Source organism: Cupriavidus sp. 10L45, assembly GCF_056395225.1.
Genome location: NZ_JBFTJC010000005.1, coordinates 224038 through 278342, shown reverse-complemented (window position 1 = coordinate 278342; position 54305 = coordinate 224038). Strand labels below are relative to the sequence as shown.

Sequence of the window (54305 nt, the reverse complement as noted above, 5' to 3'; positions counted from 1 at the left end):
GACTTGCAGCAGCAAGCCAAGCGCGTCGGCGGCCCCTGGGAGCCCGCCAAGGCCTTCGACCACTCGGCGCCGTGCAGCGCCCTCGTGCCCGCAGCGACTTGCGGCCATCCGCGCGAAGGGACGATCCAGCTCGCCGTGAACGGTGTCGAGCGGCAGCGCGCGGACCTCTCCGGCCTGCTCTGGTCGGTGCCGGAACTGGTGGCGATGCTGTCCCGATCCGTGGCGCTGATGCCGGGCGACCTGATCTTCACCGGTACGCCGGTCGGCGTCGGGCCCTTGCAGCCCGGCGATGTCATCCAGGCCAGCGCGGCAGGCATCGGCGAGCTAGCGCTGACCGTCGCCCGCTGAAGGCCATCCGCCACCATATATATATAGGAGACCCCCTTGAACGCACCCCGCAAGATCGCCCTCGTCACCGGCGCCGGCAGCGGCGTAGGCCGCCTGACGGCCATCGCCCTGCTCAATGACGGCTGGACCGTCGTGCTGGCCGGCCGGCGTGCCGAGCCGCTGCAGGCGCTGGCCGCCGAGGCCGCCGAACGCGGCCAGCCCGCCATGGCCGCGCCCACCGATGTGACCGACCCGGCCAGCGTGCAGGCCCTGTTCGACACCATCGAGCGCGAGTTCGGCCGGCTGGACCTGCTGTTCAACAACGCCGGCGTCAACGCCCCGGCCGTGCCGATGGACGAGCTGCCGCTGGACAAGTGGTTCAACGTGATCAACACCAACGTCACGGGCGTCTTCCTGTGCGCGCGGGCCGCCTTCGGCCTGATGCGCCGGCAGTCCCCGCAGGGCGGGCGCATCATCAACAATGGCTCGATCTCCGCGCACACGCCGCGCCCGTTCACGGCGCCGTACACGGCCAGCAAGCATGCCGTCACCGGGCTGACCAAGGCGCTGGCGCTGGACGGCCGCGCCTACCACATCGTGGCCAGCCAGATCGACATCGGCAACGCCCTGACCGAACTGTCCGAACGCATGACGCGCGGCGTGCTGCAGGCCAACGGCACCACCGCGCCGGAGCCGATGATGGATGCCACCCACGTCGCCAATGCCGTGCGCCACATGGCCTCGCTGCCGCTTGAGGCCAACGTCCTGACCATGACCGTCATGGCCAGCGCGATGCCCTTCGTCGGGCGCGGCTGACATCACAGAGTTAACAAGAGTTGACCAGAAATCGAACGGAGACAACGATGCAATTCACCCCTTTCATCAAGACCCTTGGCCTGTCCGCTGCGCTGTCCACCACGCTGATCGTGGCGCCGGGGATGGCCTCGGCGCAGCCCAACTACCCGAGCCGCCCGGTCACCATCATCGTCCCGGCCCCGGCCGGCGGCGGCATCGACCTGATCGCGCGGGTCGTGGGCGAGAAGCTCTCGGTCAAGTTCGGCCAGCCGTTCATCGTCGAGAACCGCCCGGGCGCCTCCAACAACCTCGGCACGGCGGTGCTGGCCAACGCCAAGCCGGACGGCTACACCATCGGCATCGTGGGCGGCAGCCACAACATCAACAAGTTCCTGTTCAAGAACCTCGGCTGGGACCCGCAGAAGAGCTTCGAGCCCATCGTCTACACCCACGAGATTCCGCTGGTGTTCGCGATCTACCCGAAGCTGCCGGTCAAGACCATGCCTGAACTGGTGACGTGGATGAAGGCCAACCCGGGCGAAGCCAAGGTGGCCACGTCCGGCCGTGGCAGCGCGCAGGAGATGGCCGCCGAGATGTTCCGCATGGTCAGCGGCGCGCCGGTGCTGCTGGTGCCCTACAAGGGCTCGTCCGCCGCCCACCCCGATCTGGTGGCCGGCCGCACGGCGCTCTATATCGACACCATCAGCGCCATCCAGGAGCAGGTGAAGGCGGGCAACGTGCGCGCCGTGGCGGTCTCCACCCGGAATCGCTCCAAGACCCTGCCCAATGTGCCGACGGCCGAGGAACAGGGGCTCAAGGGCTACGACGCCAACACCAACGGCGGCTTCCTGGCCCCGGCCGGCACGCCGAAGGAGATCGTCGCCAAGCTCAACACCGAGATCAACGCGGCGCTGAAGCTGCCCGAGGTGCGCGCCAAGCTGGAAGCGGCGGGTATCGAGGTGCAGGGCGGCACGCCGCAAGCCTACGCGGCGGTGATCCAGTCCGACCTGACGAAGTGGGGCAAGGTCGTGAAGCAGGCCGGGATCGAGGCGGAATAACCGGCCCAGCCAGCGACCTTCGACCAGCGCCCCTCTGATTAGCAGGATGGTGAGGCGCCCCGGATCCTTGTTACCGTTTGCTCCCGCCGCCAGCTACGTCTGGCGTCGACAAGACAAACGAACAATGGGAAGAAGGGGTTAGTCATGCTGAAGTGGAAATATCTGATGGGCGCGCTGGTCGTGGGGGCTGCCCTGGCCGGCTGCGGGGGCAGCGACGGGCAGGCGCCCGTGCAAACAGAGACGCCGGCGGCTCCCGCCGAGCCGCCGGCGCCAGTACCGGTCAAGTACTCGGGCACGCTGTCCTTCGGCGACACCATCGCCCTCACCGTGGACGCCCCGTCGCGCGGCAAGCTCACCCTCAGCTTTATCGATTCGGCCTTCGGCCTGCGCGGCACGGTCATCGGCAACTACACGAACACGGACGGCAATTTCACCGTGAGCGGCCTCGTGGCCGATAGCGCGGACCCGCCCCCGGCCAACCTGACCGCCAAGCTGGCGGGCATCGGCCTGAGCTTCCACCAGGGGGCCGACGGCCTGGTTGGCGAGATCTCCGGCCTGCCGAACCTGCTGGGCACCAGCACGGGCCTGCTGGCCGGCGATATCGCCGCGAGCGCGGTCACCATCGACCCGCCGGCGCTGAGCAGCCTGGCCGGCACCTACAACGTGCTGATGAACTTCGCCATCTACGACCAGGCCACCGGCAAGCCGCTAGCGGGCCCCGCGAGCACGCCGGCCGGCATGCGCTTCGACACCGACGGCAACGTGCAGCTTTGCAACAGCGCGGATCTCGTCACCTGCGCCACCCCGCAACTGGGCAAGCTGACCCTGGCCGACCAGACGCGCTTTCCGGGTGCATTCGACCTGGTGATGAACGGCGGCGGCTACTTCCGTGGCCGGCTGTTCGTCAACCCGAACGGCGGCATGCGCTTTGACATGAACTACGCCGAGGCGGGAGCGGTCGCCACCGGCACCTGGACCATCCAGCCCGCCCGCGCGCTGGTGGCCGGGGAGCTTGACGGCACGTGGGCCTGCTCTTACGCCAACCGCGTTGTGGACGGCGCGACGGCAGTACTGGACGGCACAATGGCGCGGGAGACGCTGACCGTCGCCGGTGGCAAGCTCACCGTCGCCAGCAGGGCGCTCACGCTGCCGCTGATGCTGAACAGGTTCCAGGATGACGTCACGCTGAACGGTGTGGCAATCGCCGCCGATGGCGACCTGGATGCCGAGCCGGGCGACCCGGCCGCCGATCCGCCCACCTTCGCCCATGTCTTCCTGAAAACGGGCACCGACTCGCTGGCGTGGCTCAACCTGTCGCTCGGCAGCATCCTCCAGGGCACGTGCCGCCGCGCGTCCTGACATCGCGCAACATCCGGGCATCACTCTGCGCCGGCCTTCGGGCCGGCGTTTTTTTGCCGGGGCGTCAGTCGTGCAGCAGGTGCCGCAGCCACAGGCTCATCAGCCCCGCCCGGCCGCGCACGCCGAATTTGCGATAGATGCCGGTGATGTAGGAGTGCGTGGTGGAGACCGCCAGCCCGAGCTGTTCGGCGATCTGCTTCTCGCCGGCTTCGGTCAGCAGCAGGTTCAGCACCCTGCGTTCGTGGGGGGCGAGCGCGTCGAGCCGACTGGCATGGTCGGGGGGATGGGGAGGGATGGCCGGCGTCTGCCGCTGCGCGGTCACGTCCCGGGCCACGCCGATGCGCAGCTCGTGCGCCGCGTGCCATTGGGCCGACCAGGACAGATGGACGTCCGCACCGTTTCGGTGCCGGTAGCGATTCTCGAAGCCCACGCGCTTGTTGCCAGCCAGGACCCGGCCGGCCTCGCGCAGCGTCTTCTCCCGGTCCGCCGGCACCACCAGTTCGAGCACCAGCTGGCCGACCAGATCGGACTGCCGGTAGCCGAGGATCTCCTCGCACACCGTGTTGGCGTAGCGGATCTGCCCGGTCTGGTCGACCAGGAAAACAGCGTCGGGGATGCTGTCTGCCAGCGCAATCGCGCCGTCCTCCTTGAGAAGTTTCGTCATCGGTTGGGGGCGATGGCGTTGCGGAGACGCAACTGCCGTGCGCGGGGGCGATCAATCAAATAGTGTGCGGGGGTCAACATGGCCGCTCGCGACAATAGCGCAGCGCCGCGCAGCATCCTATCCGAAATCGCTCATCTGCTCATGGCCGAACCGAAGCGCCTCCCCGACCGGCACATTGCCGGCTGGCTGGACGTTGCCACGTCCGACGCGAACGACGCCGCGCGCATCCAGCGCCAGGGGAAAGGCGCCTCCGGGGCAGGTTGAAATCGCCCGACGGCGGGACTATGGTCAGATCAAGGGCATGAATCGCGGAGATGCCATGTCAGGTCGAAAGCCACTGGAACGGGGAACCCTGCCGAGCTTCCTGCTGGCCCTGTTTATCCACGTGCTGCTGGGCTTGTGGCTCTATTACGCGGTCCATTGGCAGAGCCGGACCCCGGTCGGCGTGGAAGCCGAGTTGTGGGACGCGATCCCCGAAAATCCGCCGCAGACCGTGGTCGAGACGAAGCCGGTGGTCCCGCAGCCGGAACGGAAGCTGGAACGGAAGCTGGAACCCGAGCTGAAATCGGAAGACAGGCCCGACATTGCCTTGCAGGCCGAGAAACGCCGTGCGGCAGCCAAGGCCGCCAAGGCACTTGAAGCCACGAGGGCAGCCGAAGCCGCGAAGGCTTTCGAAGCCGCCGCGCAAGCGCAGCAGCGTGAGCAAAACCTCCGCGACGCCGAGCGTCAGGCCGCTGCGGCCACCGCAGCCGCCACAGCCAGGGCAAGCGGTGCAGGCAGCCGCCCCGGCGACGGTGCCGGCACAGGCGGCACCACGTCGCCGGGCTATGCGGACAAGGTGCGACGCCGGGTCACGCCCAACATCCTCTTCGATGGAGACCTGCCCGACAATCCCACCGCCGTGGTCGCAGTGCATCTGGCACCGGACGGCACCGTGCTGGAGGCCCGGCTGGCCCGCTCGAGCGGACACACCGGCTGGGACAACGCCGTGCTGCGCGCCGTCGCACGATCCAACCCGCTGCCGCGCGACGACAACGGCGTGGCGCCCGCCCACATCAATCTTTATTTCCAGCCGAGGGAATAGGAAGACCGCGATCTTCCGGCGATGCTAGCGGCGCCGGATCACCGTCCCGGCGTGTCAGAAGTGCGTCCGCAGATGCCGGACGATTGCGAGGGGATGGCCGCCATGCAGCCAGAACTCGCGGGATACCGCGAGGGCGATCAGCCATGAAGCCGCGACGATGAGAAGGTCGCACCGCCCGCTCTTCCACCAGTTCAGCGAATGGCGCCCCGCGATCCACGGTACGCCCAGCGGGTTCGGCCAGTCGGCCAGCAAGTGCATGACGCCCCCGCAGGCAAAGCCGAATGCGGGTGCGGCCAACGGATGGGTGCCCAGCGCGTGGTAGGCCCATAGCAGGAGGCCAATCCACGCGATGCCCCAATGCGTCCAGGTGCGATGGGTAATCCACAGCCGACGCGACCTCGACCACCATGCCACTTCCATCCAGTCTGGCGCGGTGCTGCCCAGCATCGCCGCCACAAACCCCGCTATGCTGGCCCAGCCCCACCCTTCGCTGCCGGTCTTCGCGATGACCACTGCAGCGATGACGGCCGCCGCCCATCCGGTGGCGTGGTGAGCTTTGCTTGAGGCCATGAGACTGCGCGAGTTCGCCGGTGATCTTAGAGGGGGCGCAATCTTGGCAGATGTGCGCGAGAAACTCCAGCACTGGATCGATCGCGTCGCGCGGAGCGAGCCTATCCAACCTGTGCCGTGGCCGCCTTCTCCCAACGCCACAACGTCGCGCGGCTCACGCCCAGCCGTTGCGCCGCCTGCTGACGATTGCCGCCACACTCGGCCAGCACTTCCAGCACGCGTGCACGGGGCGCGGTCGATGATGACGGCGCAAGCTCGGGTGGTGGCGCCATGACGCTGACCGCCCCGAACAGTTCCGGGCAATCGTGATGCAGTTCGTCGAACGCAATGTGCTCCAGATCCTCCCATTGCGAGAAGAACACCGCCATCCGCTCGCAGATATTCTCCAGCTCACGGATATTGCCCGGCCAGGCGTGCGCCTGCAGCCTTGGCAGCAAGCGCGCGACCAGGGCCGGTGCGTCGAGGCGCGAGTCCAGCCGGTCCAGCGAGCGCCGCAGCAGGAATGTGGCGAGCAAGGCGATGTCCTCGCGGCGCTCGCGCAGCGGTGGCAACGCCAGTTGCAGCGTGTTGATACGGTAGTAGAGATCCTGACGGAACTGCCTGGAGGCGATCAACTGCGGCAGCGGCTGATGCGTCGCCGCGATAATCCGCACGTCGACCGGAATCGGTATGGCACCGCCCAGACGCAGGATCTCGCGCTCCTGCAGCACGCGCAGCAGCCGCGTCTGCAGCGAGACGGGCATATCGCCAATCTCGTCGAGAAACAGCGTACCGGTATGGGCCGATTCGAACAGCCCGCGCTTGCCCCCACGGCGCGATCCGGTGAAGGCGCCCTCGTCGTAGCCGAACAGCTCGCTTTCCAGCAGCGCCTCCGGGAAGGCCGCGCAGTTGATGGCGACGAACGGCTTGGCGGCGCGCTTGCTCTCGTTATGAATCGCTTGCGCAAACTGCTCCTTGCCCACCCCGCTCTCGCCAGATAGCAGCACCGTGAGATCCGTCCTGGCATAGCGCCGCGCCGTCGCGCAGGCGCGTTCGAAGGCCGGGCTGGCGCCGATCAGGTTGTCGAAGCGGTTGCGCGCATTGCGCGGATGCCGGCGCTGCTGGCTGCGCAGGCTGGCATCCGCATCCTGGATATTGCGCGCGTCATAGAGCGTAATGGCCGCGCCCACCGTGTCGCCATGCTCGCGGATCGGGGTGCGATTGGCGATCCAGTCGCGCTGCGCGAAGCGAAACACGCTGCCCCGCTCCTGCATGCCGCTGGCCAGCGTGGATTGCAGCGACAGCGCCGGCTCGATGTCCTCCAGATGCTGGCCGATCATTCTCGCCTTGACGCGGCCCAGCAGCATTTCCATCGGCGGGTTGACGGCAATCACGCGATTGTCGCGGTCGACGGCCAGCACGGCCTCCTGCAGGTTGTGCAGCACGCCGTTGAGCTGGTCATAGCGCCCCGCTTCCAGGCGGGCCACGCGCGCCAGTTCGATGGCGTCCTCAATCCCCTGGCGCACCGCATTGATCGAGTAGGCCAGGCGCCCCTGGATGCCGTACTGCTCCGCCAGCTCCATGACGATGCTGGAACCCACCACCACCTCATAGCCGTCACGCACGAGCCGCTCGAAGCACTGCCGTGCCTCGTCAGGGGTGCGGTACGCGTACTGCGCCACCTCGATATTGAGCAACTCGCGGACCGCATCCAGTTCGGGAATGCACTCGCCGTACATCACCACGCCTACCCGGTTCGAAATATGCCGTGCCTGCAGGAGCGCCACCAGGATGTCGAAGCCACTGAGCTTGATGGTGGCGACGGGTGCATCGAGCGCGTTGCGCAGGATCGTGGCGTTCGCCCCGGCGCTGACGAAGACGTCAGCCGCCCCCTCGCGCAGGCGCTCGTGCGCGGCGTCCAGTGCGGCCTCGAACGAACCATTGACCACCTCTATCGTGGCGCGGTCGGCGAACTCGTCCAGCACCGTCATGGCGAAGCGGCTGAGGTGCTTGTAACTGATAAAACAAAGCCGCGGCAGGCTGCCGCGCTCAGGGGAAGTGTTGCGCATGGGTCTCCTCGTCGGCCGCCTCCGGGCGCTGCGGCGCCTCTCGTGACCATCGCACGAGCGTTTCACGGCCGTTTCATGAAATGTCTCAACAGTGTTTCATGAAACATGCGGAACGTCATCCTTCCTCTCCCATTCCGTTATGAATCAGTTACTTAGCGAACTCCTCAGGCACTGGCACACCGATTGCACTGAACCCTCCATACGAACACGGAGGAAGCCATGCAGGCGCTAGGACACATCACCGTACTTGACCTGACCCATATGCTCTCGGGCCCGTACGGCACCATGCTGCTGGCCGACCTGGGTGCCCGCACGATCAAGGTGGAGCCCCCCGGCACCGGAGAGGGCACGCGCAAATTGCTGGCGGAGAGCGAGGACTACGCCCGCGACGGGATGGGTGCGTACTTCCTCACGCTGAACCGCAACAAGGAAAGCGTGTGCGTGGACCTGAAGTCCGAGGCAGGCCGGGCGGTGTTTCTGGATCTCGTGCGCAATGCCGACGTTGTCTTCGACAATTTCAGCGCTGGCGTGACGGAGCGGCTGGGTATCGATTACGCATCGCTCTCCAAGGTCAACCCGCGCATCATCACCTGCTCCGTCACCGGCTTCGGCCAGACCGGGCCGGACCGGCAGCAGCCCGCGTTCGACCAGGTGGTGCAGGCCATGGGTGGCGGCATGTCCATCACCGGCATGTCGGATGGCCCGCCGGTACGCAGCGGCATCCCCGTTGGGGATCTGGGCGGCGGGGTATTCGGCGCCATCGGCGTGCTGGCGGCGCTGGCGGCGCGCGAGCAGACCGGGGTGGGCCAGCACGTGGACATCTCGATGCTGGACGCCCAGATCTCGCTGCTGAACTACATGGCAACGATGCACCTGATGTCCGGCCTGGTGCCCGAACGTATCGGCAACAGCCATTTCGTGCACGTGCCGTACAACACCTATCCGACCAGCGACGGCCACATCATCATTGCCTGCATCGGCGACGCGTTCTTCGAACGCTTCCTGAGCGTGATCGATCATCCCGAACTGCGCGCGCCCGAGTACCTGAAGCAGCCGGGCCGCTATGCCGACAAGGCGCGGATCGACGCCATCATCGCCAACGAACTGCGCGCCGAGTCGTCGGCCTACTGGCTGGCCCGTTTGCGGCAGGCGCGCATTCCGTGTGGGCCCGTCAACGATTTCGCGCATGCGTTGCGCGAGCCGCAGGTGGAGGCGCGCGACATGATTGTCGAGGTGCCCCTGAAGACCGGCGAGACCGTGCGGATGCCCGGCAATCCGGTGAAGCTTTCCGGGGTGACCACGGCCGCCTATACCTGTCCGCCCGCGCTGGGCGAGCATACGGCCACGGTGCTGCGCGACACGCTGGGCTATGACGACGCACAGATTGCGCGGCTGCGCGAAGCCGGAGCCGTGGCATGAGCGACGCACAGCGCCACGCCACGCCGGACATCGTCATCACTGACGTCGCACCGCGCGACGGGCTGCAGAACCAGGCCGTCGCCATCTCCACCGATGCCAAGGTAGAACTGATCCGCCTGCTGGCGCGTGCCGGCGTACGGAGCGTCGAAGCCACCAGCTTCGTCTCACCGAAGGCCGTGCCGCAGATGGCCGACGCGGCGGACGTGGTCCAGCGCGCTGCGGCGCAGTGCCCAGACCTGCGGCTCTCCACGCTGGTGCCGAATCTCAAGGGCCTGGAACGCGCGCATGGCGCCGGCGCTACCGAGATCGCGGTGGTGCTCTCCGCCACCGAGACGATGAACCAGCGCAACATCAATATGGGGCTGGACGCGGCCACCGATGTCAGCGAACAGACACTGGTGCGGGCGCGCGAACTCGGCCTGCGCACGCGTGCCTATGTGGCGGTCGCGTTCGACTGCCCGTTCGAAGGCCCGGTCGATCTCGATACGGTGTTGCGTCTGGCCTGCCGCATGCGGGACGCCGGCGCGGAAGAGATCGTCATCGCCGACACCATCGGCGCTGCAGCGCCCGCCGCCGTCAAATGGCGCATGGCTACGTTGGCACAAGCACTCGACCCCGGCACGCTGGCCGTGCATCTGCATGACACGCGCGGCCTGGGCGTCGCCAACGCATGGGCCGCGCTGGAGGCTGGCGTGCGCCGCTTCGACGCCAGCGTGGGCGGCATCGGCGGCTGTCCGTTTGCCCCCGGCGCGGCAGGCAACCTGGCCACCGAAGACCTGGTGCTGATGGCCGAGCAGTGCGGCCTGCGTACCGGGATTTCGCTCGACGGACTGCTCGATGCGGTGACATTCGCCGAATCGCTGCTGGATCGGCCCCTTGGCGGCCGCTCCATCGCATGGCTGCGGCGCCAGCAGAACCAACGCGGTAAAAGCGGCACGTAAGGCCGACACGGATGCCGCCGAGCATCCGGTCAGACAAGACCCATATAGGAAGGAGACACCTGATGAAGAACATTCGCTGGATTCGAGGCGTGCTGGGCGCCATGGCCTGTACCGCCGCGCTGGCTTCTGGCCACGCCGCCGCGAAGTGGCCGGAAAAGACCGTCACGCTGGTCGTGCCCTATGCGCCCGGTGGCGGCACCGATATCGTCAGCCGCCTGGTCGCGCAGAAGCTGTCCGAGCGTTGGGGGCAGTCGGTGGTGGTGGACAACCGGCCCGGCGCCAACGGCGTGATCGGCTCCAGTCACGTTCACAAGTCCGCCCCGGACGGCTACACGCTGCTGATGGTGGTGGGCTCGCACGCGATCAATCCCGTGCTGATGAAAAGCCTGCCCTACGACACGGTGCGTGGCTTCTCCCCCATCACACGCCTCGCCATCTCGCCGATGGTGCTGGTGGTATCGAAGTCCAACCCTGCGAAATCGCTGACCGACCTCGTCAGTGCCGCCCGTAGCCAGCCGCTCGGCATCGGTTATTCGGAAGGCCAGACGCGACTGACCGGCGAGCTGCTGCGCCAGGCGGGCAATCTCAAGACCATTCCGGTGTCCTACAAGGGCGGCGCACAGATCATGGTCGATGTCATCGGCGGCCATGTCGGCGCCGGATTCACCAGCGTGCTGACGGCATTGCCCCACGTGCAAAGCGGCAATCTGCGCGTGATCGGCGTGGCGGCGGATCAGCGCATGTCCCTCTTCCCCGATGCGATGACGTTCAAGGAGGCCGGACTCGATGGCGTGGAATCGCTGAACTGGTATGGCCTGTTCGGGCCGGCGGGCATGTCTCCGGCCATCGTGGAACAGATCCATCACGACCTGCAGCAGGTCACGCAGGACCCAGCACTCGCCAAGCAGATGAAAGACCAAGGGGCTACCATCGTCCTGACCCCACCGACGGAGTTTCGCGCCTTCCTCGACAAGGAAACGCGGAAATGGGCCGACGTGGCCAAACGCGGTGGCATCCAGCCCGAATAGGAAAACCCCATGAATCTTGAACTGACCGAAAAGCGCGTACTGATCACCGGCGGCAGCCGCGGCATTGGGCTCGCTTGCGCTCAAGCGTTCCTGCGTGAAGGTGCCAAGGTCGCGATCATCGGACGCAGCGAGGCCAATCTCGCCGCCGCACGGACCGCACTGGTGGCCGATGCGCCGGGCGCCGATCCCTTCACGGTTGCGGCCGACCTCAGTGACGCGGCGCAGGCCGCGCACGCCGTCGACGCCGCAGCCGCCGCACTGGGCGGGATCGACATCCTGGTCACGTCCGCCGGGGGTGCGCGCCGCACCCCGCCTGCGGAGCTGACGCCCCAGTCGTGGCGCGATGCGATGGACGCGAAGTACTTCAGCTACATGCACGTCATCGACCCGGTCATCAAGCGGATGGCCCAGGCCGGCCACGGCGCCATCGTCAATGTCGTCGGCATGGGCGGCAAGGTGGCGAGCCCGACCCATTTGCCTGGCGGCGCCGCCAATGCCGCCCTGATGCTGGCCACGGCAGGGCTGGCCAGCGCGTATGGCCGGTCCGGGGTGCGGGTGAACGCCCTCAACCCGTCAGCCACCCGCACCGAGCGGCTTCAACAGGGCCTGGAAGCCGAAGCGAAGCTGGCTGGCACAACCGTCGACGAGGCCCTCGGCAAGGCCAACGAACGCACCGGGCTCGGGCGGCTTGCCGCGCCCGAAGAGATCGCCGATGCCGTGCTGTTTCTCGCGTCGGCGCGCGCGTCCTACATCTCGGGGGCGATCCTGTCGATCGATGGCGCCACCACGCCCATCGTCGTCTGATCGCACAGAAGCCGTACCCGTGGTTCCGCAGCACCAGATTGCAGATAACAGGCGAATACCGCCGAACTCACTGTTGCATCAGGAGGAGACCCTATGCACCGCCGTACCCTCGTCAAGGCGCTATGCGCCATTGCCGTCGCCACGCCTGCCCTATCTGGCACCAGCGCCTTCGCGCAAGAGTACCCGTCGCGCCCGATCCGGCTGATCGTGCCGTTCGCGCCGGGCGGCGTGTCGGATACCAGCGCGCGCGTCATTGCGGACAGGCTGGGCCAGCGCCTTGGCCAGCAGATCGTGGTCGACAACAAGCCCGGTGCCTCGGGAAATATCGGCAGCGCGATGGCGGCCCAGTCGGCGCCAGATGGCTACACGCTGCTACTCGCTTTCGACGGCACCATCGTCATCAATCCGCATGTCTTTCCGAAAGTGCCGTTCGACCCGGTCAAGGACTTCGTGCCCATCGGCAAGATTGGCGATGCGGCGCTGATCCTGATTACCCACCCGTCCGTACCGGCAAAGAACCTGAAGGAACTCGTCGCGTATTCGCAGACCCGACCCGAAGGGTTGTCATATGGCAGTGCCGGCACCGGCAGCACGCCGCACCTGGCCGGCGAGCTGCTCAAGGCTCGCACCGGCCTGAAGATGACGCACATCCCCTACAAGGGCGGCGGCCAGGCGATGGGGGATCTGGTGGGCGGTACGCTGCCGGTGCTGTACACGGCCGTGGCCGGCGCGCAGCAATACGTGAAAACCGGCAAGGCCACCGCGATTGCAGTCTCCGGCGCGAGCCGCGTATCGACGCTGCCGGATGTGCCAACGCTGGAGGAATCCGGCGTCACAGGCCTGGTCAACGACTCGTGGGTGGGATTGCTGGCCCCCGCCAAGACGCCAAAAGAGATCGTCGACCGACTGTCGAAGGAGTTGAACGTCGTGGTCAACCAGCCCGAGACGCGCGAACGGCTCGCCACGCTGGGCATCGTGCCGGTCGGCAATTCATCGGAGGCGTTTGGCAAGCAGATCCAGGCGGACCTGAAGAAGTACGGCGAGGTCGTCAAGACCGCCAACATCAAGGTCGAGTGAGACGCGGGGCGGCTAGCGGAACCGGAACATCCCCTGCCAGAACGTCTCGAACGCACTGACGGGCTTTTCCGCTTCCGCAGGGGCGGCCTCGGGTGACGGGGCGGCTGCGTCCGCGGCCTTGCGCGACTCGTGCAGCGCCCAGACGCTGTCGGCAATGCGTCCGGCAAGGTCCGCCTCGCAATCCCGGCCCAGTAGCACACCGAACAGAACGTCGCGGGTGTGCCCATCGTCGGCAAAACGCATGGCGACGGCGACCATCTTCTCGTAGTGCTCCTGTGCCGCACGCCTGGCCGCTTCCTGCACCTCGCGCGCCTCGGCTTCCTCGGCCGCATGCTCGGCTTCCCAGCGGCGCGTTTCGCGTTCGAAGACGTCGTCGAAGACCCGTCGCTGCTCGGCATCGGACAGGATCGAATAGGCATCGCGAATCTGCTGGAAGGCGGCATGCGCCTCGGTTTCGCGACCGGGGTTGCGGTCCGGATGCCACTTCATCGCCGCGCGGCGATAGGCGAGCTTGATCTCGTCGAGCGTAGCATCGGACGGTACGCCAAGCGTCGCGTAGAGCGTATTCATGGGGGCGGGGCAGCGCGAAAAACGGAGGCGTCCATCCTAGCATGCCGCACCGCATCAAACCTCGCCGCAGGCCGCCGCCAGATTCATGCGCGTCTGCATGGCCGCCCCGATTCGCTTGAGCGGGTCGGGCGGAATCGGCCTCGTCAGTGTCGTGTCCGAAAAACCCGCGCCAGAAAAAACAAAACCCCGGAAGACCGCGATCTTCCGGGGTTCGCCGCCATTACGATGTAGTGGCGGAGACGGAGGGATTCGAACCCTCGATCCAGGTTTTGGCCCGGATGCTCCCTTAGCAGGGGAGTGCCTTCGACCTCTCGGCCACGTCTCCCAAACTTGCGTTGTGCGAGGGAGGCCGCACAACGAAGCGCGTATTCTAGCGGGGTCGTCTCAACTGGTCAATGACATTTCCATGACCAATCGCGCAAAAAACGCGACACCTACCCCGCCAGACACAACACTCACCAGATCACGCCTGATCCAGCTCGAACACCTTGTGGAGCGCGCGCACGGCCAGCTCCATGTACTTCTCGTCGATCAGCACCGAGATCTTGATTTCCGAGGTGGAGATCATCTGGATGTTGATGCCTTCTTCCGACAGCGTGCGGAACATCTTGCTGGCGATGCCCACGTGCGAGCGCATGCCCACGCCCACTACCGACACCTTCGACACCTTCGGGTCGCCGGACACGCTGGCGGCGCCGATATGGCCCTTCACGCTGTCGGTCAGGATGGTCAGCGCGCGCTGGTACTCGCCGCGCGGCACCGTGAACGTGAAGTCGGTCTTGCCGTCCACGGACTGGTTCTGGATGATCATGTCGACGTCGATATTGGCGTCGGCGATCGGGCCCAGGATCTGGTAGGCGATGCCCGGCTTGTCCGGCACGCCCAGGACGGTGATCTTGGCTTCGTCACGGGCAAAGGCGATGCCGGAGATGACGGCTGCTTCCATGTCAGACTCTTCCTCAAAAGTAATCAGCGTGCCCGAGTGCATTTCCTGCTCGAGCGGCATCAGGGGGTCGGTCAGCGACGAGAGCACGCGCGTCTTCACGCGGTACTTGCCGGCGAACTCCACCGAGCGGATCTGCAGCACCTTCGAACCCAGGCTGGCCATTTCCAGCATTTCCTCGAAGGTGATCTGGTCCAGGCGGCGGGCGTCCTCGACCACACGCGGATCGGTCGTGTACACGCCGTCCACGTCGGTATAGATCAGGCACTCGTCAGCCTCGATGGCGGCGGCGATGGCCACGGCCGAGGTATCGGAGCCACCACGGCCCAGCGTGGTGACGTTGCCGCTGTCGTCGATGCCCTGGAAGCCCGTGATCACGACCACGCGGCCGGCGTCCAGGTCACCCAGGATGCGCTCGTCGTCGATCGACTCGATCCGCGCCTTGGTGTAGGCCGAATCGGTCTTCACCGGCACCTGCCAGCCCGTGTAGCTGACCGCGTTGATGCCTTCGCCGTGCAGCGCGATGGCCAGCAGGGCCACACTGGCCTGCTCGCCAGTGGAGGCCAGCATGTCCAGTTCACGCGGGTCAGGCTGCGCGGAAATTTCCTTGGCAAGGCCCAGCAGGCGATTGGTTTCACCCGACATGGCCGAAGGCACCACGACAACGCGGTGACCGGCGCGGTGCCACTTGGCCACGCGCTTGGCGACATTCTTGATGCGTTCCGTGGAACCCATCGAAGTGCCGCCGTATTTGTGAACGATGAGAGCCATCTTCTTGTCGACGCCAGCGATTGTGCAAAGCCCTTGAAAATACACGATCGCCGGCCGTCAGGCAAGGCTGTGGCGGGGCGCTGCCCCTGCTCCCGATGGGAGCCTAGTCGAGTTCCACCCACTCCACGCGCCAGCGTGGCGCATGGGGCGCATCGGCCGGCCAGCGGCGATGCATGCCGAGCCCGGCTGCCAGCACGACTTGGGCGCCGCTCCACAGCAGCGGCAGCCAGGCGCGCCGCCACGCCGGCACGGCGGCCTCCTGGTAGGCCTGCTTGAGCGCGCGCGCCGGGCCGCCGGGCCGCAGCACGATCCGTTCACCGCCCTGCCGGGCCGCCAGCCGCAGCGGGCCGTGCAGCACCGCTTCCGGCACGCCGAAGGTGTCGTCGCGCGTGAATCGCAATGCACCCCGCCATGCCGGCACCACGATGCGTTCCTCGCCGTGCCAGAGGAATTCGAACGCTGCCGGCGCGGCGTCCGGCACCGCGCGGCAGGCCAGCGCCTTGTCGCGGAAACGCCGCAGCACCAGTCCGTCATGCGCGATGGCGGGCTCGCCGCCGTCACGCTCGATCAGTTGTGCCCGCATTGCGGCCAACCGCGCCGTGGAAGGCGGTTGCGCGCCGAGGTCGCGCAGCCAGTGGCGCAGCACGGCGTCGGCGTGGCCGGAGGGCAAGGCACGCAGGCCGGCCAGATCGAGTTCAGCAAGGGTGTCCGCGTCGCGCCCCGGCGAGACGAGACGGGCCAGCTCACCGGCCGCGAGCCCGTCGAGCATGGCCGCTGCCTGGCCGAAATGCGAGGCGGCCTGGAGCACGTTCTCGACCAGCGCGGGGAAGGCCTCGCGCAGCGCCGGCAGTTGTGCGCGCAGGGCATTGCGGACGAAGCGGGTATCGGCATTTGAAGGATCTTCGATCCACGACAGCCCGTGCGCGGCGCAATAGGCGTCGATCTCGTCGCGCGAGACATCGAGCCAGGGCCGTAGCAGTTGCACGTCGCCCTGCGCGTCCAGCGGCCGCCGCGCGGGCATGCCGGCCATACCAGCCACGCCAGCGCCGCGGAACAGCCGCATCAGCACCGTTTCCACCTGATCGTCGCGATGATGGGCGAACAGCAGCAGCGCGGCGCCGTGCGCCCGGCACATACGCCCGAGCGCGGCATACCGGGCCCGGCGCGCGGCGGCCTCGATGCCCTCGCCCGCCAGCGCCTGCACGGTCACGCGCTCGGTGACCAGCGGCACCTGCGCCTCGCGGCACAGCGTCGCGCAGAAGTGCTCCCAGTCGTCGGCCGGCGCCTGCAGGCCGTGATGGACGTGCAGCGCCACCACGCGCACGGCCGAGGCCAGCGCCGTGCCTTGGGCCACCGCGGCGCGCGTGGCATGGAGCAAGGCCACCGAATCGCGCCCGCCCGAGAGCGCCACGGCCACCGTGACCGGCGCCGCGCCGCCAGAAACAACAAAGGCCGCACCGGCCTGGAGAGCCCGTGCGACCTTGTCGGTCAGGGGTGCGGTCAACGGCACCACACCGGCGCGCCCGTCATTCCTGGGCGCCGGTTTCCTTGAACTTGCCATAGGCCATCAGCCGTTCGTGCCGGCGTGTCTGCAGTTCCTTGACGCTCATGCCCTGGAACTGGCGCAGCGATTCCGCCAGCGAGCGCTTGAGCATCGTCGCCATGTTCTTCGGATCGCGATGCGCGCCGCCCAGCGGCTCGCTCACGATCTTGTCGATCAGGCCCAGCGCCTTCAGGCGGTGCGCGGTCAGGCCCAGTGCCTCGGCGGCTTCCGGTGCCTTCTCGGCGGTCTTCCAGAGGATGGAAGCGCAGCCTTCCGGCGAGATCACCGCATAGGTAGCGAATTGCAGCATCTGCACCACGTCGCCCACGGCAATCGCCAGCGCGCCGCCCGAGCCGCCTTCGCCGATGATCGTGGCGATCAGGGGCACCTTCAGGCCGGCCATCACAAACAGGTTGTGACCGATGGCTTCCGACTGGCCGCGCTCCTCGGCGTCGATGCCCGGGAATGCGCCCGGCGTATCGACGAAGGTGAAGATCGGCAGGCCGAACTTGTCCGCCAGCTCCATCAGGCGCTTGGCCTTGCGGTAGCCCTCGGGCTTGGACATGCCGAAGTTGCGCAGCGCGCGCTCCTTCGTGTCACGGCCCTTCTGGTGGCCAAGCACCATGCACGCCTGGCCATTGAAGCGGGCCAGGCCGCCGACGATGGACAGGTCGTCCGCGAAAGCGCGGTCGCCGTGCAGTTCATGGAAGTCGGTGAAGATCTCCCGCACGTAGTCCAGCGTGTACGGACGCTGCGGATGGCGGGCGATCTGCGCAACCTGCCACGGGGTCAGGTTGGCGTAAATGTCTTTGGTCAGCTGCTGGCTCTTGCCGGCCAGCCGCGAAATCTCTTCGGAAATATCTACAGCCGAGTCATCCTGCACAAAGCGCAGTTCTTCGATTTTTGCCTCGAGCTCGGCAATCGGCTGTTCAAAATCCAGGAAGGTGGTTTTCATAGAAACACGGACCTGTCTGTGAAGGGGCGCATTCTACCGGAAAAAATACCGGTTTCGACCGCCCGATATGTTGATTTTCAAGCACTTATGCGCAAAATCAACGCCGTCACTGCCTGTTGATGGACTGCGTGGTTCCTAGTAAGTCACCGGTAGGGGGTCGAGGCTGCGCCACATGTACCACGTGGCCACCGTGCGCCACGGTTCCCAGTTGGCCGCCACCTCGCGCGCCTCGCTGCGGGTGACGGGTTCGCCACTAAAGTAGTTGGCGGAGATCGCGTTGATCAATCCGACATCATCGAGCGGCAGCACGTTCGGCCGCATCAGATTGAACATCAGGAACATCTCGGCCGTCCAGCGGCCGATGCCGCGGATCTGGATCAACTCGGCGATCACCGCCTCGTCGTCCATCGCTGCCCACTCTTTCACATGGACGCGCCCGGCCTTGAAATGTTCAGCCAGATCGATGATGTATTCGGCTTTGCGGCGAGAAAGGCCACAGGTAGCGAGCTGCTCGGCGCCGGACTTCAGGAACTGGGCCGGCGTGAGCTTCGGACACATCGTGACCAGGCGCTCCCAGACCGACTGCGCGGCCTTCACCGAGATCTGCTGGCCGACGACGGAGCGCGCCAACGTGACGAATGGATCACCGCGCGAGATCAGGTGCGCGGGGCCATACGTCGGAATCATCTTCTTGAGGATGCGGTCGCGCTTCATCAGGTCGGCGCAGGCCTCGTCCCAATAGGCGGGACGTACTGCGTCGACGACCGTCTCCACCGGCAGCGGCACCGCCTTGGCTTCGGGCAATGCCGGCTTGGCGGCCTTGCCGGCCGCCTTGGTCGACTTGGTCGCCACCTTGCCGGGCACCTTGGCAGCCGGCTTCCCGGCCACCTTCGGCTTGCGCGCGGCAGCGTTCAAGCACGCCTCCACTCGGTGGCACCGCCTGGCTTGTCCTCGAGCACCACGCCGGCCGCGAGCAGTTCGGCACGAATGCCGTCCGCCTCGGCGAAATTGCGCGCGGCCTTGGCGGCCTTGCGCGCAGCGATGCGCTCCTCGATCTGCTCGGCCGTGGGGCCATCGGCCACCTTGCCGCCCTGCAGGAAGGTATGCGGATCGCGCTCGAGCAGGCCCAGCGTGCCGGCCAGCGACTTGAGCTGGCGCGCCATCTGTGCCGAGCCGGAGCGATTGACCTCGCTGGCGAGGTCAAACAGCACCGCCATCGCGATCGGCGTGTTGAAGTCGTCGTTCATCGCCTCGGCGAAGCGCTTGGCGTGCGGCTCCTCCCAATCGACCGCGCAGCCGCCGGGCTGCGTTTCCTTGAGCGCCGTGTACAGGCGCGTCAGCGCGTGGCGGGCGTCGTCCAGGTGGGCGTCGCTGTAGTTCAGCGGGCTGCGGTAGTGGGCGCGCAGGATGAAGAAGCGCACGACTTCCGGGTCGTAGGCCTTCAGCACCTCGCGGATCGTGAAGAAGTTGCCGAGCGACTTCGACATCTTTTCGTCGTTCACGCGCACGAAGCCGTTATGCATCCACATATTGACGAACGGCTTGCCGCTCGCGCCCTCGGACTGGGCGATTTCGTTCTCGTGGTGCGGGAACTGGAGGTCGGCGCCGCCGCCGTGGATGTCGAAATGCTCGCCCAGCAGCGTGCAGCTCATGGCCGAGCATTCGATATGCCAGCCCGGCCGGCCGCTGCCCCACTTCGAGTCCCATTTGGTCTCGGGCGGCTCGGTCGGCTTGGCGGACTTCCACAGCACGAAGTCGAGCGGGTCCTGCTTGGCGTCGTTGGCGGTCACGCGCTCACCGGCGCGCAGGTCTTCCAGCGACTTGCCGGACAGCTTGCCGTAGCCCTGGAACTTGCGCACCGAGTAGTTCACATCGCCATCGGCCGCCTGGTAGGCCAGGCCGTTGGCCTCGAGCTTCTCGATCAGGTTCAGCATCTGCGGCACGAAGTCGGTGGCGCGGGGCTCGTGATCGGGGCGGATGATGCCCAGCGCGGCGGCATCCTCGTGCATGTACTGGATGAAGCGCGTGGTCAGCTGGCCAATTGTCTCGCCATTCTCGGCCGCCCGGCGGATGATCTTGTCGTCGATGTCCGTGATGTTCTGCACGTACGTCACGTCATAGCCGGCGGCGCGCAGCCAGCGGTGCACCATGTCGAACACCACCATCACGCGCGCGTGGCCGACGTGACAATAGTCGTACACGGTCATGCCGCACACATACATGCGGACCTTGCCCGGTTCGATTGGCACGAAAGGCTGCTTTTCACGCGCGAGCGTGTTGTAGATGTTCAGTTGCTGCATGAAGCGATCGAAGAGTGAAGGAGGACGCACCGGCACCGCGGGACGCCGTTCGGCGGACGCGCACAAGCATGCGGGCCACGGCGTGCGGGCCCCATATCTTACCGGAAGGCCCTGCGGCCTGTGCTGCACGTCCTGCCGCTTTGCTAGAATGCCGCGGAGTATAACGGACCGCCCTTACATGAGCCTGCTTCTGCCCACCCCGACCATGACCTCCCGCCCCGCCCCTGCCGCCGGCCGCCGTGCCAGCCCCTTCCGCGCCGTGGCGGGCGTACTGGCCATGGCCGGCGCCCTGCTCGCCGCCCCGGCGTTCGCGCAGGGCCCGCGGTATCTGGAGGCGCCGCCGGCACCCGGTACTGGCCCCCGCTCGGCGGACCCCGGCATGGTTCCGGCGGAAAAAGCCGTGAAGGACAAGCGCTACGACGACGCCGTAGAGGGCTTCGACCGCGTGCTGGCCGCCAACCCGCGCAACGCGCAGGCGCGCTTCCAGCGTGCCTGGTCGCTGGCCCAGGCCGGGCGCGAGGACGACGCCATCAAGGCCTTCTCGGAAATGGCCCAGGACTTCCCCGAGCTGCCCGAGCCGCACAACAACCTCGCCCTGCTCTACGCCAAGCGCGGCGACCTGAAGCGTGCCGAAGCCGAACTGCTCGCCGCGCTGGATTCGCGCCCCGACTATGCCATCGCCTATAGCAATCTGGGCGATGTGTACCGGCGCCTGGCCGAACAGGCCTACGCCCAGGCCGTGAAGCGCAATCCGAAGGACACCCGCGCCGCCGCTGCACTGCAGCAGGTACGCCCGGCTGCGGCAGCGCCTGCGCCGGCCAGTGCCCCGGCGGCACGCTGATCATCCACCCCTAGCAGGCTTGCGGGCGCCGGCGATCGTTTCCGAACGTTTGCCAGGCGCCGCCAGCCCCCAATCCCGCATCACGGAGTCCAGAACATGACCGTTTCCCGCCGCATCGTCCTGGCTGGCCTGATGGCCGCCGCCGCCCTGTCTCCACTGGCCGCGATGGCCCAGGGCGCCAGCCCGGCCGCCGCCGCGCCCAAGACCGAGCGCGTGCAGTTCGTCACGAACGCCGGCAAGTTCACCATCGAGGTGTACCCGGAAGCCGCGCCCAAGACCGTCTCCAATTTCATGGAGTACGTGAAAAGCGGCTTCTACGGCGGCACGATCTTCCACCGCGTGATCAATGGCTTCATGGTCCAGGGCGGCGGCTTCGACCGCGACATGAAGGAGAAGCCAACGCGCGCGCCGATTCCGCTCGAAGCGCAGAACGGCCTGAAGAACAAGGCCGGCACCGTGGCCATGGCCCGCACGTCCAATCCGAACTCGGCCACCGCGCAGTTCTTCGTCAATGTGGTGGATAATCCGAACCTCGACTACCCGCAGCCCGATGGCAACGGCTACGCCGTCTTCGGCAAGGTGGTGGAAGGCATGGACACGATCGACAAGATCAAGTCGATGCCCACCACGGCCTACGGCGCCATGCGCAACGTGCCGGCTGCGCCGGTCGTGATCGAATCGGCCACTGTCGTCAAGTAACACCCCGAACACCAACCGCCATAGAACAGAGGTAACGCCATGTCCAAGGTACAACTGCACACCAACCAGGGTGTCATCACCATCGAACTCGACGCCGAAAAGGCACCGAAATCGGTCGAAAACTTCCTGTCGTACGTGCGCAAGGGCCACTACGACAACACGGTTTTCCACCGCGTGATCAAGAACTTCATGATCCAGGGCGGCGGTTTCGAACCCGGCATGAAGCAGAAGGACACCGACGCCGCAATCGAGAACGAAGCCGGCAACGGCCTGAAGAACGACAAGTACACCGTGGCGATGGCCCGCACCAACGCGCCGCATTCGGCCACGGCCCAGTTCTTCATCAACGTGGTGGACAACGACTTCCTGAACTTCAGCTCGCCCACGCCGCAAGGCTTCGGCTACGCCGTGTTCGGCAAGGTCGTGGAAGGCACCGAAGTGGTCGACCAGATCAAGGCCGTGCGCACGGGCAGCTCGGGCTTCCACCAGGACGTACCGGTGGATGACGTGGTGATCGAAAAGGCCGTTGTGGTCGAATAAGTGTCTTTGCACCAATCCTGTTGCAATTAATGCTCTCCGCTGGCGGCATGATCCCGAACCCTCGACGCGCATGACCGCCACGCCCCGCCCGCCGGCGTCCGCGCCCCTGCCCTTGCAGGTGCCGGCGCCGGCGTGGTTCATTTCCGACCTCCATCTCACGCCGGGCATGCCCCGCACGCTGGCCGCGTTCCGGCGCGTGCTGGACCGCGCCGCGCAAGACGCGCGCGCGCTGTTTATCCTTGGCGATTTCTTTGAATTCTGGGTCGGCGACGAAGAAACGGCCTCGCCGTTCGCCGCCGATGTGGCTGCGTCGCTACGGCGCCTGGCCGATGCCGGCGTGTCGGTGTACCTGATGCACGGCAACCGCGATTTCCTGATCGGCGCGCACTTCGCGGCGGCTGCCGGCGCCACGCTGCTGCCCGATCCCACGCTGATTGAGTGTGCCGGCCAGCGCGTGGTCCTGAGTCACGGCGACATGCTCTGTACCGATGACGTCCGCTACATGCGCTTCCGCCACTGGACGCGCAAGCGCTGGGTGCAGCGGCTGTTCCTGGCGTTGCCGCTCTCGGCACGCATGGCCGTGGCGCAACGGCTGCGCGCGGACAGCGAGGCGGGCCGCGCACGGCAACTGGCCAATCCGGCCGCCACCCCACCCACCTACGGCGATGCCACGCCCGCCGCCGTCGCCGCGCTGCTGGACGTCCATGGCGCCGCCACGCTCATCCACGGCCATACCCACCGGCCCGCGCGCCATGCCCACGGCGAGACCGTGCGCTGGGTGCTGACCGACTGGGATCTCGATGGCCGCCATCCGCGCGCGGCCGTGCTGCGGCTTGGCGCGGATGGCTTCACGGTGCTGCCCCAACTCGACTAGGTCGACTAGGTCGACCGAGGCAGCGATCCGTTGCCTACTTCATCATCTTGCGCAGTTCGCTCGCGTCGAAGCGGTCGTTCGGTGTGTTTTCGAGATGCTCGCCAAGACGGTCGAGCGCGGCCAGCACGGCCTCGATGCGATCATGCTGCTTGGCGGCGTTGTCGATCAGGCTTTTGAGCGCCAGCGAGACCGGGTCGTCCGCGTTCGGCGTGATGCCGTAGGCCGAGAACTCCTGCTTGGCGCCCTGCTGCGCCGCTGGCGCGTCAGGCATGATGATGCGCGCGGGAATGCCCACGGCCGTGGCGCCAGGCGGCACCGGCTTCAGCACCACGGCGTTCGAGCCCACGCGGGCGCCATCACCCACAACGAAGCCGCCCAGCACCTTGGCCCCGGCGCTGACCACCACGCCCGCGCCCAGCGTCGGATGCCGCTTCTGGCCCTTGTATAGCGAGGTGCCGCCCAGCGTCACGCCCTGGTAAATCGTGCAGTCGTCGCCGATCTCGGCGGTCTCGCCAATCACCACGCCCATGCCGTGATCGATGAACACGCGCCGGCCCAGCTTGACCGCCGGATGGATCTCGATGCCGGTGAGAAAGCGCGACCAGTGCGAAATCCATCGGCCCAGCCAGTGCAGGCCACCGCGCCAGCACACGTTGGCCACGCGGTGGAATATCACGGCGTGCAGCCCGGGATAGCAGGTCAGCACTTCCAGACGGCTGCGCGCGGCGGGATCGCGCAGCATGATCGTGTCGATATCTTCCTTCAGGCGAGTGAACATCTTTATCGTGTCGTGAGCGGTCGCCGGCGCCGTGTTTGGCCGGAGCGCTTTTTTTAGTATCAAGGGACAGGACTCGGGGGACGTCCAGGCGCGCGAGCAGGGAGTGTAAGAGATTTGTGAGCCTGCCGCCCGGCCATGGGCGCCGCCCCCGACGTCGTCAGGGACTTTGCGCGGGGCCCGGGTTCAACATCGTGCCGGCGTGGGTGCCAGAGATGCAGGGATCAACACTGCCGCGATAGTCGTCACAGTCTTACGGTTCCTTGTCAGTCTCGCCGGGCTTATCGGACGTCTTGGACGGTTGGGACGTTTTGGAGGTTTCGATCTTGTCCGATGGGTCGCCCGCCGCGATCATCATCCGCTTGGCAATGCCGCGCAGGATATTGACCTCCTCGCGCTCCAGCCCGGCCCGCGCGAACAGGCGCCGCAGACGCGACATCAGCTTGCGCGGGTTGGTCGGATCGAGAAAGCCGATGGCCGCCAGGCCCGCCTGGAGGTGACCGAACATCGATTCGATCTGCTCGGCCGTGGCGGGCTCCCCAGCATAGCCGATATCACGCGAGGCGTCCGGGCGCGCCTCGGGCGCGGCCAACAGCGCCAGACGCATCTCATAGGTGATCAACTGCACCGCCTGGGCGAGGTTCAGCGAGGCATACGCCGGATTCGCCGGAATGTGGGTCACGGCGGCGCAGCGCTCCACCGCGTCGTTGGGCAGGCCGTAGCGCTCGTTGCCGAACACGAAGGCGATCACGGCATCGGGTGCTGCTGCCAGCACTTCATACCCGCGCGCTGCGGCATCGCGCGGCAGCAGGCGCGGCGGGCCGAACTCGCGTTGGCGGGCGGTCATCGCCACGGTATAGGCCGCGCCAGCCAACGCGGATTCGATATCCGGGACGATTTGTGCATCAACAAGCACATCGCCAGCGCCGCTGGCCATCGCCACGGCATCGGGGTGATGGAGCACGTCCGGCTCGCGCGGGTTCACCAGCACAAGGCTGCCGGCCCCCGCGCCAAAGCCCATGGTCTTCATCGCCCGCGCGACCGATCCGACATTACCGGGGTGGCTGGTTTCGACGAGCACCACGCGGACACGGTGAAAAATGGACAACGCATCACTTACAGGCGTCGATCCGTCTGGCAGGGTCTTGTTGGTTTCCGAAGCGGAGTCTTTGTTCATTCAGTGGAGTTCAGGTAGCCGGGCTCGTGCGGTGGGCCGGCTTCCTATACAATGCAGCCTTCAAATTTGTGGGTGCGGCGCCGGTTGTCCGGGCGGCGTGCCTCGTTCTTCTACAATTCGTTGTGTTGTTCGGCCGGTTATTGGGCCCCCCGCACGCGCCGCCGCGAGGCCTGGCGTGCCGGTGCGCGCCCCTGCCCCGCCGCCTGGAGAGATTCATGCATCCGATGCTCAATATCGCCGTCAAGGCGGCCCGCAAGGCGGGTTCCATCATCAACCGCGCGTCCATGGACGTCGATCTCGTGCGCGTTTCGCGCAAGCAACACAACGATTTCGTGACCGAGGTCGATCGCAGCGCCGAAGCCGCGATCATCGAGATCATCCGCACCGCCTATCCCGAGCACGCCATTCTAGCGGAAGAGTCCGGCCAGTCCTGGGTCGACGGCGATCCGGAGGCCGAATACACGTGGGTCATCGACCCGCTGGACGGCACCACCAACTTCATCCACGGTTTTCCGCAGTACGCGGTCTCCATCGGCCAGTTGCACAAGGGCGTGCCCGTGCAGGCCGTGGTCTACGACCCCACGCGCGATGAACTGTTCACCGCCAGCAAGGGCGCCGGCGCGTTCCTGAACAACCGCCGCATCCGCGTGACCCGCCGTGACAAGCTGGCCGACTGCCTGATCGGCACCGGCTTCCCGTTCCGCGACCTGGAAGGCGTGGACGAATACCTCGAAATGTTCGCGCTGATGACGCGTAGCTGCGCCGGCCTGCGTCGCCCGGGCGCCGCCGCGCTGGACCTGGCCTACGTGGCCTGCGGCCGCCTGGACGGCTTCTTCGAACGCGGCCTGAAGCCGTGGGACATGGCCGCCGGCATGCTGCTGATCACCGAGGCTGGTGGCCTGGTGGGCAACTACGCGGGCGAATCGCGCCAAATGGAACAGGGCGAAGTGCTGGCCGGCAACCCGAAGGCGTTCGCGCAGATGGTGCGTCTGCTGTCGCCCTTCTCGTTGGACAACGCCAAGCCGTCCGCCGCGATCTAAGCGACCCACGCGGCTCGCTGCACGCTACAACAGGCGCCTCCGGGCGCCTGTTTTTCGTTAACTCTCGAGCGTGCAACCGCTCGGCAACACCATCGACGTGAGGCCATCGCCGCGCACGGCACAGGTCCATCCGCCGTTCGTGAGCCTGCCAACCGTGATCCGTGCACCGCGCACCAGGGGATGCACCTCGCCATCGAGCAGCACGACGATCGCGCCCGAGCCATCGGCATTGAACGCGAAGGTATCGGCCGTCGCCGTCAGCGTCGAGCGCACGTAGCCAAGCGTGCCCACCGGGTCCGGGAACGCGAACACGCCGTTGTGAATGCGCTCCTCCACGGCCGTCTTGTAGTTCGCGGCCTCCCAGAACCCGCGTGAGATCTGCGTCTTGATGATGTATTGCTGATAGGCCGGAATCGCCAGCGCGGCAAGGATGCCGATGACGGCCACGACGATCATCATTTCGATCAGCGTAAATCCCCGGCGCAGCCGCTGGGGCAGTCGGGGGTTGTCTGTTGGGATGTTTGGCATCGCGCGATTCCGGCAGGTTGACCGCCTACTCCTATCCAAACTACGTGCCAGCCGCGAAAAGCCCCAAAAGTGACAGGATTTGGCGCAATTCCGCCGCCGAACCGGCGTGGGTGACAGTTTGCCGCGTGACATATCCGCCGCCTGACAATTCTCGTCAGGCGCGCCGACGTTTTTTCAGAATCCTCCCAAAGACCTTGGGCTGCCCGGCCCCTACGATGGGTTGCACCAGACAATTCCCATATTTTATGCATGGGCAAAAAATATCTTGACCCGTTTCTTTGTTGTCCATACACTAATTCCGTCTTCATCGAGTTCGATGCCGCCAAGGATCTCGTCAACCGCTTCAAGCATGGCGTGTCGCTGGAGGTGGCAGTCATGCTCGATCTGGACGCCGCGCAGGTCGTCATCGACACCCCCTACGACTACAACGAGGCCCGCACGATTGCGGTGGGTCCGATTGGTCAACGGATCTACGTGATGGTCTACACGATGCGCGGCAATGTGATGCGGGTGATCAGCCTGCGCAAGGCAAACCGCCGAGAGGTCTTGAACTATGTCGACAAAGCAAACGATCCACATTCCTGACGATGCCGAGGACGCCGCGATCACGCGCGGCGCACTCAGCGCCCCCGACAACCCGCCGCTGACCGACGCGCAGCTCGAGCAAATGCGCCCGGCCCCGCGCCGCGGGCGCCCCGCCCTGCCGCCGGAGGCCCGCAAGGTCACGCTGAACATGCGCGCGGACCGCGACGTGGTGGAGGCGTTCAAGGCCACCGGCGACGGCTGGCAGACGCGCATCAACGAGATCCTGCGTGCCTATGCACACACGCACCGGATGCTGCCGCGCTGAGCGCGGCGTGATTTCCGACAAGAAGGCCAGCGCTGAGAACATTTCTCACGCATTTTCAGAATTTGCCTCAAGGTGCGGGCACGGGCAGGCAGTAAAATGCCGCTTTGTGCCGTGGCGGAGGCAATCCGCCTGACGGCAATCGATATACCGGCGACCCACCGTGGCCGCCCGAGAGGAATGCATGTCCGTAGAAGCCCTTTCCGCCGATCGTGATGCCGGGGACGCCCTCGGCCCCACCCCTGACGTGCCTGCCACGCCAGACACGTCCGCCGAGGCGGCGCCTGGAGACACCACCGCCGCGCCGGACACCAAGTCCACCGCGAAGCGCGGCGCGCCCGAGAAGCACACGCCGATGATGATCCAGTACCTCCGCATCAAGGCGGATCATCCGGACACGCTGCTGTTCTACCGGATGGGGGACTTCTACGAGCTGTTCCATGACGACGCGGAGAAAGCCGCGCGGTTGCTGGACATCACGTTGACGTCGCGCGGACAGTCCGGCGGCGTGCCCATCCGCATGGCCGGTATCCCGTTCCATTCGGTCGACCAGTACCTGATCAAGCTCGTCAAGCTGGGCGAATCGGTGGCGATCTGCGAGCAGATCGGCGATCCGGCCACGAGCAAGGGCCCGGTGGAGCGCAAGGTGGTCCGCATCGTCACGCCGGGCACGCTGACCGACGCCGCGCTGCTGCCGGACAAGGTCGACACGTTCCTGATGGCCGTGCACCAGCAGACCACGCGGCGCGGCATCAGCAAGACCGGCCTCGCCTGGCTGAACCTCGCCAGCGGCGAACTGCGGCTGATGGAGTGCGAGGCGGCACAACTGGGCCGCGAACTCGAACGGATCCGCCCCGCCGAACTGCTGTTTGCCGATGGCATCGACCTGCCGGCGCTGACCTGCGCGCGTACCCGGCTGCCGGAGTGGCATTTCGACCAGGATGCCGGCACGCGCCGGCTGCGCGAGCAGATTGGCGTGGCAAGCCTGGAACCGTTCGGCTGCGCGGGCCTCGGCGCGGCGCTTGGCGCGGCCGGCGCGCTGCTGAATTACGCGGCGGCCACCCAGGGCCAGTCGCTACGGCATGTACAGGGCGTGACCGTCGAACGCGAATCGGAATTCGTGGGCCTCGATTCGGCCACGCGGCGCAACCTGGAACTGACGGAAACGCTGCGCGGCGGCGAATCGCCGACGCTGTTCTCGCTGCTCGACACCTGCGCCACGGCGATGGGCAGCCGCGCGCTGCGCCACTGGCTCCATCACCCGCTGCGCGACCCCGCGCTGCCGCGTGCGCGCCAGCAGGCCATCGGCGCGCTGATCGCCCAGGACCCGGACGCCCTGCGCACCAACCTGCGCCGGCTGGCTGACGTCGAGCGCATCACGTCCCGGCTCGCCCTGCTGACGGCGCGGCCCCGCGACCTGTCGTCGCTGCGCGACACCCTGCGCGCGCTGCCCGACGTGCGCGCCACCGTGACGCTGGCCGACGACGCCCCGCTGCTGGCGCAGACCCTCGACGACCTCGAAATCCCGGAAGACTGCCTCGGCCTGCTGGTGCGAGCCGTCGCCGAGGAACCGTCCACGGTGCTGCGCGACGGCGGCGTGATTGCGCGCGGCTACGATGCCGATCTGGACGAACTACGAGACATTTCCGAGAACTGCGGCCAGTTCCTGATCGACCTCGAGGCACGCGAGCGCTCCCGTACGGGCATCGCCAACCTGCGCGTGGAGTACAACCGCGTGCATGGCTTCTATATAGAGGTGACGAACGGCCAGGCGGACAAGGTGCCCGACGACTACCGCCGGCGCCAGACGCTCAAGAACGCCGAGCGCTACATCACGCCAGAGCTGAAGTCCTTCGAGGACAAGGCGCTGTCCGCACAGGACCGCGCGCTGGCGCGTGAGAAGGTTCTCTACGAAGCGCTGCTCCAGGCCCTGCTGCCGCATATCTCCGCCCTGCAACGCGTGGCGGGCGGGCTGGGGCGGCTCGATGTGCTGGCAGCACTGGCCGAACGGGCCCGCACGCTCGACTGGGTCCAGCCCGAGCGCGTGAGCGAGAACGTGATCGACATCGTGCAAGGCCGCCACCCGGTGGTCGAGGGCCAGCTAGCCGCCGATTCGACCGAGTTCATCCCCAACGACTGCCAGTTGACCGAGGCGCGCAAGCTGCTGCTGATCACCGGCCCGAACATGGGCGGTAAGTCGACGTTCATGCGCCAGACCGCGCTGATCGTGCTGCTGGCATGTGTGGGCGCCTGGGTACCGGCGCGGCGCGCCGTGATCGGTCCGGTCGACCGCATCTTCACGCGGATTGGCGCAGCAGACGATCTTGCCGGCGGCCGTTCCACGTTCATGGTGGAAATGACCGAGGCGGCGGGCATCCTGCACCACGCCACGCCGTCCAGCCTTGTGCTGATGGACGAGATCGGCCGGGGCACCTCGACGTTCGACGGGCTGGCGCTCGCCTGGGCCATCGCCCGCCACCTGCTCTCGCACAACCGCAGCCACACGCTGTTCGCCACCCACTATTTCGAGCTGACGCAGCTGCCGCAGGAGTTCGCGCAGGCGGCCAACGTGCACCTGTCCGCCGTGGAACATGGCGACGGCATCGTGTTCCTGCACGCCGTGCAGGACGGCCCGGCGAGCCAGAGCTATGGCCTGCAGGTCGCCCAACTGGCCGGCGTGCCGCAGCCGGTGATCCGCGCCGCGCGCAAGCATCTGGCCTGGCTGGAACAGCAGTCCGCCGATGCCACCCCCACGCCGCAACTCGACCTGTTCGCCGCGCCCGCTGCGCCGCCGGACGAAGATGAGGAGGCGGACGGGGAAGGCGGGGCCGCAGCGTTGCCGGTCGATGCGGCCGCCCTGGAGGCGCTCGACGCGCTGGCTGACATCGACCCCGACAGCCTGACGCCGCGCGACGCGCTCGATGCGCTGTACCGGCTCAAGGCGCTGGCGGAGAGCAAGCCCTCCGTATGACGGCACATCGGCGGGTCTGGCGGCACATGGCGGTGGCCGCGGTTTGCTGGACGGCATGTGCCGGGCCCGGGCTCGCCCACGCGGCCCGGACCGGGCGCGTCGCGCCACCCCCGCCGGCAGCAGTGCAGCCCGTGCGCATTGCGCTGATCGCCGATGTGCCGCAATGGCCGGCGGCCGAGGCCGACACGGCCGCACTATTCGATCTGATGTCGACCCAGCAGGTGGCGCTGATCGTCCATGCCGGCGGCATCAAGGGCGATACCGAGTCGTGTGGCGACGCCGTGCTGAACGTGCGCCAGCGCGTGCTCGACGACGCGCCACTACCGCTGCTTTATGTGCCGGGCGAGAACGACTGGGCCGAATGCCAGAAGCCGGTGAACGGCGAGTTCGACGCGGTGGAACGGTTGAACCGGCTGCGCGAACTGTACTTCCCGGTGGACGCCACGCTGGGGCGCCGTACGCTGCCGGTTACGCGCCAGTCGGACCAGGCCACGTTCCGCAGCTACCGGGAAAACGCCCGCATGGTACTGGGCAACGTGCTGATCGTCGGCATGAACCTGCCGGGCGACAACAACCACTATCGTACCGAGGGCGGCCGCAACGGCGAGTTCGAGGACCGGCGCGAGGCCAATCGGCAGTGGCTCTCCCGCGCGTTCTCGGTGGCCGAGCAGCGTGACCTCGACGGCGTGGTGGTGGTCGGCCATGCCGATCCAATGTTCGGCAATGGCTGGGAGAAGCGTGGCAAGCCGACCCTGTTCGATGGCTTCCTGCGACGCGGCGCGCGTGATGGCTATCTGGAGTTCAAGCGCCAGTTGCGCGAACTGGCCGGCAAGTACAAGGGCCAGGTCCTACTCGTCCATGCGAGCGACAGCGGTTTCAGCGTGGACAAGCCGCTGCGGGACGCGGCGGGCAAGTCCATAGCCAATGTCACGCGCGTGGCCCTGCCGGTGGGATCGCCCTCCCGCTGGACCGAGTTGACGGTGTCGCCGGGCTCGCGGGCGGTGTTCCAGGTGAAGCTGCGCGACGGGGTGAAGGGCAACTAGCCGGAAACGGCGGGGAATTAAAGGAACTGCGAGCCCGAAAACCCAAAGAAAAAGCCGGCAATTGCCGGCTTCTTCGTTGTCCTGCGACGACCCCATCGCAGCACTGCGGCCCGCCTTGCGGACGGGCTCACGCATCGCTCAATTGTTTGGGAAGATCAGTGGAGCGTGCGAGGGCTGTCGTCGCCGTCCTCGTCCTCATCCACCACTTCGATGCCCGAGGCACCGTGGGCGTGGCCGTGCTCGACTTCATCGCTGGTCGCCTCGCGCACTTCCGACACTTTCAGCCAGAAACGCAGCGCCATGCCGGCGAGCGGATGGTTGCCGTCCAGCACCACCTTGTCTTCGGCCACGTCAGTGATCGTGTAGATGATGGAGTCTTCGTCGTCGCCGTCCTCGGGCACGCCCTCGAACTGCATGCCGACTTCCAGCGGCTCCGGAAAGCGATTGCGCGGCTCCACCTTCACGAGGTCGGCATCGTAGTCGCCGAAGGCCTCATCGGGTTCCAGCTGCAGCTGGGTCTCAAAGCCGGCGTCGTGGCCGTCCAGCGCTTCCTCGATCTTCGGGAACGTGCCATCATACCCGCCGTGCAAATAGACCATGGGCTCATCCGACTCTTCGATCAGATTGCCCTGCGTGTCCGACAGCTTGTACACCACGGACACCACCGTGTTCTTAGCGATTTTCAATTCTTGACTCCATGAGCGATTCCGCATTATACGCGCAGGCCTTGCCTGCGGGCCCCATCGATCCCGACGCGCCGCTCACGCTGCTTGGGGGCATGACACCCGCCGTGTTCATGCGCGAGATCTGGCACCGCAAACCTTTGCTGATTCGACAGGCAGTGCCCGGAATCGTGCCGCCTGTGTCGCGTGAAGCGCTTTTTGACCTGGCCGACCGCGAGGACGTGGAGTCGCGCCTGGTGTCGTACTTTCGCAACCGTTGGAAGCTCGAGCACGGCCCGTTTGCCGAGGACAACCTCCCTTCGCGCAAGGCCACCAAGTGGACGCTGCTGGTGCAGGGCGTCAACCTGCACGACCAGGCCGCGGCCGACCTGATGAGCCAGTTCCGCTTCGTGCCCGACGCGCGGCTCGACGATGTGATGATCAGCTACGCCACGGACGGCGGCGGCGTGGGTCCGCACTTCGATTCCTATGATGTCTTCCTGTTGCAAGTATCGGGCCGACGCCGCTGGCGCATTTCGTCACAAACCAAGCTCGACCTGATTCCCGACATGCCGCTGAAGATCCTGTCGGACTTCACGACCGAGGAGGAATGGGTGCTGGAACCCGGCGACATGCTGTACCTGCCGCCGCAGTACGCGCACGACGGGGTGGCCGAGGGCGAGTGCATGACCGCTTCTATCGGCTTCCGCGCCCCTGCCTACCGGGAGCTGGCCGGCCATTTCCTCGCGTGGCTATCGGAAACGGTGGAAGGCAACGAGGGCCTCGACGGCCGCTACGCCGACGCCGACGAGACCGCGACGGCGCATCCCGCGCAGATGCCGGCCGGGCTGGGCCGCGCAGTGGCCGAGCGGCTCCAGGCGATGAAATGGAACGGCGCGATGGTGTCCGAATTCCTCGGCTCGCACCTCTCCGAACCGAAGCAATCGGTGATGTTCGCCGAGGTCGAGGAGATTCCGCTGCGCAAGTACACGAAGCTGGCCCAGGCGCATGGCGTAGTCCTTGCTCCGGGTTCCATTGCGCTCTATGACCGTACGCATTTCTTCCTCAACGGCGAGGCCTACGAACCGCCGGCATCGCTGGCGAAATGGCTGCGTCGGCTGGCGGACCACCGTCATCTGACCGCTGCGGAGGTCACTGCGTGCGCCGCTCTGCCCGACTTGATGGATACCTTCCACGACTGGACGCTGGAAGGCTGGTTGCAGATTGCGCCTGTACGCGTGTAATAATGCGTAACAAAGAGAACCAGCAAATTTCGACTGTACACAAGCAGGGGAAACGCGGATATAATCGCCCGCTGGCTAGTACTGTGTACCACTGCATTGTCGGCACCCGGGAGAGCCTCAAATTTGCAGTTCAAGAGCGATAATTACCGGTAATTATTCATCGCCTGTTTTCAGTAATTAAAAGTTAAAGGACGAAAAATGAAGAAGTCTCTCCTGATCGCATCCCTGCTGGCAGCTGTTGCCCTGGCCGCTTGCGGCAAGAAGGAAGAAGCTGCCGCTCCGGCCGCTGACACGGCTGCTCCGGCTGCCACGGCTCCCGCCGCTGACGCATCGGCTCCGGCCGCTGCTCCGGCTGCTGACGCATCGGCTCCGGCCGCTGCCCCGGCTGCTGACGCATCGGCTCCGGCCGCTGACGCTTCGGCCCCGGCTGCCAAGCAGTAATCGGATTACTCCGATAAAAAAGCCGACCTTCGGGTCGGCTTTTTTATTGCCCGCGATTTACTCGCGGCGCGCCCGGTAGTCCGGCGCATCATCTCGGCTTCAGCACCGTTCCGGCCTCAGATAATCTTGAATCACATGCCGCGGACCGGTTGCCATCCCAGCCCCTCCTCCTGATCTGCAATCAGGATCTCCTCCGGCGCCACCCCAAGCACGGCCGCAAGTGCCCCCGAGGCCAGCGCGCGCGTGTTGTTCTGTTGACTCAAATGAGCGGCCACCACGCGTGACAGCCCGCCATGCGCCACCCGCGACAGGATCGCCGCCGCCACTTCATTGGCCAGGTGCCCGAAATCCCCGCCGATACGCCGTTTCAACGAATACGGATAAGCCGAATTCCGCAGCATCTCGCGGTCATGGTTGCACTCCAGAACCAGCGCATCCACGCCAGCGAGCCGCGCTGTGACGTAGGGGGTCTCCATGCCGGCATCGGTTAGCACGCCAAGCCGCGCGTTGCCATCGGTCAGCACGAACTGAAGCGGCTCGCGGGCATCGTGCGGAACCGTGTACGGCAGAATCTGCAAGCCGCCCACCGAGAACGCGTGGTCGGCGCAGCACACGCGCACATCGGCCACATCGGCGCCGCGCATGTGCGCGGTGGCGAGCCAGGTGCCGTGACTGGTATGAACCGGAAGCTTGTGGCGCGCGGCGAACGCGTAGGCCGAACCCACGTGGTCGCCATGCTCATGCGTGACCAGTACCGCGTCGAGCTGGCCCGGCGTGACGCCGAGCCGCTCGAGCCGGCGCGCGGTCTCACGGATGCCGAACCCGCAGTCGAGCAGCACACGGGTCACCGTGGTGCCATCGACGGCCTCGATCAGCAGCGAGTTGCCTTCGCTGCCACTGCCCAAAAAAGCAAAGCGCATCATCGATGCGCTCGCTCGGGATGGCTCCCGACGGCAGGAGCCGTCGGGACCGTCTGACTGCGACAAAGACCCATCAGTGCAGTTGCTCGTCCAGCAGCGACAGGATCTTCTTGCCGATTTCGGTGTTCTCCGGCTGGCCGGCCTCGTTCAGCACGGTGACCGTGGTGCCCGTGCCGTTGCCCTTGAGCGCCACGCGGTACTTCTTGGCCGTCTTGCCGTCGTTCGCCTTCGTGAACAGCTTCGAGAAGAAGCCGCGATCGTCCACGCTGGTACGCGGATCCACATAGCGCACGTAGTACAGGCCCTGGGCACGGTCACGATCTTCCACCGTGAAGTTCACGCGATCCAGCGAAAGGCCGACCGAGCGCCAGGCGCGATCGAACGGCTCCGGCAATTGCAGCGCCGGCGTGCCATTGACTTGCGACATAAACGACTTGCTGCCGTCGGCCGACGGTGCGCCGGTGGCTGCAGCGGCGCCGATGCCAGTGGCGGCGGCGGTGCCCACCGCTGGCGTGGCGGCATTGGCGGCCGCGTCATTCGTGCCGATGCCGGCCGGCGTCGGGTTCTTGGCCATGCGGTCGGCCTGCTCCTTCTGCACGCCCAGGCGCTGGGCCAGGCGGGACAGGAATTCGGCTTCCAGCTCAGGATCGGCCGGGCGCGGCGTCCAGACCGTGCTGGTCTTGTCCACACCGGTCAGCTGTTCCTGCGCACCGCGATGGCTGATGAACACCTCGAGCTGGCCGTTCTGCGACCGCTCCACGCGCGTGCGGAACTTGTCGCGCTCGGACGTCGAGTACAGGCCGTCGAACACCTTGCCAATGGTGTTGCGGATGATGTCCTGCGGGATCTTGGCGCGGTTCTCAGCCCAGTCCGTTTCCATGATGCCGGTCTCGGGCGAGTCCTGCACCAACAGGAAGCCGCTCTCCTGCCAGAAGCCGCGCAGGGTCTGCCAGAGCTGGTCGGCACGCATGCCGTTGCTGATCACGAGCCAGCGCTGGTTGCCGTCGCGTTCCATGCGCACGCCCTGGGCGCCCGGCAGCACGTTGTCGGTCGGGCTGGCCTCGCGGGCACGCCCGGCGTTGGCCTGGGTGTAGTTCGAGAGCGTGGACGTGCCAGAGGCATCGGGCACCGTGTAGCGGCGCTCGCCGTCGAGCTTGGTCAGGTCCGGCGGAATGTCCAGCGATGCCGTCTTCTTGCCCTGGGACTTGTAGTCGATCTTGTCCGGCTGCATGGCCTCATTGATGCTGCTGCAGCCGGCGATCAGGGTCAGGGCCAGCACGGGCGCGACCATGGCGGCACGGCGGACTTGCGTCGCGCCGCGACGGTTAAGCTTCTGTTTCATTGACACGTAATCCTGGTTTCAAGAAGGCGGCGATACGCCAAGGTTCAGCCGGTAAGGTTAAGGTCAGGCGAGCAGGCCGGCGTTGGCCAGCGCGCGGCGCACGGTCTCGTGCTGCGCTTCGGCCAGCGGGGTCAGCGGCAGGCGGATGCCGCCGGCCATCTTGCCCATCTGTTGCAGCGCCCACTTGACGGGAATCGGGTTGGCCTCGACGAACATCGCGCGGTTCAGCTCGATCATTTCCATATGCAGCCGGCGTGCGGTCACCACATCGCCGTTACGCGCCGCCACGCACATCTCGTGCATCTTGCGCGGCGCCACGTTGGCCGTCACGGAGATATTGCCGTGGCCGCCCAGCAGGATCAGCGCCACCGCGGTGGGGTCGTCGCCGCTGTAGATCGCGAAGTGTTCCGGCGCATCCTTGATCAGCTGCGCGGCCCGGTCGATGTTGCCCGTGGCCTCCTTCACGCCGACGATGCCCGGCACCTGCGCCAGGCGCAGGATGGTGTCGTTGGTCATATCGGCCACGGTACGGCCCGGCACGTTATACAGCAGCACCGGCAGCTCCACCGCTTCCGCGATCGTGCGGAAATGGCGGTAGATGCCTTCCTGCGTCGGCTTGTTGTAGTACGGCACCACCTGGAGCGACGCATCGGCACCGACCTTCTTGGCGAAGGCGGTCAGCTCGATGGCTTCCTTGGTGGAATTGCCGCCCGTACCGGCGATGATCGGGACGCGCTTGTTGGACTGCTCCACGGCCACGCGGATCAGTTCGCAATGCTCTTCCACGTTGACGGTCGGAGACTCGCCCGTGGTGCCCACAATCACGATGCCATCGGTGCCTTCTGCCGCATGCCAGTCGATGAGGGCGCGCAGCGCGGGGTAATCCAGGCTGCCATCCTCATGCATCGGGGTGACGATGGCCACGATGCTGCCGGTAATCTGTGTCATAGCTTAAGGAAACTCGGGAAATCGAATATCCGGGATTGTACCGGAACCGTCAGCCGCTCCGGACTCCCCCGGGGTGAGGGGAAACATCAGGATTTTCAACGTGTGAAGCGCCCTGCGCGCTGACACGGGCCGGGCGCACCGCCCGACCGGCCAGCCTAGGGCCGCGCCGGCAGCCTGTAGCGCGGTGGCGCGGTGCCCGGCGCGCCGCCCGTGGACTCGCGCACGGCACAAATCCGCTGGACGAACGCCGTTTTCGGCACTTCTACCACCCCGTCCTCGTACCCCACCACGCGGAGGGTTCCGCGCGCCATGTCGAGCAATTCGCCCGATTTCAGCAGGAAGTCGGGCCGGGACGGCTTGCCGACGGTTTCGTTACCAATTGCAAATGTTTCATAGATCAGCACCCCGGCAGGCGCCAGCGCCGCCAGCAGGTGCGGCCAGAGGGGGCGGTGCAGGTAGTTGGTGACCACGATGGCGTCCAGCGGCGCCCCGTCCGCCCCGTCAGTCACGTCCCCCAGCGGCCAGCCGTCCTGCTCGAGATCGGCCACCCGGCCCACCACGCCGGCGGGCAGCCCCGCCACGGCCTCGGCGTCGCGATCCACGGCCAGCACGTCAAACCCCTGCCCCGCCAGCCAGGCCGCGTGGCGCCCGCTGCCACAGGCGAGATCGAGCACGCGGCCGCCCGGCCGGATCAGGTGGGCCCAGCGGGTCACCCACGACGAAGGCGCGCCCAGTGGCGCGTGCGCGAGCGTCATGGCGGCTTATTGCAGCAGGAGGATGATCGGCCGGAGCATCAGCTCGACCACCGACAGCAGCAGGCTCATCACCGGCTGCATCCAGACCCGCGTGATCACGCCCGCCGCCACCAGCGCCAGCACCACGAAGATGCCATACGGCTCGATTCGGCTGACGGCGGCCGCCACGCGCTGCGGCAGAAAGGCGGTCAGCACGCGCCCGCCGTCCAGCGGCGGGATCGGAAACAGGTTGAAGGCGGCCACGACCACGTTGACGATTACCCCGGCGCGCGCCATCTGGCCCCAGAACGGCTCCTGGACCTGCGCCCAGGCCAGCCCGATCACCACCAGCGCCCAGATGAACGCCTGCACGAGATTGCTGGCCGGGCCGGCCAGGGCCACCCACATGCCATGCCAGCGCGGGTTGCGCAGGTGGCCGAACACTACCGGAACCGGCTTGGCGAAGCCGAACACGAACTGCCCGGCGGTCAGGAAATACAGCAGCAGCGGCACCGCCACCGTGCCGATCGGGTCGATATGCCGGATCGGGTTCAGGCTGACGCGGCCGAGCCGGTAGGCCGTGTCGTCGCCGAAAAAGCGCGCCACATAGCCGTGGGCGGCCTCATGCAGCGTGATGGCGAACAAGACTGGCAGGGCGTAGACCGCAACGGTCTGGATGAGCGAGGAATCCATGTGCCCTATTCTATCCGTGCAATGGCGCCCGCAGGCTGTCCGGTTTGTGTCAAAGCGTGGCCGATTTTCAAAGCGTGGCGGACAGCCCGAAGCGTTCCACATCGCCCCGGCCCAGCCGCACCAGTTCCGGCTCGCCGCCGCTCAGGTCGATCACGGTGGTCGGCTGCGCCGGCGCCGGGCCGCCGTCCACCACCAGGTCGAGCTGTTTCTCCAGCCGGGCGCGGATTTCGGCCGGATCGTTCATGGGTTCGTCATCGCCGGGCATCTGGAGCGTGGCCGAGATCATCGGCTGGCCCAGTTCGGCCAGCAGCGCCAGCGGCACAGCATGGTCGGGCACGCGCACGCCGATGGTCTTGCGGGCCGGGTGCGACAGCCGGCGCGGCACTTCCTTGGTCGCCTCGAGGATGAACACGTACGGCCCCGGCGTGGCGCCCTTGATCCAGCGGTACTGGCGGTTATCCACGCGCGCGAAGTTGCCCAACTCGGACAGGTCGCTGCACATCAGGGTCAGATGGTGCTTGTCGTCGATGCCGCGCAGCCGGCGCAGGCGCTCCACGGCCGTCTTGTCGTCGAGCGGGCAGGCCAGCGCGTAGCTGGAGTCCGTCGGCAGCGCAATCAGCCCGCCCTGGCGCAGGATCTGCGCGGCTTGCTTGATCAGGCGCAGCTGCGGGTTGACCGGGTGAATCTCGAAGTACTGGGACATTCAGGGATCGTCGGGGGCGGAAGGCGGGGCGGGCGGACGGCTACCAGTCGTGCCAGACCGGGGTAACGTCCGATGGCAGCGGCGGCAGCGTGCCGATATCGACCCGGCCCTCGCCGGGACCATGGAAATCCGACCCGCGCGAGGCCAACAGGCCGTAGTGGCGCGCCACATCGGCATAGCGGCGGAACTGGTCGGGCGTGTGGCTGCCGGTCACGACCTCCACGGCGCGGCCCCCCAGTTGGGTGAATTCGTCGAACAGCGCGTCGTGCTGGGTGGCCGTGTAGTTGTAGCGGCCCGGGTGGGCCATCACAGCGACGCCGCCGGCGTCACGGATCCAGCCGATCGCCTCGGACAGCTTCGACCAGCGGTGCGGCACGAAGCCGGGGCGGCCATCGGACAGATATTCGCTAAATACGTCGCTGATGGTCGCGCAATAGCCTTCATCCACCAGCCAACGCGCGAAATGGGTGCGCGAGATCAGGTCAGGATTGCCGACATGGCGCAGCGCGCCGGCGTAGGCATCGTGGATGCCGACCTTGGCCAGCGCTTCGCCGATATCCTGGGCGCGCCGGGCGCGGCCGTCGCGGGTTCGGGCCAGGCCGTCGATCAGGCCCGGATGGAAGGGATCGATCTGCAGGCCCACGATGTGCACGGTCTGGCCGGCCCAGGTGACCGAAATCTCCACGCCAGGCACATAGCGCATGCCGAGTGCCTCGGCGGCGTCGCGCGCCTCGCGCTGGCCGCCCACCTCGTCGTGGTCCGTCAACGCCCAGAAAGCCACGCCACCGGCATGGGCGCGCGCGGCCACGTCACGTGGCGCGAGCATCCCGTCGGACACGGTGGAGTGGCAGTGCAGATCGGCGTTGATGGCGTGCGGGTTTTGCATGGTCTTCATTCTACTCCTGGCAGGGTCTTTTAGCCCTGCCGCCAACGGTGGCGTGCCCGGATTCCCAAGGCACGCAAGGTATGATGGGGCCTTGTTCCGCTCCCCCATGCGCCGCGCGCCACCTGGCGCCCGCCGCGCACCTGCCTCGATCATGTCTTCCACGCCCTCCCCGCTCGCTCCCCAAGAAACCACGCAGACCGATGTGCTGATCGTCGGCGCCGGGCCGGTCGGCCTGTTCGCCGCGTTCCAGGCGGGCGTGCTGGGGCTCAAATGCGAGCTGATCGACGTGCTCGACCGGGCCGGCGGCCAGTGCACCGAGCTCTACCCCGAGAAGCCGATCTACGACATTCCGGCCGTGCCGGGCTGCCTGGCGCAGGACCTCGTGGACCGGCTGATGGAGCAATGCGCGCCGTTCGCGTTCCCGATGCACTTCAGCCAGCGCGCCGACAGCGTCAGCGAGCACGCCAGCGCCGACGGCCATCCGCGCCTGCTGGTGACCACCGACGCCGGCAAGCGTTTCGACGTGGCGGCAGTGCTGGTCTGCGCCGGCGCCGGGGCCTTCGCGCCGCAGCGCGTGGCGCTGCCCGAGGCCGCCGCGCTCGAGGACCGGCACCTGCACTACGCCGTGCGCGACACCTCGCGCTTTGCCGGCCGCCGTGTGATCGTGGCCGGAGGCGGCGATTCGGCGCTCGACTGGGCGCTCGCGCTGCGCAAGGTGGCCGGGCGCGTGACGCTGCTGCACCGGCGCGAGGGCTTCCGCGCCGCCGACCACACCGTGGCGTCGATGCGCGCGGCAGTGGCGGCCGGCGAGATGGACTTCGTCGTCGGTATGCTCGGCGGCCTGCAGACCGATGACGCCGACCGGCTGACCGCCGCGACGATCAAGACCCGCGACGGCGAGCAGACGCTGCCCGCCGACGAACTCGTGGCGCTGTACGGACTGGTGTCCGAGCCGGGGCCGATTGCCCAGTGGGACATGGACATGCGCGCGGGCCGCATCATGGTGGACACCACCACCTATGAAAGCTCGCGCCGCGGCATCTTCGCGGCCGGCGACATCTGCTTCTATCCGAACAAGCAAAAGCTGATCCTCTCCGGCTTCCATGAGGCCGCGCTCGCGCTGCGCAAGGCGTACCACTACGCCTTGCCGGAGAAGTCGCTGGTGCACGTGCACACCAGCAACAACGCCGCGCTCAAGGAGAAGCTCACGCACGCGTGAGGCTTCATCCCGACTCGTCATCAAGCGAGAAATTCCTCGATCAGCTGCGCCACCACCTGCGGCTGGTCGTGGTGGAGCATGTGCCCGGCGTCATCCACCGTGACTTCGCGGAAGTCCGGGAAGGCGCGGAAGCGCTCTCGGAATTCGTCCAGCGGCTGCTTGTGGGCGATGTGCTGGAGCGTGGCGGAGTCCCGCGCCTCCACGTGTAGCACCGGGGCTTCCACCTTGGCCCAGATCGCCATGATTTCGTCGATCCGATACAGCATGGGATTGGTCATCTTGTGGGCCGCGTCGCCCAGGATCTCCCACCGGCCCTCGGCGTTGCGGCGCGACCAGTGCGCGGCCAGGAAGGCGGCGCGATCGTCGGGCAGGCGCGGATTGGTCTTCTGCAGGCGCGCCGCCACGGCGGCCTCGCTCTCGTAGGTGCGCAGCTCCGGCTGCGCGCGCAGTTCGTCCAGCCAGCGCACCAGCCGGCCCGGCGCCTGGTCCGGTCGGGTGCGGGTCAGGCCGAAGCCCTCCAGATCCACCACGCGCCGCACGCGCTGCGGACGCACTCCCGCATAGATACAGACCACGTTGGCGCCCATGCTGTGGCCCACCAGATCCACCTGCCCTTCGGGCTGGTAGTGATCGAGCAGCGCCTCGAGGTCGGCCACGTAGTCCGGGAACCAGTAGGACGTGGTGCCCGGGTAGCGCGTCGGCAGGTCGGTCTCGCCGAAGCCGCGCCAGTCCATGGCGATCACGTGCCAGTCGCGCTCCAGCGCATCGACGAGGAACTGGAACGAGGCGGCCACATCCATCCAGCCGTGCAGCATGAACAGCTTGGGCGCGCCGGGCGTGCCCCAGTGGCGAACGTGCGTGCGCAGGCCGCGCAGCGTGATAAATTCGGAACGCGAGGTTTCCGTGATGGTCATGGTGTCTCTACCCTTCTGTCTCTGTATTGCCAGGTCTTCTCGGGCGCGCGGCGGATGGGGGGCCGCGCGGCAGCCTGGATAAAAATAGAACGATCGTTCGCCTGGCCGATTATAGCGATCCGCCCGGCCTGACGCCGCAAAAACATCGGAGACAACCGGATGACCGCCTTGCCGGCTACGCGCCGCGATGACTATCGCGCGCTTCATGACGCGTTCCGCTGGAACGTGCCCGAGCACTTCAACCTGGCCGATGTCTGCTGCGGCCGCTGGGCCCGAGACCCGGCCACCATGGACCGCGTGGCGGTCTACACCGAGCACGAGGATGGGCGACGCGACGCCTACACCTACGCCCATATCCAGGCCGAGGCCAACCGGCTCTCCCGCGCGCTGCGCGCGCTGGGCGTGGGCCGGGGCGACCGCGTGGCCATCGTCATGCCCCAGCGCATCGAGACCGTGATCGCCGGCATGGCGGTCTACCAGCTGGGTGCCGTGGCCATGCCGCTGTCGATGCTGTTCGGCCCGGAGGCCCTCTCGTACCGCATCGACCACAGCGAAACCCGCGTGGCGATTGCCGACGAGACCGCCATCGACAACCTGCTCGCCGCCCGCCCGGACTGCCCCACCCTGCGCACCGTGATTGGCGCCGGCGCCGCCACGGGCCGGGGCGACCTGGACTGGGACGCCCTGCTGGCCGCCCAACTGCCTACCTTCACGGCCGAGCAGACCAAGGCCGACGAAGCCGCCGTGCTGATCTACACCAGCGGCACCACCGGGCCGCCCAAAGGCGCGCTGCTGCCACACCGGGCGCTGATCGGCAACCTAACCGGCTTCGTCTGCTCGCAGAACTGGTATCCGCAGGACGACGACGTGTTCTGGAGCCCGGCCGACTGGGCCTGGACCGGCGGCCTGTGGGATGCGCTGATGCCGGCGCTGTACTTCGGCAAGCCCATCGTCGGCTATCAGGGCCGGTTCTCCGCCGAACGTGCCTTCGAATTGCTCGAACGCTATGGCGTGACCAACACCTTCCTGTTCCCCACTGCGCTCAAGCAGATGATGAAGGCGTGCCCGGACCCGTCCACGCGCTACCGGCTGAAGCTGCGCGCGGTCATGAGTGCCGGCGAGGCCGTGGGCGAGACCGTGTTCTCGTGGTGCCGCGACGCCCTCGGGGTCATCGTCAACGAGATGTTCGGCCAGACCGAGATCAACTACATCGTCGGCAACTGCACCGCGCAGTATGACGACGACCGCCTCGGCTGGCCGGCGCGGCCGGGCTCGATGGGCCGCCCCTACCCGGGCCACCGCGTGGCCGTGATCGACGACGAGGGCCGCCCCTGCGCGCCGGACGAGGACGGCGAGGTGGCGGTCTGCGCTACCGACATCCACGGGCATCCGGACCCGGTCTTCTTCCTCGGTTACTGGAAGAACGAGGCCGCCACGGCGGGCAAGTACACCGAGCTGGACGGCCTGCGCTGGTGCCGCACAGGCGACCTTGCCCGCATGGATGCGGACGGTTATCTCTGGTATCAGGGCCGGGCGGACGACGTGTTCAAGTCGTCGGGCTATCGGATCGGGCCGAGCGAGATCGAAAACTGCCTGCTCAAGCACCCGGCGGTGTCGAACTGTGCGGTTGTGCCGTCGCCGGACCCCGAGCGCGGGGCCATCGTCAAGGCGTTCATCGTACTGACCCCGGCCGTGGCGCGCTCGTTCGACAACGACGCCGCGCTGATCGCCGAATTGCAGCAGCATGTTCGGGGACAGCTAGCCCCCTATGAGTATCCCAAGGCGATTGAATTCATCGATCAACTGCCGATGACGACCACCGGCAAGATCCAGCGGCGGGTGTTGCGACTGCAGGAGCAGGAGAAAGCGAAAGCAGCCGGGGGGGCGCCGGCGCCCACCTCAGCCGGCTGAGGCTTCCAGCCAGGCCAGTTCGTCCTCGTCGAAGCCCGCCGCGCGGCGGGCTTCGAGGTTGAACGGGCCGCGCAGCCGGGGCGCGCGGTACTGCTCGGACAGCACCGCGTAGGTCGGCACGGGGTCCAGCCCGCGCTGCGCGCACAGCCACCGATACCAGTGGTTGCCGATGGCCACGTGCCCCACTTCATCGCGCAGAATGATGTCGATGATGGCGGCGGCGGCCTCGTCGCCGGCCTCGGCCAGCTTCGCCCGCACCGGCGGCGAGGCGTCCAGCCCGCGTGCCTCGAGCGTGCGCGGCACCAGCGCCATGCGCGCCAGCACGTCGTCGGCGGTCTTGTCGCACATCTCCCACAAGCTGTTATGCGCCGGGAAGTCGCCATATTCGGCGCCCAGCGTGCTCAGATGGTCGGCCAGCAGCGTGAAATGCAGGGCCTCCTCGCTCGCCACCTGGAGCCAGTCGCGATAGAAACGCGGCGGCATGCCGGCAAAACGCCACGCGGCATCCAGCGCGAGGTTGATCGCGTTGAATTCGATATGGCACAGGGCATGAATCATCGCCGCCCGCCCCGCCGGGGTGCGCAGGGAGCGGCGGCGCTCCACCTTCTGGGGCGGCACCAGTTCCGGGCGCGCGGGCCGGCCCGGCAAGGCCAGGCCGGCAGCGGGAGCGAGTGCCGTATCCGTATCGCCGATGCCCTGCCCGGCCGTTTCTGCGGCCACCACGGCCTCGAACAGCGCCCGCGCCGCATCGGCCTTCGCCCTGGCATCGGTCATGCATAGCACTTCCAGCGCGCGGTGGCGTAGCAGGCGGGCATGCGGCAAATCGAGTCCGGCGGCGGGTGCGGTGACTGGCATAGGCGTAAAATTCCGGGGAGTCGCCATTGTAGAGCGTCGCAGCGTGTCACCACGCCGGTTCGCCGGGGTGCGCGCGCCCTTCAGTGCTCTTTTAATCGCGGCGGCCATCCCCAATTACCTCAGATCGCATCATCAGCCCCACTGCCTCAGGCAGGACCCAGGAGACCCCATGGCGCTTTACCAGATCGGCGACCTCGCCCCGACCATCCACAGCGATGCCTACGTGGCCGTCGAAGCCACCATCATCGGCAACGTGACGCTCAAGGCGCGCGCAAGCGCCTGGCCCGGCGTGGTGATCCGTGGCGACAACGAACCGATCGTGGTGGGCGAAGACACCAACATCCAGGAAGGCTCCGTGCTCCATACCGATCCGGGCGCGCCGCTGACGCTGGGCGACAAGGTGTCCGTCGGCCATCAGGCCATGCTGCACGGCTGCACCGTGGGCGAAGGGTCGCTGATCGGCATCCAGGCCGTGGTACTGAACCGCGCCGTGATCGGCAAGGAATGCCTGGTTGGCGCCGGCGCCGTGGTGACCGAGGGCAAGGTGTTCCCGGACCGCTCGCTGATCCTGGGCGCGCCGGCCAAGGTCGTGCGCGAGCTGACCGATGCCGACGTGGCCAACCTCTACCGCAACGCCGAGACCTACGCGAAGCGCCAGGCGATGTACAAGACCGACCTGAAGCGCATCGACTGATGACATACCAGCGCGCGGCCCCGCCCGCGCGCCCGCAACCCGCGCCTTACCGCTAGATAGATGACGAACGTGACCGCAACCTCGAATCCCGACACCCTTCAGAAATTCCTGTTCGACGCCGCCCCGGTGCGCGGCGAACTGGTCCGCATGGAGGCCACCTGGCAAGAGGTGCTCAACCGCCATGCCTATCCGGCGCCGGTGCGGCGCCTGCTGGGCGAGATGATGGCGGCGGCGGCGCTGCTGTCAGCCAATCTCAAGTTCAACGGGGCACTCGTCATGCAGCTGCATGGCGACGGCCCGGTGCGGATGCTGGTGGTGGAATGCCTGTCGGACCTCTCGATGCGCGCCACGGCCAAGATCGCCGAAGACGTCGAGATCGCCGACGACGCCACGCTCAGGCAGATGGTGAACGTGCACGGCCAGGGCCGCTTTGCGATCACGCTCGACCCGCAGGACAAGCTGCCGGGCCAGCAGGCCTATCAGGGCATCGTCCCGCTGTCGGACGAGCACGGCCCGCTGTCGTCGATCGGCGCGGTGCTGGAGCATTACATGCAGGCGTCCGAGCAGCTCGACACGCGCCTGTGGCTCGCCTCGAACGACCAGGTGGCGGCCGGCATGCTACTGCAGAAGTTGCCGTCGTACGGCGGCACGATGGAAGTGGGCGAGACCGGCGCGGCACTTGACGAGGCTGGCCGCGCGCAGGACCTCGACACCTGGGACCGCGCCTGCCAGCTCGGCGCCACGCTCAAGGACGAGGAGTTGCTGGTGGAGTCGCCGGACACGCTGCTGCGCCGCCTGTTCTGGGAAGACCTGCAGGCCACCGGGCTGCGCGTCTTCGAGCCGATGACGCCGCATTTCCAGTGCTCGTGTTCGCGCGCCAAGGTGGCGGGCATGCTCCAGTCGCTGGGCCAGGCCGAGGTGGAGAGCATCATCGCCGAGCGCGGCCACGTGGAGATCCACTGCGACTTCTGCGGCCAGCGCTATGAGTTCGACCCCGTGGACAGCGCCCAACTGTTCACCGCGCCCGTGGCCACCGGTGCCGGCGACGGCGCGCACCAGCAACACTGAGCCGCCCCCGCCCGGAATCCATGATTTGAGGACAACCGCCATGCAAGCCGACCATCGCCCCCGCTCCTCCTGTTCCCGCCTCGGGCCGGCGGGCGCTGTGGCGATGCTGGCCATGGCGCTGCTGGCCGGCTGCGCGTCTCCCGTGCCGCGCGATATCAACGGCTCGCCGGCCACGGCCCGGCTGATGCCCAACGGCGTGCCGCCAGCACCGATCACGCCCGAGGAAAGCCAGTCGCTGACGCAACTGAACCAGCAGATCCTGCGCGACCAGGAAGCGGCCATCGCCCGGCAGCAGCAGGCCGAGGCATGGGCGTACGCCTATCCGAACACGAACTGGAGTCTGTACTACGGTGGGTGGGGTGGCGGCCGCTGGGGCGGCGGCGTGGGCGTGAGCAGCCCGGGATACTGGGGTGGCGGCTGGGGTGGCTACCCGTATGGGTGGTAGGCCGATAAACGCGTCGAAGCCGACTCAGTGACCGCCCTTGCCGGCAACGGAATTCGGCGGCGGCGGTAGCGGCGGCGTGGCGCTGACCTTCGGGGCCGGGGCCACGAACTGCACGAACACCTCGCTCTCCTTCACCATGCCCAGCTCGTAGCGGGCACGTTCCTCGATCGCACCGGTGCCGTCCTGGAGGTCGCTGACTTCCCCTTCCAGCTTGGCATTGCGAAGCTTGAGCGCCTGATTGTGGGTGGTCTGTTCCTGCACCTGGCGGTTCAGGTCCCATACGCGCAGCCAGCCGCCCTTCCCCAGCCAGAGCGGATACTGGATGGCGAGCAGCAGCACGAACAGCAGCAGGGAAATCAGACGCATTGGGGCAAATTGGATATCGTCAGATTGACGACCGCCACAATGATCCCTTATGCGGCCGAAGAATGCAAAATTATCGGCCTGAAAAAACGCAACACTCTGCAACACGAACGTGTCGCGGCGGGGGAGATCTCCCCGCTCCCGGGGCGGGAGGGGGAGATTCGGGACTTAGCGCAGGTTGTAGAACGCGCTCTTGCCCGGGTACGTAGCGATGTCACCGAGGTCTTCCTCGATGCGCAGCAGTTGGTTGTACTTCGAGATACGGTCCGAACGCGACAGCGAGCCGGTCTTGATCTGGCCAGCGTTGGTGCCCACGGCGATGTCGGCAATCGTGCTGTCCTCGGTCTCGCCCGAGCGGTGCGAGATCACGGCCGTGTAACCGGCGCGCTTCGCCATCTCGATGGCGGCGAAGGTCTCGGTCAGCGTGCCGATCTGGTTGATCTTGATCAGGATCGAGTTGCCGATGCCCTTGTCGATGCCTTCCTTCAGGATCTTCGTGTTGGTCACGAACAGGTCGTCACCCACCAGCTGGATGCGCTCGCCCAGCTTCTCGGTCAGCGTCTTCCAGCCTTCCCAGTCGCCCTCGGCCATGCCGTCCTCGATCGAGACGATCGGGAACTTGTCGCACAGGTTGGCCAGGTAGTCGGCGAATTGCGTCGACGACAGCTTCAGGCCTTCGCCTTCCAGCTGGTAGACGTCCTCGGCCTCGTGGTAGAACTCGGTGGCGGCGCAGTCCAGCGCCAGCAGCACGTCTTCGCCGGCCTTGTAGCCAGCCTTCTCGATGGCCTGCACCACCGTGTTCAGGCATTCCTCGTTCGACGAGAAATTCGGCGCGAAGCCGCCTTCGTCGCCCACGGCCGTGGACATGCCCTTGTCGGCCAGGATCTTCTTGAGCGCGTGGAAGACTTCGGCGCCGCAGCGCAGGGCTTCACGGAAGCTGGTCTGCGAGACCGGCATGATCATGAATTCCTGGATATCCAGGCTGTTGTTGGCGTGCGCGCCACCGTTGACGATGTTCATCATCGGCACCGGCATCTGCATCGCGCCCGAACCGCCGAAGTAGCGGTACAGCGGCAGGCCGGCTTCCTCGGCAGCGGCCTTGGCCACGGCCATCGACACGGCCAGCATGGCGTTGGCGCCCAGGCGGCCCTTGTTCTCGGTGCCGTCCAGCTCGATCAGCGTGCGGTCCAGGAACGCCTGCTCGGAGGCGTCCAGGCCCATGATGGCTTCGGAGATCTCGGTGTTGATGTGCTCGACGGCCTTCAGCACGCCCTTGCCCAGGTAGCGCGACTTGTCGCCGTCACGCAGCTCGATGGCCTCCCGCGAACCCGTGGACGCGCCCGACGGCACGGCCGCACGGCCCATCACGCCGGATTCCAGCAGCACGTCGCACTCGACCGTGGGGTTGCCACGCGAGTCGAGAACTTCGCGACCGATGATATCTACGATTGCACTCATATTTCCTCTCTGGACTGTTGAATCTGGTGACTGCGCAAGAATGCCCGCCAACCGTGACAAATCATGCCGACGATGGTCAGGCGCCCTCGACAACGATCATGTTCATCTTCGCCGCGCGCGCGCGCGACTCCCGCGCGGCCAGGTACTCCTCGCTCGCGTAGAAGGTCTTGGCGGCCTCATAGCTCGGGAATTTCAGCAGCACGACGCGCGTGGGCGCCCATTCCCCCTCGAGCGGCTCGGTCTTGCCACCGCGCACGAGCACCTCGGCGCCGTGCGCCTGCATGGCGCGCGTGGAAAGCACCTTGTACTGCTCGTATTGCTGGGGGTCTGTCACGTCGACGTACGCGATGATAAAGCCGGCGGCCATGGGCGATCTCCGAATCTTTTGTATTGTCTTTCGATACGGCGCGTCACGGTCGGTGCAGGATGGACCATGCGGGCCGGAAACGATTCCGCCCGCGACAGGCGCGGGCGGTCATTGCCAACACTGGCTCAGGCGCAGGCCGGCCAGCTGAAGTTGTCTTCGAGGAAGCCGGCGCGCTTGGTCAGCGCATCGAGATCCTTGAGGACCGACAGCAATTCCTTCATCCGCGACAGCGGCACGGCGTTAGGGCCGTCCGACATCGCCTTGCTCGGGTCCGGGTGCGTTTCCATGAACAGGCCGGCCACGCCGGTCGCCACGGCGGCACGCGACAGCACCGGCACGAACTCGCGCTGGCCGCCCGAACTCGTGCCCTGCCCGCCCGGCAACTGCACCGAGTGCGTGGCGTCGAACACCACCGGGGCGGCGGTCTCGCGCATGATCGCCAGCGAGCGCATGTCCGAGACCAGATTGTTGTAGCCGAAGGAGACACCACGCTCGCAGGCCATGAACACGTCGTCGGGCAGACCGGCCTCGCGAGCCGCTTCACGCGCCTTATCGATCACATTTTTCATGTCGTGCGGCGCCAGGAACTGGCCCTTCTTGATGTTCACCGGCTTGCCGCTCTGCGCGCAGGCATGGATGAAATCAGTCTGGCGGCACAGGAAGGCCGGCGTCTGGAGCACGTCCACCACGGCAGCGACGGGCTTGATCTCGTCGATCTCGTGGATGTCCGTGAGCACCGGCACGCCGATCTCGCGCTTCACGGTGGCCAGGATCTCCAGACCCTTTTCCATGCCGAGACCGCGGAACGACTTGCCCGACGACCGGTTGGCCTTGTCGAACGACGACTTGTAGATGAACGGAATGCCCAGCGCCGACGTGATTTCCTTGAGCTGGCCGGCCGTGTCCAGCGCCATCTGCTCGGACTCGATCACGCACGGCCCGGAAATCAGGAAGAACGGCTGGTCGAGGCCGACATCGAATCCACACAGTTTCATGGCTGCTCCTTCTCTAGGCGCGCTCAGGCGGACTTGCCCTTGCGCTGCTGGCTGGCCAGCGCGCCTTCCACGTAGGCCTTGAACAGCGGATGGCCGTCACGCGGCGTGGACGTGAATTCCGGGTGGAACTGCACGCCGACGAACCACGGGTGGAGGCTCTCGGGCAGCTCCATCATCTCCGGCAGGTTTTCCGTCGGGGTACGGGCCGAAATGACCATGCCCGCGCCCTCAAGCTGCGGCACGTAGTGATTGTTGACTTCGTAACGATGGCGATGGCGCTCGTTCACTTCTTCGCCATAGATCTGGGCGGCCTTGGTGCCGGGCTTCACCGGTACGCGCTGGGCGCCCAGGCGCATCGTGCCGCCGAGGTCGGAATCGGCCGAGCGCTGCTCGACCTTGCCTTCGCGGTCCAGCCATTCGGTGATCAGCGCGACCACCGGATGCTCGGTCTCGAGGTTGAACTCGGTCGAGTTGGCATCGGGCATGTTCGCCACGTGGCGGGCAAACTCGATCACGGCCAGCTGCATGCCCAGGCAGATGCCCAGGTACGGCACCTTGTTCTCGCGGGCGTACTGGATCGCGCGGATCTTGCCTTCCGTGCCGCGCTTGCCGAAGCCGCCCGGCACCAGGATGGCGTCCAGCGGCTGGAGCACTTCCAGATGGCCGGATTCCAGTTCCTCGGAATCGATGTACTCGATGTTCACACGCGTGGCGGTATGCATGCCGGCGTGGCGCAGTGCCTCGATCAGCGACTTGTACGACTCGGTCAGGTCGACGTACTTGCCGACCATGCCGATCGTGATTTCGTGCTCGGGGTTTTCTTGCGCGTTGACCAGCTTCTGCCACATCGACAGGTCGGCCGGCTTCGGATCCAGGCGCAGTTCCTCGCAGATCAGGCGGTCCAGGCCCTGCTCGTTGAGCATCTGCGGGATCTTGTAGATGCTGTCGGCATCCCAGACCGAGATCACGGCTTCCTGCGGAATGTTGGCGAACAGCGAGATCTTGGCGCGCTCGTCGTCCGGAATCGGGCGGTCGGCGCGGCACAGCAGCGCCGTCGGCGAAATGCCGATTTCGCGCAGCTTTTGCACCGAGTGCTGGGTCGGCTTGGTCTTCAGCTCGCCAGCGCTGGCGATGAACGGCACCAGCGTCAGGTGCACGAAGGCGCAGTGGTTGCGGCCCATGCGCAGGCTCATCTGGCGTGCGGCCTCGAGGAACGGCAGGGATTCGATATCCCCCACCGTGCCGCCGATTTCCACCAGCGCCACGTCAGCCTTGCCCTCGTGCGAGGCGGCCGCGCCGCGCTCCACGAATGCCTGGATTTCGTTGGTGATATGGGGGATGACCTGCACGGTCTTGCCGAGATACTCGCCCCGGCGTTCCTTGCGGATCACCGATTCGTAGATCTGACCAGTCGTGAAGTTGTTCGATTTCCGCATCTTGGCGGAAACGAAGCGCTCATAGTGGCCCAGGTCGAGGTCGGTTTCCGCGCCATCTTCGGTCACGAACACCTCGCCGTGCTGGAAGGGGCTCATCGTGCCGGGATCGACGTTGATGTAGGGATCGAGCTTGAGGAGGGTGACTTTGAGGCCGCGCGACTCGAGAATGGCCGCGAGCGAAGCAGCAGCGATGCCCTTGCCGAGAGAAGAGACGACGCCACCGGTGACGAAGACGAATTTGGTCATAAACCGAGCTTGCCGGGGAAATCGGGATTATACATGAGCGGCCGTCCCGCGCGGCCCCGGAAATTGTGACAGCCGGGGTGAAACCCCGCGGGGTGCTACCCGGTTGCGCCGCATTGCACCTCCTTGCGCCCAATGCGCCGCACGGGCGCCGCCCTGCCCGCCTGCTAACCGGCGTCTACCGCGATTCCTGCCGGATCTTGCCGATCAGGTCACGCACCAGCGCGGCGGTTTCGAGCGGCTTTTCCATCGGATAAAGATGGCCGCCCTCGATGAAGCGCAGGTGCTCGCCCACCAGCCGGCGCGTGGCGCCCAGGCCGCACTGACGCACCTCGCGCGAGCGCGTGCCGGCGACGAAGCCCACCGGCACCGGCGCGCCCTGCGACACCTTGCGCCCCAGGCTGGTCGGCAGGGTCCGGTAGATCTTGTATTCCACCTCGCGGTCGAAGCGCAGCCGCCGCTCGCCAGCGTGGCCGGTCGGCTCGGTGCCATGCTCGGCGTAGTCGCTCAGGACCTCGGGGTCCCATATCGCGAAATTCTTCTTGGAGAGGAAGTGATGACGCACTGCCTCGGCGTCTGGCCAATGGGTGCGGCGGTTCTTCGTCACGGCCGCCGGACCAGGCTTTTCGTCGAGGCCGAATATTTGCGAGAAACGCAGCAGCCCGGCGCGCCAGCCGGCAATCACCGGCGAGTCGAGCATGACCACCCCGCGCACCCGCGCGGGCCGGCGCAGCGCGGCCATCAGGGACAAGAAGCCGCCCAGCGAATGGCCGACCAGCCACACCGGGCGCTCGGTGCCATCACGCGTGGCGCGGTCCAGCTCGTCTAGCAATTCCTCCACGAGATGCGGCCACTCGCGCGTGACCGGGTACTTCGGGTCATGGCCGTAGCGCTCCACGGCGCGGATATCGAAATCGTCTTCCAGTGCACCGAACAGCTTCCGATACGTGCGCACCGGGAAGCCGTTGGCGTGCGAAAACAGCAGGATGTCGCGCATGCGGCGTCTTGGGAGGGTGGAATGCCGGGGAAGCGGCGATCAGTGTTCGCGGCGGGCCCGGACCGGCTGGCCCCAGCGGTCGGCGTCATCGCGCGCGAGCGGGAATTCCGCCGGCTCCGCCGCATCCCACTCGGGGTTGCAGATCTCGCCGAACACCTGGCGCAGGCGGTGGCCCCACGTGTCGCGAATCATGCGGAAGTAGGCGTTGCGTTCGTCGATACTGACGAAGCGAGTCACGCGCAGCGCGTCGGCCTCATAGACCAGCAGGTCCAGCGGCAGGCCCACGGAGATATTCGATTTCAGCGTCGAGTCCATCGAGATCAGCGCGCACTTGGCGGCCTCGCCCAGCGGCAGCGACGGCGACACCACGCGGTCGATGATCGGCTTGCCGTACTTGGCCTCGCCAATCTGGAAATAGCAGTTTTCCGGTGTCGATTCGACGAAGTTGCCGGCCGCATAGATATTGAACAGGCGCGGCCGCTCGCCGCGAATCTGACCGCCGAAGACCAGACTCACGTTGAATTCGATGCCGGCATCGCGCAGCGCATGGGCATCGCGCTTGTGCACGGCGCGCACGGCGTCGCCGACGATGGTAGCGGCCTCGAACATGTCCCGCGCGGTCCACAGCGAGCGCTTCTCGTCGCGGCCCTCTGCCAGGCATTGGCGCACCGACTGACTGATCGCGAGGTTGCCGGCGGTCATCATCACCATCACGCGGTCGCCCGGCTCTTCGAACACGGTCATCTTGCGGGCCGTGGAAATGGCGTCCACGCCGGCGTTGGTGCGGGAATCTGACAGGAATACCAGGCCGGCATCCAGCCGCATGGCTACACAGTACGTCATGGGAATCTTGTTGGTTTTGGCCGCGCGCCGGCTCGGCGGCGCGCTCAGGGGCAAGCTTGCATTCTAGCGCCCTAGCGCGGCGCGAGCCGCCTCGGCGGCATCGGTCGCTTCGAACGGCCGTCTGATGGAAAGGATTGCTGCCCGGGGTGGGGTCAGTCAGCGACCGGTACCGCTGGCATCGGCGGAATCGGGGTGATGGCGATCTCGACTTCCATCGTCTCGCCCGTCCCGCCCTCCAGAATGCCCCGAATTGGTGCGGCCGAGGCGTAGTCACGCCCCACGGCAAGGCGTACGTGACGGCCATCGGTCAGGCAACGGTGCGTCACGTCGATG

57 protein-coding genes and 1 tRNA gene (2 of these 58 only partly in view) are annotated in these 54305 nt (G+C 66.8%); 27 read left to right on the top strand and 31 right to left on the bottom strand.

The annotated features are described in order from the left end of the window. From AC1DFU_RS11385 to AC1DFU_RS11370, 4 genes are all read left to right on the top strand, one after another. On the top strand, positions 1-348 hold the 3' portion of the coding sequence (locus tag AC1DFU_RS11385) for a fumarylacetoacetate hydrolase family protein (RefSeq protein WP_441592119.1). Its footprint begins 336 nt before the window's first position; the window shows 348 of its 684 coding nt (coding positions 337-684); its start codon lies off the left edge, out of view; it ends in the stop codon at positions 346-348. Positions 349-384: 36 nt separating this feature from the next. Continuing rightward, the gene (locus AC1DFU_RS11380) at positions 385-1143 is read left to right on the top strand and encodes an SDR family oxidoreductase (protein ID WP_092292720.1); all 759 of its coding nucleotides are present in this window, start codon (positions 385-387) and stop codon (positions 1141-1143) included. A 47-nt stretch (positions 1144-1190) separates the two neighbouring features. Then, entirely contained in the window at positions 1191-2180 is a 990-nt protein-coding gene (locus AC1DFU_RS11375; protein WP_092292718.1) for a Bug family tripartite tricarboxylate transporter substrate binding protein, read from the top strand. A 144-nt stretch (positions 2181-2324) separates the two neighbouring features. Further along, positions 2325-3539 (top strand): hypothetical protein, encoded by a 1215-nt coding sequence (locus AC1DFU_RS11370; RefSeq protein ID WP_441592116.1) that lies wholly within the window; start codon positions 2325-2327, stop codon positions 3537-3539. A 64-nt stretch (positions 3540-3603) separates the two neighbouring features. On the opposite strand, the gene AC1DFU_RS11365 is transcribed toward AC1DFU_RS11370, so the two are convergent. Further along, positions 3604-4203 (bottom strand): helix-turn-helix transcriptional regulator, encoded by a 600-nt coding sequence (locus AC1DFU_RS11365; RefSeq protein ID WP_092292714.1) that lies wholly within the window; start codon positions 4201-4203, stop codon positions 3604-3606. 78 nt (positions 4204-4281) lie between these two features. Between AC1DFU_RS11365 and AC1DFU_RS11360 the strand changes: the two genes are divergently transcribed. Both AC1DFU_RS11360 and tolA read left to right on the top strand, forming a co-directional pair. Then, positions 4282-4467, top strand: coding sequence for a hypothetical protein (locus AC1DFU_RS11360; RefSeq protein ID WP_441592114.1), 186 nt, complete (start codon positions 4282-4284; stop codon positions 4465-4467). Between the two features lie 55 nt (positions 4468-4522). Next, positions 4523-5287, top strand: a complete 765-nt coding sequence (tolA, locus tag AC1DFU_RS11355) for a cell envelope integrity protein TolA (RefSeq protein ID WP_441592112.1) — start codon at positions 4523-4525, stop codon at positions 5285-5287. 54 nt (positions 5288-5341) lie between these two features. Here the strand turns inward: tolA and AC1DFU_RS11350 are convergent, their stop codons facing one another. After that, the gene (locus tag AC1DFU_RS11350; protein ID WP_092292708.1) at positions 5342-5857 is read right to left on the bottom strand and encodes a metal-dependent hydrolase; all 516 of its coding nucleotides are present in this window, start codon (positions 5855-5857) and stop codon (positions 5342-5344) included. A 101-nt stretch (positions 5858-5958) separates the two neighbouring features. Continuing rightward, a complete protein-coding gene (gene prpR, locus AC1DFU_RS11345; protein WP_092292706.1) occupies positions 5959-7905 on the bottom strand; it encodes a propionate catabolism operon regulatory protein PrpR in 1947 nt (648 codons plus the stop codon). 219 nt (positions 7906-8124) lie between these two features. Between prpR and AC1DFU_RS11340 the strand changes: the two genes are divergently transcribed. The 5 genes from AC1DFU_RS11340 to AC1DFU_RS11320 all read left to right on the top strand — a co-directional run bounded on the left by AC1DFU_RS11340 (position 8125) and on the right by AC1DFU_RS11320 (position 13174). After that, the gene (locus AC1DFU_RS11340; RefSeq protein WP_441592110.1) at positions 8125-9324 is read left to right on the top strand and encodes a CaiB/BaiF CoA transferase family protein; all 1200 of its coding nucleotides are present in this window, start codon (positions 8125-8127) and stop codon (positions 9322-9324) included. After that, on the top strand, positions 9321-10265 hold the full coding sequence (locus AC1DFU_RS11335) for a hydroxymethylglutaryl-CoA lyase (protein ID WP_441592108.1): 945 nt from the start codon (positions 9321-9323) through the stop codon (positions 10263-10265). The genes AC1DFU_RS11340 and AC1DFU_RS11335 overlap by 4 nt, the downstream gene beginning before the upstream one ends. Positions 10266-10327: 62 nt before the next feature. Beyond that, positions 10328-11293, top strand: coding sequence for a Bug family tripartite tricarboxylate transporter substrate binding protein (locus AC1DFU_RS11330; protein WP_092292700.1), 966 nt, complete (start codon positions 10328-10330; stop codon positions 11291-11293). Positions 11294-11302: 9 nt separating this feature from the next. Continuing rightward, entirely contained in the window at positions 11303-12097 is a 795-nt protein-coding gene (locus tag AC1DFU_RS11325) for an SDR family oxidoreductase (RefSeq protein ID WP_441592107.1), read from the top strand. 93 nt (positions 12098-12190) lie between these two features. Beyond that, the gene (locus AC1DFU_RS11320; protein ID WP_092292696.1) at positions 12191-13174 is read left to right on the top strand and encodes a Bug family tripartite tricarboxylate transporter substrate binding protein; all 984 of its coding nucleotides are present in this window, start codon (positions 12191-12193) and stop codon (positions 13172-13174) included. 12 nt (positions 13175-13186) lie between these two features. Here the strand turns inward: AC1DFU_RS11320 and AC1DFU_RS11315 are convergent, their stop codons facing one another. The 7 genes from AC1DFU_RS11315 to cysS form a co-directional block, all read right to left on the bottom strand. After that, the gene (locus AC1DFU_RS11315) at positions 13187-13744 is read right to left on the bottom strand and encodes a J domain-containing protein (RefSeq protein WP_441592105.1); all 558 of its coding nucleotides are present in this window, start codon (positions 13742-13744) and stop codon (positions 13187-13189) included. 231 nt (positions 13745-13975) lie between these two features. Further along, positions 13976-14069, bottom strand: a tRNA-Ser gene (locus AC1DFU_RS11310). Between the two features lie 138 nt (positions 14070-14207). After that, positions 14208-15458, bottom strand: coding sequence for an aspartate kinase (locus tag AC1DFU_RS11305; RefSeq protein ID WP_092292692.1), 1251 nt, complete (start codon positions 15456-15458; stop codon positions 14208-14210). A 103-nt stretch (positions 15459-15561) separates the two neighbouring features. Beyond that, positions 15562-17019: a tRNA lysidine(34) synthetase TilS gene (gene tilS / locus AC1DFU_RS11300; RefSeq protein WP_441592103.1), complete on the bottom strand. Its 1458-nt coding sequence runs from the start codon at positions 17017-17019 to the stop codon at positions 15562-15564. Then, positions 16985-17956, bottom strand: coding sequence for an acetyl-CoA carboxylase carboxyltransferase subunit alpha (locus AC1DFU_RS11295; RefSeq protein WP_441592101.1), 972 nt, complete (start codon positions 17954-17956; stop codon positions 16985-16987). Before AC1DFU_RS11295 ends, tilS begins: the two co-directional genes overlap by 35 nt. A 135-nt stretch (positions 17957-18091) precedes the next feature. Beyond that, positions 18092-18871, bottom strand: a complete 780-nt coding sequence (locus AC1DFU_RS11290) for a DNA-3-methyladenine glycosylase family protein (RefSeq protein WP_092292688.1) — start codon at positions 18869-18871, stop codon at positions 18092-18094. After that, positions 18868-20256 (bottom strand): cysteine--tRNA ligase, encoded by a 1389-nt coding sequence (gene cysS / locus AC1DFU_RS11285; protein ID WP_092292686.1) that lies wholly within the window; start codon positions 20254-20256, stop codon positions 18868-18870. The genes AC1DFU_RS11290 and cysS overlap by 4 nt, the downstream gene beginning before the upstream one ends. Before the next feature lie 178 nt (positions 20257-20434). On the opposite strand from cysS, the gene AC1DFU_RS11280 reads away from it, so the two are divergent. The 4 genes from AC1DFU_RS11280 (at position 20435) to AC1DFU_RS11265 (ending at position 23210) form a co-directional block, all read left to right on the top strand. Further along, positions 20435-21097 carry a tetratricopeptide repeat protein gene (locus tag AC1DFU_RS11280; RefSeq protein WP_441592099.1) on the top strand — a complete coding sequence of 221 codons (663 nt, stop codon included), beginning with the start codon at positions 20435-20437 and terminating at the stop codon, positions 21095-21097. A 96-nt stretch (positions 21098-21193) separates the two neighbouring features. Next, on the top strand, positions 21194-21796 hold the full coding sequence (locus AC1DFU_RS11275; protein ID WP_092292683.1) for a peptidylprolyl isomerase: 603 nt from the start codon (positions 21194-21196) through the stop codon (positions 21794-21796). A gap of 39 nt (positions 21797-21835) precedes the next feature. Continuing rightward, the gene (locus tag AC1DFU_RS11270; RefSeq protein ID WP_441592097.1) at positions 21836-22336 is read left to right on the top strand and encodes a peptidylprolyl isomerase; all 501 of its coding nucleotides are present in this window, start codon (positions 21836-21838) and stop codon (positions 22334-22336) included. Between the two features lie 70 nt (positions 22337-22406). Further along, positions 22407-23210, top strand: coding sequence for a UDP-2,3-diacylglucosamine diphosphatase (locus AC1DFU_RS11265; RefSeq protein ID WP_441592095.1), 804 nt, complete (start codon positions 22407-22409; stop codon positions 23208-23210). Positions 23211-23244: 34 nt separating this feature from the next. Here the strand turns inward: AC1DFU_RS11265 and cysE are convergent, their stop codons facing one another. Together cysE and AC1DFU_RS11255 are read right to left on the bottom strand one after the other, a co-directional pair. Continuing rightward, positions 23245-23988 (bottom strand): serine O-acetyltransferase, encoded by a 744-nt coding sequence (gene cysE, locus AC1DFU_RS11260; protein ID WP_092292677.1) that lies wholly within the window; start codon positions 23986-23988, stop codon positions 23245-23247. Positions 23989-24238: 250 nt separating this feature from the next. Beyond that, the gene (locus AC1DFU_RS11255) at positions 24239-25162 is read right to left on the bottom strand and encodes an RNA methyltransferase (protein WP_441592094.1); all 924 of its coding nucleotides are present in this window, start codon (positions 25160-25162) and stop codon (positions 24239-24241) included. 215 nt (positions 25163-25377) lie between these two features. Here AC1DFU_RS11255 and AC1DFU_RS11250 point away from each other — a divergent pair, with 215 nt between their 5' ends. Beyond that, the gene (locus AC1DFU_RS11250) at positions 25378-26202 is read left to right on the top strand and encodes an inositol monophosphatase family protein (protein WP_441592093.1); all 825 of its coding nucleotides are present in this window, start codon (positions 25378-25380) and stop codon (positions 26200-26202) included. A 57-nt stretch (positions 26203-26259) separates the two neighbouring features. On the opposite strand, the gene AC1DFU_RS11245 is transcribed toward AC1DFU_RS11250, so the two are convergent. After that, the gene (locus AC1DFU_RS11245; RefSeq protein WP_441592092.1) at positions 26260-26730 is read right to left on the bottom strand and encodes a pilin; all 471 of its coding nucleotides are present in this window, start codon (positions 26728-26730) and stop codon (positions 26260-26262) included. A 249-nt stretch (positions 26731-26979) separates the two neighbouring features. On the opposite strand from AC1DFU_RS11245, the gene AC1DFU_RS11240 reads away from it, so the two are divergent. The 4 genes from AC1DFU_RS11240 (at position 26980) to AC1DFU_RS11225 (ending at position 31591) form a co-directional block, all read left to right on the top strand. Then, a complete protein-coding gene (locus tag AC1DFU_RS11240; RefSeq protein WP_441592090.1) occupies positions 26980-27315 on the top strand; it encodes a BrnT family toxin in 336 nt (111 codons plus the stop codon). After that, positions 27284-27580, top strand: coding sequence for a BrnA antitoxin family protein (locus AC1DFU_RS11235; RefSeq protein WP_441592088.1), 297 nt, complete (start codon positions 27284-27286; stop codon positions 27578-27580). The genes AC1DFU_RS11240 and AC1DFU_RS11235 overlap by 32 nt, the downstream gene beginning before the upstream one ends. A gap of 352 nt (positions 27581-27932) precedes the next feature. Further along, on the top strand, positions 27933-30548 hold the full coding sequence (gene mutS, locus AC1DFU_RS11230) for a DNA mismatch repair protein MutS (protein WP_092293299.1): 2616 nt from the start codon (positions 27933-27935) through the stop codon (positions 30546-30548). Next, the gene (locus AC1DFU_RS11225; protein WP_369823388.1) at positions 30545-31591 is read left to right on the top strand and encodes a hypothetical protein; all 1047 of its coding nucleotides are present in this window, start codon (positions 30545-30547) and stop codon (positions 31589-31591) included. The genes mutS and AC1DFU_RS11225 overlap by 4 nt, the downstream gene beginning before the upstream one ends. 155 nt (positions 31592-31746) lie before the next feature. Here the strand turns inward: AC1DFU_RS11225 and AC1DFU_RS11220 are convergent, their stop codons facing one another. Then, a complete protein-coding gene (locus AC1DFU_RS11220) occupies positions 31747-32277 on the bottom strand; it encodes an FKBP-type peptidyl-prolyl cis-trans isomerase (protein ID WP_092292663.1) in 531 nt (176 codons plus the stop codon). A gap of 11 nt (positions 32278-32288) precedes the next feature. Here AC1DFU_RS11220 and AC1DFU_RS11215 point away from each other — a divergent pair, with 11 nt between their 5' ends. Next, on the top strand, positions 32289-33497 hold the full coding sequence (locus tag AC1DFU_RS11215; RefSeq protein WP_441592086.1) for a ribosomal protein uL16 3-hydroxylase: 1209 nt from the start codon (positions 32289-32291) through the stop codon (positions 33495-33497). A 198-nt stretch (positions 33498-33695) separates the two neighbouring features. Then, the gene (locus AC1DFU_RS11210; RefSeq protein WP_092292661.1) at positions 33696-33938 is read left to right on the top strand and encodes a hypothetical protein; all 243 of its coding nucleotides are present in this window, start codon (positions 33696-33698) and stop codon (positions 33936-33938) included. 131 nt (positions 33939-34069) lie between these two features. On the opposite strand, the gene AC1DFU_RS11205 is transcribed toward AC1DFU_RS11210, so the two are convergent. The 7 genes from AC1DFU_RS11205 to AC1DFU_RS11175 form a co-directional block, all read right to left on the bottom strand. Further along, complete coding sequence (locus AC1DFU_RS11205) at positions 34070-34861, bottom strand: MBL fold metallo-hydrolase (RefSeq protein WP_092292659.1); 792 nt, start codon at positions 34859-34861, stop codon at positions 34070-34072. A gap of 70 nt (positions 34862-34931) precedes the next feature. Then, on the bottom strand, positions 34932-36200 hold the full coding sequence (gene bamC, locus AC1DFU_RS11200; RefSeq protein ID WP_092292657.1) for an outer membrane protein assembly factor BamC: 1269 nt from the start codon (positions 36198-36200) through the stop codon (positions 34932-34934). Between the two features lie 63 nt (positions 36201-36263). Next, the gene (gene dapA / locus AC1DFU_RS11195) at positions 36264-37148 is read right to left on the bottom strand and encodes a 4-hydroxy-tetrahydrodipicolinate synthase (RefSeq protein ID WP_441592083.1); all 885 of its coding nucleotides are present in this window, start codon (positions 37146-37148) and stop codon (positions 36264-36266) included. A 155-nt stretch (positions 37149-37303) separates the two neighbouring features. Continuing rightward, positions 37304-37903, bottom strand: coding sequence for a class I SAM-dependent methyltransferase (locus AC1DFU_RS11190; protein ID WP_092292653.1), 600 nt, complete (start codon positions 37901-37903; stop codon positions 37304-37306). A 6-nt stretch (positions 37904-37909) separates the two neighbouring features. After that, positions 37910-38575: a site-2 protease family protein gene (locus tag AC1DFU_RS11185; protein ID WP_092292651.1), complete on the bottom strand. Its 666-nt coding sequence runs from the start codon at positions 38573-38575 to the stop codon at positions 37910-37912. Between the two features lie 67 nt (positions 38576-38642). Then, entirely contained in the window at positions 38643-39278 is a 636-nt protein-coding gene (locus AC1DFU_RS11180) for an L-threonylcarbamoyladenylate synthase (protein WP_441592081.1), read from the bottom strand. Between the two features lie 40 nt (positions 39279-39318). Beyond that, the gene (locus AC1DFU_RS11175) at positions 39319-40164 is read right to left on the bottom strand and encodes a 3',5'-nucleoside bisphosphate phosphatase (protein WP_441592177.1); all 846 of its coding nucleotides are present in this window, start codon (positions 40162-40164) and stop codon (positions 39319-39321) included. 151 nt (positions 40165-40315) lie between these two features. On the opposite strand from AC1DFU_RS11175, the gene AC1DFU_RS11170 reads away from it, so the two are divergent. Further along, the gene (locus AC1DFU_RS11170) at positions 40316-41383 is read left to right on the top strand and encodes an NAD(P)/FAD-dependent oxidoreductase (protein ID WP_092292647.1); all 1068 of its coding nucleotides are present in this window, start codon (positions 40316-40318) and stop codon (positions 41381-41383) included. Between the two features lie 20 nt (positions 41384-41403). Here AC1DFU_RS11170 and AC1DFU_RS11165 read toward each other — a convergent pair whose 3' ends face one another. After that, positions 41404-42297: an alpha/beta fold hydrolase gene (locus tag AC1DFU_RS11165; protein WP_441592079.1), complete on the bottom strand. Its 894-nt coding sequence runs from the start codon at positions 42295-42297 to the stop codon at positions 41404-41406. 159 nt (positions 42298-42456) lie between these two features. On the opposite strand from AC1DFU_RS11165, the gene AC1DFU_RS11160 reads away from it, so the two are divergent. Continuing rightward, entirely contained in the window at positions 42457-44208 is a 1752-nt protein-coding gene (locus tag AC1DFU_RS11160) for an acetate--CoA ligase (protein WP_441592077.1), read from the top strand. Here the strand turns inward: AC1DFU_RS11160 and AC1DFU_RS11155 are convergent. Next, entirely contained in the window at positions 44197-45063 is an 867-nt protein-coding gene (locus AC1DFU_RS11155) for a ferritin-like domain-containing protein (RefSeq protein ID WP_441592075.1), read from the bottom strand. The genes AC1DFU_RS11160 and AC1DFU_RS11155 overlap by 12 nt on opposite strands. Positions 45064-45232: 169 nt before the next feature. Here AC1DFU_RS11155 and AC1DFU_RS11150 point away from each other — a divergent pair, with 169 nt between their 5' ends. From AC1DFU_RS11150 to AC1DFU_RS11140, 3 genes are all read left to right on the top strand, one after another. Further along, on the top strand, positions 45233-45757 hold the full coding sequence (locus AC1DFU_RS11150) for a gamma carbonic anhydrase family protein (RefSeq protein WP_092292639.1): 525 nt from the start codon (positions 45233-45235) through the stop codon (positions 45755-45757). 60 nt (positions 45758-45817) lie between these two features. Next, complete coding sequence (hslO, locus tag AC1DFU_RS11145; RefSeq protein WP_441592073.1) at positions 45818-46825, top strand: Hsp33 family molecular chaperone HslO; 1008 nt, start codon at positions 45818-45820, stop codon at positions 46823-46825. A 103-nt stretch (positions 46826-46928) separates the two neighbouring features. Beyond that, entirely contained in the window at positions 46929-47270 is a 342-nt protein-coding gene (locus AC1DFU_RS11140; protein ID WP_369823395.1) for a hypothetical protein, read from the top strand. Between the two features lie 24 nt (positions 47271-47294). On the opposite strand, the gene ftsB is transcribed toward AC1DFU_RS11140, so the two are convergent. The 8 genes from ftsB to AC1DFU_RS11100 all read right to left on the bottom strand — a co-directional run. Continuing rightward, positions 47295-47636: a cell division protein FtsB gene (gene ftsB / locus AC1DFU_RS11135; protein WP_092292635.1), complete on the bottom strand. Its 342-nt coding sequence runs from the start codon at positions 47634-47636 to the stop codon at positions 47295-47297. A gap of 165 nt (positions 47637-47801) precedes the next feature. Continuing rightward, entirely contained in the window at positions 47802-49091 is a 1290-nt protein-coding gene (gene eno, locus AC1DFU_RS11130; protein ID WP_092292633.1) for a phosphopyruvate hydratase, read from the bottom strand. Between the two features lie 76 nt (positions 49092-49167). After that, positions 49168-49458, bottom strand: coding sequence for a DUF1330 domain-containing protein (locus AC1DFU_RS11125; RefSeq protein WP_441592070.1), 291 nt, complete (start codon positions 49456-49458; stop codon positions 49168-49170). A 125-nt stretch (positions 49459-49583) separates the two neighbouring features. Continuing rightward, positions 49584-50453, bottom strand: a complete 870-nt coding sequence (gene kdsA, locus AC1DFU_RS11120; protein WP_477159778.1) for a 3-deoxy-8-phosphooctulonate synthase — start codon at positions 50451-50453, stop codon at positions 49584-49586. Between the two features lie 23 nt (positions 50454-50476). Continuing rightward, positions 50477-52135, bottom strand: a complete 1659-nt coding sequence (locus AC1DFU_RS11115) for a CTP synthase (protein ID WP_092292627.1) — start codon at positions 52133-52135, stop codon at positions 50477-50479. Between the two features lie 175 nt (positions 52136-52310). After that, positions 52311-53129, bottom strand: coding sequence for an alpha/beta fold hydrolase (locus AC1DFU_RS11110; protein ID WP_441592068.1), 819 nt, complete (start codon positions 53127-53129; stop codon positions 52311-52313). Between the two features lie 39 nt (positions 53130-53168). After that, positions 53169-53972 (bottom strand): proteasome-type protease, encoded by an 804-nt coding sequence (locus AC1DFU_RS11105; RefSeq protein ID WP_177219875.1) that lies wholly within the window; start codon positions 53970-53972, stop codon positions 53169-53171. A gap of 152 nt (positions 53973-54124) precedes the next feature. Next, positions 54125-54305, bottom strand: partial view of a transglutaminase family protein gene (locus tag AC1DFU_RS11100; RefSeq protein ID WP_441592066.1) — the final stretch only. 686 nt of this gene lie beyond the right edge of the window; only the last 181 of its 867 coding nucleotides appear in the window; the start codon falls outside the window, past its right edge — the gene reads right to left on this strand; it ends in the stop codon at positions 54125-54127.

Coding starts and splice junctions, on each gene's coding strand:
- AC1DFU_RS11375 (WP_092292718.1), top strand. CDS start 1,191: ATGCAATTCACCCCTTTCATCAAGACCCTTGGCCTGTCCGCTGCGCTG.
- AC1DFU_RS11165 (WP_441592079.1), bottom strand. CDS start 42,297: ATGACCATCACGGAAACCTCGCGTTCCGAATTTATCACGCTGCGCGGC.
- AC1DFU_RS11180 (WP_441592081.1), bottom strand. CDS start 39,278: ATGTCCCAGTACTTCGAGATTCACCCGGTCAACCCGCAGCTGCGCCTG.
- AC1DFU_RS11340 (WP_441592110.1), top strand. CDS start 8,125: ATGCAGGCGCTAGGACACATCACCGTACTTGACCTGACCCATATGCTC.
- AC1DFU_RS11270 (WP_441592097.1), top strand. CDS start 21,836: ATGTCCAAGGTACAACTGCACACCAACCAGGGTGTCATCACCATCGAA.
- AC1DFU_RS11365 (WP_092292714.1), bottom strand. CDS start 4,203: ATGACGAAACTTCTCAAGGAGGACGGCGCGATTGCGCTGGCAGACAGC.
- AC1DFU_RS11190 (WP_092292653.1), bottom strand. CDS start 37,903: ATGACGCTCGCGCACGCGCCACTGGGCGCGCCTTCGTCGTGGGTGACC.
- AC1DFU_RS11215 (WP_441592086.1), top strand. CDS start 32,289: ATGAGCGATTCCGCATTATACGCGCAGGCCTTGCCTGCGGGCCCCATC.
- AC1DFU_RS11305 (WP_092292692.1), bottom strand. CDS start 15,458: ATGGCTCTCATCGTTCACAAATACGGCGGCACTTCGATGGGTTCCACG.
- tolA (WP_441592112.1), top strand. CDS start 4,523: ATGTCAGGTCGAAAGCCACTGGAACGGGGAACCCTGCCGAGCTTCCTG.
- kdsA (WP_477159778.1), bottom strand. CDS start 50,453: ATGAAACTGTGTGGATTCGATGTCGGCCTCGACCAGCCGTTCTTCCTG.
- AC1DFU_RS11315 (WP_441592105.1), bottom strand. CDS start 13,744: ATGAATACGCTCTACGCGACGCTTGGCGTACCGTCCGATGCTACGCTC.
- AC1DFU_RS11170 (WP_092292647.1), top strand. CDS start 40,316: ATGTCTTCCACGCCCTCCCCGCTCGCTCCCCAAGAAACCACGCAGACC.
- AC1DFU_RS11275 (WP_092292683.1), top strand. CDS start 21,194: ATGACCGTTTCCCGCCGCATCGTCCTGGCTGGCCTGATGGCCGCCGCC.
- cysE (WP_092292677.1), bottom strand. CDS start 23,988: ATGTTCACTCGCCTGAAGGAAGATATCGACACGATCATGCTGCGCGAT.
- AC1DFU_RS11110 (WP_441592068.1), bottom strand. CDS start 53,129: ATGCGCGACATCCTGCTGTTTTCGCACGCCAACGGCTTCCCGGTGCGC.
- eno (WP_092292633.1), bottom strand. CDS start 49,091: ATGAGTGCAATCGTAGATATCATCGGTCGCGAAGTTCTCGACTCGCGT.
- AC1DFU_RS11280 (WP_441592099.1), top strand. CDS start 20,435: ATGAGCCTGCTTCTGCCCACCCCGACCATGACCTCCCGCCCCGCCCCT.
- AC1DFU_RS11240 (WP_441592090.1), top strand. CDS start 26,980: ATGGGCAAAAAATATCTTGACCCGTTTCTTTGTTGTCCATACACTAAT.
- AC1DFU_RS11250 (WP_441592093.1), top strand. CDS start 25,378: ATGCATCCGATGCTCAATATCGCCGTCAAGGCGGCCCGCAAGGCGGGT.
- AC1DFU_RS11370 (WP_441592116.1), top strand. CDS start 2,325: ATGCTGAAGTGGAAATATCTGATGGGCGCGCTGGTCGTGGGGGCTGCC.
- AC1DFU_RS11210 (WP_092292661.1), top strand. CDS start 33,696: ATGAAGAAGTCTCTCCTGATCGCATCCCTGCTGGCAGCTGTTGCCCTG.
- AC1DFU_RS11140 (WP_369823395.1), top strand. CDS start 46,929: ATGCTGGCCATGGCGCTGCTGGCCGGCTGCGCGTCTCCCGTGCCGCGC.
- AC1DFU_RS11105 (WP_177219875.1), bottom strand. CDS start 53,972: ATGACGTACTGTGTAGCCATGCGGCTGGATGCCGGCCTGGTATTCCTG.
- AC1DFU_RS11225 (WP_369823388.1), top strand. CDS start 30,545: ATGACGGCACATCGGCGGGTCTGGCGGCACATGGCGGTGGCCGCGGTT.
- AC1DFU_RS11265 (WP_441592095.1), top strand. CDS start 22,407: ATGACCGCCACGCCCCGCCCGCCGGCGTCCGCGCCCCTGCCCTTGCAG.
- cysS (WP_092292686.1), bottom strand. CDS start 20,256: ATGCAGCAACTGAACATCTACAACACGCTCGCGCGTGAAAAGCAGCCT.
- AC1DFU_RS11185 (WP_092292651.1), bottom strand. CDS start 38,575: ATGGATTCCTCGCTCATCCAGACCGTTGCGGTCTACGCCCTGCCAGTC.
- AC1DFU_RS11350 (WP_092292708.1), bottom strand. CDS start 5,857: ATGGCCTCAAGCAAAGCTCACCACGCCACCGGATGGGCGGCGGCCGTC.
- ftsB (WP_092292635.1), bottom strand. CDS start 47,636: ATGCGTCTGATTTCCCTGCTGCTGTTCGTGCTGCTGCTCGCCATCCAG.
- AC1DFU_RS11125 (WP_441592070.1), bottom strand. CDS start 49,458: ATGGCCGCCGGCTTTATCATCGCGTACGTCGACGTGACAGACCCCCAG.
- AC1DFU_RS11255 (WP_441592094.1), bottom strand. CDS start 25,162: ATGAACAAAGACTCCGCTTCGGAAACCAACAAGACCCTGCCAGACGGA.
- AC1DFU_RS11235 (WP_441592088.1), top strand. CDS start 27,284: ATGTCGACAAAGCAAACGATCCACATTCCTGACGATGCCGAGGACGCC.
- AC1DFU_RS11205 (WP_092292659.1), bottom strand. CDS start 34,861: ATGATGCGCTTTGCTTTTTTGGGCAGTGGCAGCGAAGGCAACTCGCTG.
- AC1DFU_RS11330 (WP_092292700.1), top strand. CDS start 10,328: ATGAAGAACATTCGCTGGATTCGAGGCGTGCTGGGCGCCATGGCCTGT.
- AC1DFU_RS11325 (WP_441592107.1), top strand. CDS start 11,303: ATGAATCTTGAACTGACCGAAAAGCGCGTACTGATCACCGGCGGCAGC.
- AC1DFU_RS11150 (WP_092292639.1), top strand. CDS start 45,233: ATGGCGCTTTACCAGATCGGCGACCTCGCCCCGACCATCCACAGCGAT.
- AC1DFU_RS11175 (WP_441592177.1), bottom strand. CDS start 40,164: ATGCAAAACCCGCACGCCATCAACGCCGATCTGCACTGCCACTCCACC.
- AC1DFU_RS11245 (WP_441592092.1), bottom strand. CDS start 26,730: ATGCCAAACATCCCAACAGACAACCCCCGACTGCCCCAGCGGCTGCGC.
- AC1DFU_RS11160 (WP_441592077.1), top strand. CDS start 42,457: ATGACCGCCTTGCCGGCTACGCGCCGCGATGACTATCGCGCGCTTCAT.
- AC1DFU_RS11155 (WP_441592075.1), bottom strand. CDS start 45,063: ATGCCAGTCACCGCACCCGCCGCCGGACTCGATTTGCCGCATGCCCGC.
- AC1DFU_RS11320 (WP_092292696.1), top strand. CDS start 12,191: ATGCACCGCCGTACCCTCGTCAAGGCGCTATGCGCCATTGCCGTCGCC.
- mutS (WP_092293299.1), top strand. CDS start 27,933: ATGATGATCCAGTACCTCCGCATCAAGGCGGATCATCCGGACACGCTG.
- dapA (WP_441592083.1), bottom strand. CDS start 37,148: ATGACACAGATTACCGGCAGCATCGTGGCCATCGTCACCCCGATGCAT.
- tilS (WP_441592103.1), bottom strand. CDS start 17,019: ATGGCAAGTTCAAGGAAACCGGCGCCCAGGAATGACGGGCGCGCCGGT.
- prpR (WP_092292706.1), bottom strand. CDS start 7,905: ATGCGCAACACTTCCCCTGAGCGCGGCAGCCTGCCGCGGCTTTGTTTT.
- AC1DFU_RS11360 (WP_441592114.1), top strand. CDS start 4,282: ATGGCCGCTCGCGACAATAGCGCAGCGCCGCGCAGCATCCTATCCGAA.
- hslO (WP_441592073.1), top strand. CDS start 45,818: ATGACGAACGTGACCGCAACCTCGAATCCCGACACCCTTCAGAAATTC.
- AC1DFU_RS11115 (WP_092292627.1), bottom strand. CDS start 52,135: ATGACCAAATTCGTCTTCGTCACCGGTGGCGTCGTCTCTTCTCTCGGC.
- AC1DFU_RS11335 (WP_441592108.1), top strand. CDS start 9,321: ATGAGCGACGCACAGCGCCACGCCACGCCGGACATCGTCATCACTGAC.
- AC1DFU_RS11295 (WP_441592101.1), bottom strand. CDS start 17,956: ATGAAAACCACCTTCCTGGATTTTGAACAGCCGATTGCCGAGCTCGAG.
- bamC (WP_092292657.1), bottom strand. CDS start 36,200: ATGAAACAGAAGCTTAACCGTCGCGGCGCGACGCAAGTCCGCCGTGCC.